General features: G+C 56.2%; 45 protein-coding genes and 1 CRISPR repeat array (2 of these 46 cut by a window edge). Of the genes, 19 read left to right on the top strand and 26 right to left on the bottom strand.

Translation table 11 applies throughout. From position 1 onward, the window contains the following. Together leuS and rpe are read left to right on the top strand one after the other, a co-directional pair. Positions 1-404 carry the final stretch of a leucine--tRNA ligase gene (leuS, locus tag CI070_RS07710; RefSeq protein WP_094136508.1) on the top strand. Its footprint begins 2,170 nt before the window's first position, so 404 of the gene's 2,574 nt are visible here — the last part of the coding sequence; its start codon lies beyond the left edge, outside the window; it ends in the stop codon at positions 402-404. 24 nt (positions 405-428) lie between these two features. Next, positions 429-1,082 carry a ribulose-phosphate 3-epimerase gene (rpe, locus tag CI070_RS07715; RefSeq protein WP_094136450.1) on the top strand — a complete coding sequence of 218 codons (654 nt, stop codon included), beginning with the start codon at positions 429-431 and terminating at the stop codon, positions 1,080-1,082. Between the two features lie 138 nt (positions 1,083-1,220). Here rpe and CI070_RS07720 read toward each other — a convergent pair whose 3' ends face one another. The 3 genes from CI070_RS07720 to CI070_RS07730 form a co-directional block, all read right to left on the bottom strand. After that, positions 1,221-2,117, bottom strand: a complete 897-nt coding sequence (locus CI070_RS07720; RefSeq protein ID WP_094136451.1) for a phosphatidylserine decarboxylase — start codon at positions 2,115-2,117, stop codon at positions 1,221-1,223. A 233-nt stretch (positions 2,118-2,350) separates the two neighbouring features. Next, positions 2,351-2,771: a CRISPR direct-repeat array (repeat unit 31 nt; unit sequence GGTTCTATTCACGCACCCGTGAGGGTGCGAC). Between the two features lie 423 nt (positions 2,772-3,194). Next, positions 3,195-5,048 carry a biosynthetic-type acetolactate synthase large subunit gene (gene ilvB / locus CI070_RS07725; protein WP_094136509.1) on the bottom strand — a complete coding sequence of 618 codons (1,854 nt, stop codon included), beginning with the start codon at positions 5,046-5,048 and terminating at the stop codon, positions 3,195-3,197. A gap of 149 nt (positions 5,049-5,197) precedes the next feature. After that, positions 5,198-5,806 (bottom strand): HAD family hydrolase, encoded by a 609-nt coding sequence (locus CI070_RS07730; RefSeq protein ID WP_094136452.1) that lies wholly within the window; start codon positions 5,804-5,806, stop codon positions 5,198-5,200. A gap of 160 nt (positions 5,807-5,966) precedes the next feature. Between CI070_RS07730 and rpsT the strand changes: the two genes are divergently transcribed. Beyond that, entirely contained in the window at positions 5,967-6,230 is a 264-nt protein-coding gene (gene rpsT / locus CI070_RS07735; RefSeq protein WP_094136453.1) for a 30S ribosomal protein S20, read from the top strand. An 80-nt stretch (positions 6,231-6,310) separates the two neighbouring features. Then, positions 6,311-6,532 carry a hypothetical protein gene (locus tag CI070_RS07740; protein ID WP_094136454.1) on the top strand — a complete coding sequence of 74 codons (222 nt, stop codon included), beginning with the start codon at positions 6,311-6,313 and terminating at the stop codon, positions 6,530-6,532. A 135-nt stretch (positions 6,533-6,667) separates the two neighbouring features. Here the strand turns inward: CI070_RS07740 and CI070_RS07745 are convergent, their stop codons facing one another. Further along, positions 6,668-7,867 carry a 4-hydroxy-3-methylbut-2-enyl diphosphate reductase gene (locus CI070_RS07745; RefSeq protein ID WP_094136455.1) on the bottom strand — a complete coding sequence of 400 codons (1,200 nt, stop codon included), beginning with the start codon at positions 7,865-7,867 and terminating at the stop codon, positions 6,668-6,670. A 70-nt stretch (positions 7,868-7,937) separates the two neighbouring features. Here CI070_RS07745 and CI070_RS07750 point away from each other — a divergent pair, with 70 nt between their 5' ends. The 3 genes from CI070_RS07750 to CI070_RS07760 are packed head-to-tail and all read left to right on the top strand — an operon-like array spanning position 7,938 to position 11,002. Further along, entirely contained in the window at positions 7,938-8,996 is a 1,059-nt protein-coding gene (locus CI070_RS07750) for a tRNA dihydrouridine synthase (protein WP_179218398.1), read from the top strand. 12 nt (positions 8,997-9,008) lie between these two features. Then, positions 9,009-10,148, top strand: coding sequence for a transglutaminase-like domain-containing protein (locus CI070_RS07755; RefSeq protein ID WP_094136457.1), 1,140 nt, complete (start codon positions 9,009-9,011; stop codon positions 10,146-10,148). Beyond that, positions 10,145-11,002 carry a diacylglycerol/lipid kinase family protein gene (locus tag CI070_RS07760; protein ID WP_094136458.1) on the top strand — a complete coding sequence of 286 codons (858 nt, stop codon included), beginning with the start codon at positions 10,145-10,147 and terminating at the stop codon, positions 11,000-11,002. Before CI070_RS07755 ends, CI070_RS07760 begins: the two co-directional genes overlap by 4 nt. Positions 11,003-11,133: 131 nt before the next feature. On the opposite strand, the gene CI070_RS07765 is transcribed toward CI070_RS07760, so the two are convergent. From CI070_RS07765 to CI070_RS07815, 11 genes are all read right to left on the bottom strand, one after another. Beyond that, positions 11,134-11,916: an enoyl-ACP reductase FabI gene (locus tag CI070_RS07765; protein WP_012420677.1), complete on the bottom strand. Its 783-nt coding sequence runs from the start codon at positions 11,914-11,916 to the stop codon at positions 11,134-11,136. A gap of 66 nt (positions 11,917-11,982) precedes the next feature. Beyond that, complete coding sequence (folD, locus tag CI070_RS07770; RefSeq protein WP_094136459.1) at positions 11,983-12,858, bottom strand: bifunctional methylenetetrahydrofolate dehydrogenase/methenyltetrahydrofolate cyclohydrolase FolD; 876 nt, start codon at positions 12,856-12,858, stop codon at positions 11,983-11,985. Further along, entirely contained in the window at positions 12,831-13,559 is a 729-nt protein-coding gene (locus CI070_RS07775; RefSeq protein ID WP_094136460.1) for a lysophospholipid acyltransferase family protein, read from the bottom strand. Before CI070_RS07775 ends, folD begins: the two co-directional genes overlap by 28 nt. Before the next feature lie 15 nt (positions 13,560-13,574). Further along, positions 13,575-15,158 carry a hypothetical protein gene (locus CI070_RS07780; protein ID WP_143245622.1) on the bottom strand — a complete coding sequence of 528 codons (1,584 nt, stop codon included), beginning with the start codon at positions 15,156-15,158 and terminating at the stop codon, positions 13,575-13,577. 78 nt (positions 15,159-15,236) lie between these two features. After that, positions 15,237-17,738: an Amuc_1098 family type IV pilus outer membrane protein gene (locus CI070_RS07785; RefSeq protein ID WP_179218399.1), complete on the bottom strand. Its 2,502-nt coding sequence runs from the start codon at positions 17,736-17,738 to the stop codon at positions 15,237-15,239. A gap of 135 nt (positions 17,739-17,873) precedes the next feature. Beyond that, positions 17,874-19,643, bottom strand: a complete 1,770-nt coding sequence (locus CI070_RS07790) for an alpha-amylase family glycosyl hydrolase (RefSeq protein ID WP_094136463.1) — start codon at positions 19,641-19,643, stop codon at positions 17,874-17,876. A gap of 26 nt (positions 19,644-19,669) precedes the next feature. Next, positions 19,670-21,052, bottom strand: coding sequence for a CCA tRNA nucleotidyltransferase (locus tag CI070_RS07795; protein WP_256943556.1), 1,383 nt, complete (start codon positions 21,050-21,052; stop codon positions 19,670-19,672). Between the two features lie 8 nt (positions 21,053-21,060). Further along, the gene (locus CI070_RS07800; protein WP_094136465.1) at positions 21,061-22,359 is read right to left on the bottom strand and encodes a TlpA family protein disulfide reductase; all 1,299 of its coding nucleotides are present in this window, start codon (positions 22,357-22,359) and stop codon (positions 21,061-21,063) included. A 504-nt stretch (positions 22,360-22,863) separates the two neighbouring features. Continuing rightward, the gene (locus tag CI070_RS07805) at positions 22,864-25,104 is read right to left on the bottom strand and encodes an inorganic phosphate transporter (protein WP_094136466.1); all 2,241 of its coding nucleotides are present in this window, start codon (positions 25,102-25,104) and stop codon (positions 22,864-22,866) included. A gap of 114 nt (positions 25,105-25,218) precedes the next feature. Then, positions 25,219-27,804, bottom strand: a complete 2,586-nt coding sequence (hrpB, locus tag CI070_RS07810) for an ATP-dependent helicase HrpB (RefSeq protein ID WP_094136467.1) — start codon at positions 27,802-27,804, stop codon at positions 25,219-25,221. 36 nt (positions 27,805-27,840) lie between these two features. Beyond that, a complete protein-coding gene (locus CI070_RS07815) occupies positions 27,841-28,806 on the bottom strand; it encodes a phosphatidate cytidylyltransferase (RefSeq protein ID WP_094136468.1) in 966 nt (321 codons plus the stop codon). 511 nt (positions 28,807-29,317) lie between these two features. Between CI070_RS07815 and CI070_RS07825 the strand changes: the two genes are divergently transcribed. Further along, complete coding sequence (locus CI070_RS07825) at positions 29,318-31,537, top strand: carboxy terminal-processing peptidase (RefSeq protein ID WP_022198784.1); 2,220 nt, start codon at positions 29,318-29,320, stop codon at positions 31,535-31,537. A 175-nt stretch (positions 31,538-31,712) separates the two neighbouring features. After that, on the top strand, positions 31,713-33,401 hold the full coding sequence (gene rpiB, locus CI070_RS07830) for a ribose 5-phosphate isomerase B (protein WP_275539867.1): 1,689 nt from the start codon (positions 31,713-31,715) through the stop codon (positions 33,399-33,401). Between the two features lie 199 nt (positions 33,402-33,600). Here rpiB and CI070_RS07835 read toward each other — a convergent pair whose 3' ends face one another. From CI070_RS07835 to dnaG, 5 genes are all read right to left on the bottom strand, one after another. Then, entirely contained in the window at positions 33,601-33,984 is a 384-nt protein-coding gene (locus CI070_RS07835; RefSeq protein ID WP_143245623.1) for a hypothetical protein, read from the bottom strand. Between the two features lie 208 nt (positions 33,985-34,192). Further along, complete coding sequence (locus tag CI070_RS07840; protein ID WP_022198781.1) at positions 34,193-34,609, bottom strand: hypothetical protein; 417 nt, start codon at positions 34,607-34,609, stop codon at positions 34,193-34,195. A gap of 226 nt (positions 34,610-34,835) precedes the next feature. After that, complete coding sequence (locus CI070_RS07845) at positions 34,836-35,576, bottom strand: M15 family metallopeptidase (RefSeq protein ID WP_094136471.1); 741 nt, start codon at positions 35,574-35,576, stop codon at positions 34,836-34,838. Positions 35,577-35,614: 38 nt separating this feature from the next. Continuing rightward, positions 35,615-37,681, bottom strand: a complete 2,067-nt coding sequence (gene rpoD, locus CI070_RS14225; protein ID WP_094136472.1) for an RNA polymerase sigma factor RpoD — start codon at positions 37,679-37,681, stop codon at positions 35,615-35,617. Positions 37,682-37,740: 59 nt separating this feature from the next. Next, positions 37,741-39,540, bottom strand: coding sequence for a DNA primase (gene dnaG / locus CI070_RS07855; RefSeq protein WP_179218402.1), 1,800 nt, complete (start codon positions 39,538-39,540; stop codon positions 37,741-37,743). A gap of 181 nt (positions 39,541-39,721) precedes the next feature. On the opposite strand from dnaG, the gene CI070_RS07860 reads away from it, so the two are divergent. Continuing rightward, positions 39,722-41,158, top strand: coding sequence for an NfeD family protein (locus tag CI070_RS07860; protein ID WP_094136474.1), 1,437 nt, complete (start codon positions 39,722-39,724; stop codon positions 41,156-41,158). Between the two features lie 26 nt (positions 41,159-41,184). Next, a complete protein-coding gene (gene rimO / locus CI070_RS07865; protein WP_094136475.1) occupies positions 41,185-42,543 on the top strand; it encodes a 30S ribosomal protein S12 methylthiotransferase RimO in 1,359 nt (452 codons plus the stop codon). 115 nt (positions 42,544-42,658) lie between these two features. Here rimO and CI070_RS07870 read toward each other — a convergent pair whose 3' ends face one another. Beyond that, positions 42,659-43,270, bottom strand: a complete 612-nt coding sequence (locus CI070_RS07870) for a hypothetical protein (protein WP_094136476.1) — start codon at positions 43,268-43,270, stop codon at positions 42,659-42,661. 384 nt (positions 43,271-43,654) lie between these two features. Between CI070_RS07870 and CI070_RS07880 the strand changes: the two genes are divergently transcribed. Beyond that, on the top strand, positions 43,655-45,514 hold the full coding sequence (locus CI070_RS07880) for a 4-alpha-glucanotransferase (RefSeq protein WP_179218403.1): 1,860 nt from the start codon (positions 43,655-43,657) through the stop codon (positions 45,512-45,514). 333 nt (positions 45,515-45,847) lie between these two features. Here CI070_RS07880 and CI070_RS13585 read toward each other — a convergent pair whose 3' ends face one another. Further along, positions 45,848-46,381, bottom strand: a complete 534-nt coding sequence (locus CI070_RS13585; protein WP_218824890.1) for a PEP-CTERM sorting domain-containing protein — start codon at positions 46,379-46,381, stop codon at positions 45,848-45,850. A 1-nt stretch (position 46,382) separates the two neighbouring features. Between CI070_RS13585 and CI070_RS13590 the strand changes: the two genes are divergently transcribed. After that, positions 46,383-46,754, top strand: coding sequence for a hypothetical protein (locus CI070_RS13590; protein WP_179219367.1), 372 nt, complete (start codon positions 46,383-46,385; stop codon positions 46,752-46,754). A 55-nt stretch (positions 46,755-46,809) separates the two neighbouring features. Here the strand turns inward: CI070_RS13590 and CI070_RS07890 are convergent, their stop codons facing one another. Next, positions 46,810-47,124 carry a hypothetical protein gene (locus CI070_RS07890; RefSeq protein WP_094136480.1) on the bottom strand — a complete coding sequence of 105 codons (315 nt, stop codon included), beginning with the start codon at positions 47,122-47,124 and terminating at the stop codon, positions 46,810-46,812. Here CI070_RS07890 and CI070_RS07895 point away from each other — a divergent pair. After that, on the top strand, positions 47,123-47,983 hold the full coding sequence (locus CI070_RS07895; RefSeq protein ID WP_094136481.1) for a 50S ribosomal protein L11 methyltransferase: 861 nt from the start codon (positions 47,123-47,125) through the stop codon (positions 47,981-47,983). The genes CI070_RS07890 and CI070_RS07895 overlap by 2 nt on opposite strands. A gap of 198 nt (positions 47,984-48,181) precedes the next feature. Here the strand turns inward: CI070_RS07895 and CI070_RS07900 are convergent, their stop codons facing one another. Both CI070_RS07900 and CI070_RS07905 read right to left on the bottom strand, forming a co-directional pair. After that, positions 48,182-48,784 (bottom strand): riboflavin synthase, encoded by a 603-nt coding sequence (locus tag CI070_RS07900; RefSeq protein WP_094136482.1) that lies wholly within the window; start codon positions 48,782-48,784, stop codon positions 48,182-48,184. A gap of 24 nt (positions 48,785-48,808) precedes the next feature. Beyond that, positions 48,809-50,422 (bottom strand): putative Na+/H+ antiporter, encoded by a 1,614-nt coding sequence (locus CI070_RS07905; protein ID WP_094136483.1) that lies wholly within the window; start codon positions 50,420-50,422, stop codon positions 48,809-48,811. Positions 50,423-50,612: 190 nt separating this feature from the next. On the opposite strand from CI070_RS07905, the gene CI070_RS07910 reads away from it, so the two are divergent. Next, complete coding sequence (locus CI070_RS07910; RefSeq protein WP_094136484.1) at positions 50,613-52,079, top strand: polysaccharide deacetylase family protein; 1,467 nt, start codon at positions 50,613-50,615, stop codon at positions 52,077-52,079. A gap of 10 nt (positions 52,080-52,089) precedes the next feature. Here the strand turns inward: CI070_RS07910 and CI070_RS07915 are convergent, their stop codons facing one another. Further along, positions 52,090-53,445 (bottom strand): DUF6056 family protein, encoded by a 1,356-nt coding sequence (locus CI070_RS07915; protein ID WP_094136485.1) that lies wholly within the window; start codon positions 53,443-53,445, stop codon positions 52,090-52,092. Positions 53,446-53,866: 421 nt separating this feature from the next. On the opposite strand from CI070_RS07915, the gene nuoD reads away from it, so the two are divergent. The 4 genes in view from nuoD to CI070_RS07935 are tightly spaced (at most 52 nt apart) and all read left to right on the top strand, a layout consistent with a single transcriptional unit that may run on beyond the window. Further along, positions 53,867-55,111 carry an NADH dehydrogenase (quinone) subunit D gene (gene nuoD, locus CI070_RS07920; protein WP_012420649.1) on the top strand — a complete coding sequence of 415 codons (1,245 nt, stop codon included), beginning with the start codon at positions 53,867-53,869 and terminating at the stop codon, positions 55,109-55,111. Between the two features lie 49 nt (positions 55,112-55,160). After that, entirely contained in the window at positions 55,161-55,742 is a 582-nt protein-coding gene (locus tag CI070_RS07925; RefSeq protein ID WP_094136486.1) for an NADH-quinone oxidoreductase subunit NuoE family protein, read from the top strand. Positions 55,743-55,773: 31 nt separating this feature from the next. After that, the gene (nuoF, locus tag CI070_RS07930; protein WP_094136487.1) at positions 55,774-57,174 is read left to right on the top strand and encodes an NADH-quinone oxidoreductase subunit NuoF; all 1,401 of its coding nucleotides are present in this window, start codon (positions 55,774-55,776) and stop codon (positions 57,172-57,174) included. 52 nt (positions 57,175-57,226) lie between these two features. Beyond that, positions 57,227-57,671 carry the 5' end (the start) of a molybdopterin-dependent oxidoreductase gene (locus CI070_RS07935; RefSeq protein ID WP_256943557.1) on the top strand. It continues 1,292 nt past the right edge of the window, so 445 of the gene's 1,737 nt are visible here — the first part of the coding sequence; it begins with the start codon at positions 57,227-57,229; its stop codon lies beyond the right edge, outside the window.

A 57,671-nucleotide genomic window follows, 5' to 3' on the forward strand; every position in this document is an offset into this window, starting at 1 on the left:
TCGCGAAAATGATGGAATGCACCAATGCCATGACCTCCGCGGACGTGGTGGACGTTCAGGACTATGATGCCTTCCTGACCCTGTTGAATCCCTTTGCCCCCCACCTTACGGAAGAAATCCACAGCCGCCTGCAAACAGCCTTCCCGGCTCTGGCCCAGACGCAGCTTTGCCAGAAAAACTGGCCTGAATGGAAGGAAGCCCTTCTGGAGGAAAATACCGTTCCCATGGTCATCCAGGTGAACGGCAAACTGAGGGACAAGCTGGAAGTGCCCAAGGACATCTCCCGGGAAGAACTGGAAAAGCTGGCCCTGGCCTCCGCCAAGGTGAACATCTTCCTGGACGGCGTCACCGTGCGCAAGGTAATTGTCGTGCCCGGCCGCCTGGTCAACATCGTAGCCAACTGACACCCCCGGAAAGACCCTGCCATTATGACCATGATCTCCCCGTCCCTGCTGGCCGCCGACTTCTCCCGCATCGGGGAGGAAGCGCGCCGCGCCTTTGACTCCGGAGCCGACTGGCTGCATCTGGACATCATGGACGGCCACTTTGTGGACAACATCTCCTTTGGCCCGGAAATCTGCGCCGCCGTCAGAAAAGCGGTGGGGCCGAACCGCTTTCTGGATGCCCACCTGATGATAGAACGGCCGGACCACTACTTTGACCGCTTCGTCAGGGCGGGCGTGAACCTCATCTGCTTTCACGTGGAACTGGGCGACCCTTACTACATTCGCAACACCCTCGGACGAATCCGGAAAGCCGGAGTAAAAAACGGCCTGGCTCTCAACCCGGCCACTCCCTTTGAAACCGTAGAACCCTACCTGGCGGAAATAGACCTGTTGCTGGTCATGTCCGTAGTGCCGGGCTTCGGCGGCCAATCCTTCATGCCCTCCGTATTGGACAAGGTGGAAAAAGCCGTCGAATGGCGTACGGAAAACCGCGCTTCCTTCCTTATTCAAATGGACGGAGGAATTGGCAAAAACAACGCAGCCCAGTGCGCTCTGGCCGGGGCGGACGTGCTGGTGGCAGGCTCCTCTACCTTCAAGGCTCCGAATATGGCCCAAGCCATTGCGGAAATGAAATAACCCGCCTGGCACTTCGGGAAATCAAAAATCCGAACATCCGCCCTGAAACGCCGGAGTTCCATCTCCGGCCTCCTGCTATCAGGCTTTAAGGGAAAGCCCTATTCAAAACATGGCGGGACAAGCATGCCAGCCTCAACGCTATGTCGCTGCCGTGCCCATCATGTCGCCCTGCCGGGCAAACAGCTCCAAACCTTCCTCCGTCTTTTCCAACAAATCGGAAGCCAGCCTGACTCTGCCCGGTTCAAAAAAGCACATTACCGTGGAGCCCCCAAAGGCAAAATACCCCTTCTCCGCCCCTCTTGCGGAGAAAGCGCCCGGAACATACGTCTCTTCAATCAGCCCAACTCCGGTAGCCCCCACCTCCAGCATGGCGACCTCTCCCCATAACTCCGACTGGATCAGGGTCAAATTCCTTTTATTAGTCCATAGCCATGCCAGACGGCTGCGCAGGCAATATGGAGACACGCTTGCCAACGGGCCTCCCAGCTTCGTCCAGGAACCGGGCACCCCGGACACGGGAAAATGAAAACGGTGGTAATCCGTAGGGCACAGGCGCGACAAGACGACGGCGCCTGCAGCATACCGCTCAGCCAGGGTGTCGCTCCCCAGCAGGGAAGGCAGGTCAAAACTCTGCCCCTTCACGAAAACGTTCTTAATTCGGTCGGCGCGTTCCCAGCCCATGTGCCGGGCATCTGCAGGGAAAACGGCCGTATCCTCTCCACCGGCCAGAGGGCGGGCGCCCGGTTTCAGGCGGCGGTAGAAAAAATCGTTGAAATGCCTGAACTCTCCCATCCCCTTGAGAGAATCTTCCATATTAATGCCGTACTCCTTCACAAAAGAGGGAATGGAACGGGCGCTGGAAGGGCGGTTCTTCAACCACCCCAGCAGACGGGAAAAAACGCCTCGTTTAATCAGGACATGCAGCGCCGCCTTCCCCGAGGCAGTGCCGTAAATCCATTGCATATACTTCTCCCCCAGTACCTGCTCCCGTTCCACTCTGCCCGTATAACGGTTGTAATAGCGTATGTCCTCCATGGAACGCTTAGAGTGTCTTCCGCTTCTCCATTTGTCCAGCCGAAAGAATATCCCCTGCTTCCTGTTTCCAGTACGCAGCACGGGCGCTTTACTCCTGCGCACCGCCCTCTCTGTACAAATCACCCTGTCCCGCTCAGGATTCAAATACTGAGAAACAAGGGGCATTCTGTCTTTCTTTTGTATTACTCAGGCCTTGCTTTTTAAAAATAGTAAACGGCACTCTCAAACCACGGGGTTCTATTCACGCACCCGTGAGGGTGCGACCGATAACTGTAATCATAGGCATGCGCTAATGTGGGTTCTATTCACGCACCCGTGAGGGTGCGACAAGAATAGAGAAACTGGCATCGCGTACGGGACTCGGTTCTATTCACGCACCCGTGAGGGTGCGACCAGCTTTCTTTCCCCCCGGTCAATCACCAGGGAGCGGTTCTATTCACGCACCCGTGAGGGTGCGACCTGTAGTATTCATCGTTATCAATTATTTCTGTTAGGTTCTATTCACGCACCCGTGAGGGTGCGACCCGCGGGTCTTGTAAGGGTGTACGGTGTCGAAGGGGTTCTATTCACGCACCCGTGAGGGTGCGACGTTACGCAAAGGTGGCTTAATGCAAAACTTCATGGGTTCTATTCACGCACCCGTGAGGGTGCGACGGCCAGACTAATACGGTTTGAGCATCAAACATGCAACAAAGATTTTGCGCCAACCTGATGAACAAAACGGATGCAGACAGGCCTGATCAAAGGAGATTTTTTTCAAGATACATTTCCCAAGCACTTACAGCATGCGCTGGATTCCCGGAAATTTTCTGTGAGCTTGAGGTTGGCGCAAGGCAGCATCCGAAGCGGTATCATTTCAGAAAAACTCAGTTTCTTCACGTCCCAGCCAGCTTGCACTCAATTTGTTTCGTTGATGTTAACCGTTCTTTTCCGCCGCGTCCAGAACCATCTTCCTCATACCTTACAAAACCAGGCATCCACCTCCCGGGAAACAGGAATGTTCCGCCATGAAAAACAGGAGCCGCCCTTACGGACGGCTCCAGCTTTAAGGCTCAATGGGAAAAATTCTCCTCACCTTTACAAGGCGGTCGGAATTTCCTTGCCCAATTCAGACGCCTTTTTGGCGGAACCATCCCCGGCAATACGTTCCAGAATCACATCCTTGTAGCTCATGCCCCCCAGAATCATCGGCAGCACATGAACATCATGGGGAACCATGACGTCCAGGACATAGGCCTCAGGGGATTCAATCATCCGGGTGATAGCCGCCGGAAGCTCCTCTATGCGAAGCACACGCTCGCACTTGACGCCGAATCCGGCGCAAATAAGCGGATAGTTCGGGTAGATGACGTCTTCCGTTTTATGGGTAGGGTCATAATTGTCGTGCGGGTCCGCCAGGAAGGTCTGTGCCCGGTTGGAATCATATTTCAAATCTTCCCACTGAACCACCATTCCCAGGTGCTGGTTGTTCAGGATAATGCATTTGACGGGCAGACGCTCCACATGAATGGTGGCCAGCTCCTGAATATTCATGAGCATGGAACCGTCCCCGTCGATATTCACCACCAGCCTGTCCGGATAAGCCAGGCACGCCCCCATGGAGGCCGGAAGCCCATAGCCCATGGTTCCCAAACCGCCGGAAGTAGCCAAACGGCGGGGCTTGTCAAATTTGAAGAATTGGGCGGCAAACATCTGATGCTGGCCCACCCCCGTGCAGATGATGGGGTCCTTGTCCGCCGTCTGGCGGTAGAGCTCTTCAATGACGGCCTGCGGGGCGATATACCCCTTGCGGTCTTCATAGGAGAAGGGGTACTGTTTTTTCCAGCCGTCAATCACGCCGAACCATTCCGGCGTGCGGGTGAAGCCGGAGGATCTGCGTTCCCAGCCTTTTGCGGCCAGAGCGGAGTTGAGCACCTGGAGGGCATCCTTCACGTTCGCGCGGATGGGATACGCCACTTTCTTGTTTTTATTGATCTCGCTGGCGTCAATGTCAATGTGAACGATCGTGGAACCCGGGCAGAACATATTGACGGCGCCTGTCACGCGGTCGTCAAACCGGGCGCCCAGGGCAATGACCAGATCCGCTTCATTTACGGCGTTATTCGCAAACACGGCTCCGTGCATGCCCAGCCAGCGCAGGGAAAGAGGGTGGGTTTCCGGCATGGCGCCAATGCCCATCAGAGTAGTCGCCACAGGAATCTGGGAACGTTCCGCAAATTCCAGAAGGTCTCCGGAGGCTTCCGCAGAAATGATGCCGCCGCCGGCGTAAATAACAGGCCGCTGGGCGTTTTCAATCAACGGGATAAGTTCTTCCAGCTTTTCCGCAGGAACGGGCAACACGGGATTGTAGCCGGGAATATCCATTTCCATGTCGAAGTCCGGCGTAAACACAGCCTCCTGCACGTCCTTGGGCATATCAATCAGCACAGGGCCCGGACGGCCCGTAGAGGCAATGTAAAAAGCTTCCTTGATGATGCGGGGCAATTCTTCCGGTTCCGTCACCAAATAGCTGTGCTTCACGATAGGGGAAGTCATGCCGAATACGTCTGTTTCCTGAAAGGCGCCGCGCCCAATCAGGGAGCGCATGACCTGCGCCGTAATCGCCACCAGAGGCGTGGAATCCAGATAAGCGTCCGCAATGGAGGTAATCATATTGGTGGCGCCAGGGCCGGAGGTGGAAATACAAACGCCCACCTTGCCCGTAACGCGGCCGTAACCTTCCGCGCCGAATGCCCCGCCCTGTTCATGACGGGGCAGGATGGTCCGTATCTTGGGCTGATGGCTCAGGGCCTGATGAATCGGCATGCTGGCGCCGCCAGGATAGGCAAAGACGACGTCTACACCTTCACGCACGAGGCATTCCACGAGCACTTCAGCTCCTGTCATGCGGGTTTTCGTCGGGGCGGATGATGTTTTGTCGTTTGTGCTCATGTGCAAATAATATTTTATTTGTTCAATAGGAAAAAAGGTTCTAACGCATTCCGGACGCAATGTGAAGCCTTTTCCTTAAAAGGAAGAAGGGCATGAAGAAAGGAGGAAAATTCCGGAATCCTCTTCCGCCAAAAATCAGGAAAGAGGAATCAGTCCAGGGATGGCCGCCGGACCTGCACACAGTCCATTCCTGCGGCTTCGGCAGCTTTCATGCCGGGCTCGGCATCCTCAAAAACCACGCAACGGTCCGGGGCAACCCCCAGGAGCTCCGCCGCCTTCAGAAACATGTCCGGCGCAGGTTTGCCATGCTCCACCTCATCCGGCGTCAAAATCACGTCAAAAAGGCCTGAAAGCCCGGCGGCAGCCAAAGTCCGGGACGCTCCCGGCATGGCGCTCCCGGTGGCTATCGCCTTGGGGGCGTCTCCCAGGGAATGAACGAACTCCACCACTTCCCGGATAGGCTGCATGCCTTCCTTTTCCAGCATTTCCAGATAAATGCGGCGCTTGTCCGCAGCCGTGGATGCCGCATCCATGTGCATGCCGTACCGTTCATTTAAAAAACGCACCACATCATTGGCGGACTTTCCGCCGCAGGAATAGAATTCATCCGCCCGGAACACATGGTCCGGAGCCCCCGCACGTGCCAAAGCTTCGCGCCATGCCCTGTAATGGAGCGGCATACTGTCCACCAAGGTGCCGTCCAAATCAAAAATATACCCTTCATATTTTTTTTCAGGCAAATCCACGCGTTTCTTCATAACGGGGGGATATAATGCCACAAACTCCTTTTCCGGTAAAGCCCGCAGTCAGCCCGCGCGGGAAAGGAATGCCTTAAAAAATACATCAAGAGCTTGACATTTTGTCCTGTTATTCTAATGTTTCTGCCACCTCGAAACGGAAACCGAACCTTTTTTAAACATGGCCAATACCAAATCTGCACTCAAGCGCATCCGCCAGACAGAAACCCGCACCGCCCGCAACCGCGCCGTGACCTCCAGGTTGAAGACCCTCCGCAAGAAAGTTGCCGCTGCGGTGGAAACGTCCGACAAGGAAGCCGCTGCCGCTGCCTACAACACTTTCTCCTCAGCCGTTGACAAAGCCGCCAAGGTTGGCACCATCCCCGCCAATCGCGCCGCCAACTACAAGAGCAAGGCCGCCAAGGCCATCGCAAAAATCGCCTGAGTTTTCACTTCGGTTTTCTGACGATTCTTTATGGCAAGCCGCTCTGTTCTGCTGAGCGGCTTGTTTTATTTTCTACTCCCATGCAGCAATCCCGCCTGGATAAAGCCAAACTGATTATTGACCGTCCCGGGGACTTCAAGGTTTGCGAAGCCTGCGGCTCCATCGTATCCCAGACTACGGCCGTGTGCCCCAACTGCAACGCCTACCGTTTTGACTCCAATACGGAATACGTTGTGGAGCAAGCCGTACTGCTTGCATCCCGGGAACAACGTTCCGTTACACCGGAAGATTTGGAAATTTAGAAAACGGCCCCGGCGGTTTTCCCCATGTCTTCTTCCACGGCCCAGGTTGCTGCTCCGTGCTACGGAAAAAGCGGCAGTACCGCCGTTGGAAAAGAACGCTTCTTTTTTCTCATCCGCCAAACCGGAGGCGTTTCGCTACTTGCGCAGATCCGCAATGCGGAGGATGGTAGCCTCAATCAGGTTGGCCGGGCATGAAGCACCTGCCGTAATTCCCACTTTCAGGGACTTGCCCAGATTCTGCACTACCGGTTCCGTAGTCATGCGGCGCACTTCCCGCGTTTTCGTGTCAAAAGCATCCACATACTGGATGGACTTGATGCATTCTGCGGATTCAATGAAATACGTGGGCACATGCTCCCTGGCAATATCCACCAGGTGCGTTGTGTTGGAACTGTTGTAGCCGCCCACCACAAACATAACGTCCAGAGAATTCTTCAACAGTTCATACAGGGCATCCTGGCGATCCTGGGTAGCGCCGCAAATAGTGTCAAACACATAGAAATTATCATCATCTCCGTCCCTCTGGACAACGGCATCCTTCACCATCTTCTGAAGCGTCTGCGTCTCCGTTTTCAGCATGGTAGTCTGGTTGGCGATACCCACTTCCTCCAGATCACGGTCAGGGTCGAATCCCGGAGAATAACAGCCTTCAAACCGTTTCAGAAACGCCTCGCGGTCTCCGCGGCCCAGAATGTAGTCACACAGGATGCGGGCATCCTCCAGATCGTAAACCACCAGGTATTTTCCCCTGCCCCGTTCTCCAAGAGCACGGGAAGCCGTAGCGCTGGTTTCCTCATGCGTGGCCTTCCCGTGGATAATGGAGGTAATCCCCATGGCTGCGTAATTCTTGACTCTTTTCCAAACCTTCATCACGTCCCCGCATGTCGTGTCTACAATCTGCACTCCCTTCTCTTCCAGCGCATCCATGAAAGAAGTGGGAACACCGAACGCGGGGATAATCACCACATCATCCGGGTTAATCCGGTCATAGGAGGAATCCAGTTGCTTCCAGGGAAGTTTTTGAATGCCCATCTCCTCCAGCTGCCGGTTCACCTCCGGATTGTGGATAATGTCCCCAATCAGAAAAATCCGCCGGTCCGGAAACACTCTGCGTGCCGCATAAGCTATATCAATGGCACGGCGTACGCCGTTGCAGAACCCGAATTCCCGGGCGAGAAAAAATTCCGTATGGCCCAGATTGTACACATTGCCCGCAGAACGGATATGGGAAATCAATTCACTCTGGTAATGCTGCTGGATTTCCTTCTCCACCTGCTCCATTACTTCGGCCCGTCTCACATTCACTCTGGCTTTGCGGGTTGAATCCTGATTCATGCTCCCAGCTTCCACACTTTCCTTCTTTCGTCAAGACAATCACAGCTTGCCAACCGGAGCTTTTCACGGTATGCACAAACCCATGCTCCTGGCCCTGGCCCCCATGAAAGACGTGACGGATCTGGCTTTCCTCAACACATTGAAGGACTTGAATTCCCTGCCGGATTATTTCATCACGGAGTATTTCCGGACGGTGGCCCATCATAAAAAGATGTCGCCATACATTCTGCGCTCCATTGATGAAAATCCCACGGGCCGCCCCATTTACGGACAGCTCGTGGGCCATGAACCGGAATATCTGGCAAGGGATGCACAGGCCCTGATGGAACACGCCTGTGCAGGAGTGGATCTGAATATGGGCTGCCCCGCCCCCATCGTATGCCGGAGAAATGCGGGAGGCGGCATGCTGCGGTCCCTGAAGGCCATGGACGCGGCCCTGGGAGCGCTCCGGGACGTACTGCCCGCCGGAGCCTTCACCGTCAAATGCCGCCTGGGATATGAAACGCCGGACGAATTTGAACGAATCCTTCCAGTAATTGCCTCCCATTCCCCGGACAGGGTGTGCATTCACGCCCGCACCGTCCGTGAAGGCTACCGCTCCCCGGTGCACCCGGAATGGGTGAAATGGGCCGCAGGGATGCTGAAATGTCCCGTGGTCGCCAACGGCAATATTGTGGATGCGGCTACAGCGGAGGCATGGGTGCGGCTGGCCCGGCCGGCAGGGCTGATGATCGGGCGGGCGGCCCTGCGCAATCCATGGATATTTTCCCAGCTTCATGCCCGCTTTCGGGGCCATGCCGCCGTGAACCTCACCTTCCGGAACGTGCTGCACTATATTCGCCGCCTTTATGAACGCACGCGGGAAATGCAGGAACATTACGTGGAAGAAAAACACATCCACCGCATGAAAAAATATCTGGTTTATACTGCGCGGGGACTTCCCGGCACCTTTGACCATGATATGAAAAGGGCGAAAACCGCCCGCGATTTCATGCGCATTTGCGAGGACATTCTGGATAACGACGAACCTTTTGCTCCCACTCCGCCGGAAGACACGCATCTCTTTGCCCATTTCCATACCCTCCTTGCGCAAGAGGAAGCTTGTCTCCCTCCCGGAATTCAGGTATGAATTTCACCGTTCATGAATCTGCTGCCTTTCGCCCTTCTCCCGGGCCTGACCGCCGCTATTTGCGCCGCCCATGACACCATTCCGGCCGGGGTGGAGTTTTTGCGTGCCTGCATGCCTGAGCAGGACAGGGAAACGGTTACGCAAGAAAGGCTGGTCCGGGAAGTCCGCCTCGCCCTGGCAGCACGGGACCAGTTCCCCTGGGCCGCCCAGGTTCCCTGGGAGCTTTATGAAAATAACGTTCTCCCTTATGCCGTGGTCAACGAACCGCGCGACGAATGGAGGGAGCAGTTCCATCGCCTCTTCGCGCCGCTTGTTTCCTCATGCAAGACGGGGCGGGAAGCCGCCCTCACCATCTCCTCCAGCATCCAGAAAACCCTGAACGTACGCTATTCCACAGAGAGAAGAGCCCCTCACCAGGGAGTCAGGGAATCCCTGCAATCCGGCAAAGTCTCCTGTACGGGCCAAAGCATCCTGCTCATCTGCGCGCTTCGTTCCGTGGGCATTCCGGCCCGCATGGCGGGAGTTCTTACCTGGAACCACGTGCGCGGCAACCACAACTGGGTGGAAGCCTGGTGTGACGGGGAATGGAAAATGCTGGAATACAATGAAAAGGACTTCAACACCCCGTGGGTAATGTCCGCCATCAGCATGCTGGATCCCCGTAAACCGGAGAACGCCATTTATGCCACCTCCTGGAAAAAGGGACCTTCAGGAGCATTCTTTCCCATGATATGGGAAGCCCGCTACGACGGAAAACGGCACGCGCTGGCCTTCCCGCCGGAAAGCCGTACCGTCCCCGCCGTCAATATCACGGACCGCTACATGAAGCTGGCGTGCGAATGGGTGGCGTCTCAACCGGAATATGTGCCCGGCAGCCGGCTAATGCTGGACATCAGGGAGAAGAAAGAAAACGGCGTCAGAAGGCTGCCCCTGCACGTCGTCCTCAAATCGGAAGAAGGGGAAGTTCTGGCGGATGGGATCACTCCCGGACCATCCGACGACATGAGGAAATTTCTGGAAATACGCCTGCCGGACAACATTTCCCGCGGCATGCTGGAGTTCAAGCTGCCTGACGGAACCGTGCGCCATGAACCTGTGGCACACACGGAAGCTCCGGTACAGATTTTGAACTTCTTCGTGCCCACTCCATGAAAATTCCCCTGTTTTTCAACAATACGGCGCGCAGCGCCAGAGCCGGTCGATTCCGCCGCTGGCTGGATCAGCACCGGGATTTTTTTAACGTTATTGAACCGGAAAGCAGGGAAGACATGTTGAACCATTTGGTTTCCCAGGCGAATTCCGGAGCGCCCGCCGTGGCTGTGGCGGGAGGGGACGGCACGCTGGGAATCGCGGCAAGGGCTCTCTGCAATACGGAAACGGCGCTGGCCCCCTTTCCTGCGGGCACCATGAATGTTTTTTCACGGGAAATAGGAATCCGTCCGGATTTCGACCACGCCCTGCATATCCTGAACATGGGGCGTTTCAAAAATGTGGATCTGTTCGCATTCAACGGGCAAGTTTTTCTTCAAATGGCGGGCATTGGCGCGGACGCCCGCGCCGTAGAACTGACCACGTGGGAAATGAAAAAAAAATGGAAAGCCTTCGCCTACGTAATTGCCGGCGCCCGGGTCTGTATGGAAAAACAGCCGCGTCTCACCCTGACCACAGATGAAGGCCGGGTACTGGAAGGCCGCTCCATCATCTTCGGCAACGGGCGCAAGTATGGCGGCCCGCTTAACTTCTTTGCGGAAGCGGACAACAGTGACGGCCTTCTGGATGCAGTGGTATTCAGGCATTCCATTACTTCCATCATCGGAGAATGCCTGACGGCCGCGGTTCATGGGGGCTTTCATTCCCGGAGAAGCGGCAATTTTGAATACATCCGGATGACGGGAGGAACCGTCACCTCCGCCGGACAGGCCTCCTGCGAACTGGACGGCGATTATGCAGAAAACGCCCCGGTCCGCATCACCCGCCTCGGCTCGCTGAAAGTGTTCGTTCCCTGAAACGCAGCGTGAAAACAGGCTTTTTGACAGAAACCAGGCCCCTCTTTTCCCTCCGCATGGAATCGCAAAAAAGCCGTACCGGTAAAACCGGTACGGCCTGCGAATAGGAAAAAGCTTCCGTAAGGAACGCGCTACATGCCCATGATCTGATAACCGCCGTCCACGTAAATCACCTGCCCGGTGATTGCGGCTGCGCCGTCACTGGCCAGGAAAACGCCGGTGGCTCCCAATTCCTCACCCGTGCAGGAACGGCCCAGAGGGGCATGCTCCTCATACACCTTGAACATGGTGTTAAAACCGGAAACGCCGCGCGCCGCAAGCGTCTGCATGGGCCCCGCGCTGATGCAGTTGACACGGATACCGCGGGAACGGCCCAAATCATAAGCCAGATAACGGGTGCAGGCTTCCAGGGCAGCTTTGGAAACGCCCATCAGATTGTAGTTGGGAACCACTTTTTCGGATCCCAGGTAGGACATGGCCAGAATGCTGCCGTTGTCGGACATCATGGGTTCCACGGCGCGGGAAAGGGCTACCAGGGAATAAGCGGATATATCCAGGGAAATCTTGAATGCCTCGCGGCCCGTTTCCAGAAAACTGCCGCCGAGGGCCTCCTTCGGGGCAAAAGCCACGGAATGCAGCAGACAGTCTACTTTATCCGTATGCTGGCGGACCCTTTCAAAGAAAGCGTTAACGGACTCATCACTGCTGACATCCAGATCGTAAACGGGGACATCCTCGCCGAAGTTCTCATGGATCAGCTTGAGAACGCCGTCCTTGAGACGTTCGCCCTGATAATTGAAGATGAGCTTTGCGCCCGCTTCATGCCACGCCTTGGCAATTGCGAACGCGATGCTGCGCTTGTTCGCCACGCCGACTACGACACCAACTTTGCCTTCGAGTAATTTACTTGACATAATGGTAAATGAATACTGCCTTACTTTCCTTCATTTGACAAGAAAAACGGACGTCACGGCATTTTGTCAGGCTCCCGTCTGCTGGCGGCACGCTTTGACCGTATTGGCCATCAGCATGGCGATAGTCATCGGGCCCACGCCGCCGGGCACGGGAGTAATCGCCCGGCACTTGGGCGCCACCTCATCATAGGCCACGTCCCCCACAATCCGGTAGCCGCGTTTGGCGGAAGCATCCTCCACGCGGTTGATGCCCACATCCACCACTACGGCGCCGTCTTTCACAAAATCAGCCGTCACAAAAGCGGGCCGGCCTATGGCCGCCACGATAATGTCTGCGGAGCGGCAAAGTTCCGGCAGGTTCTTCGTGCGGGAATGAGCCACGGTCACGGTGGCGTTTGCCTGCTTGGACATCAAAAGATGCGCCATCGGCTTGCCCACAATCATGCTGCGGCCAATGACTACGGCTTTCGCCCCCGCCGTTTCAATGCCGGCGGCTTTTAACAGCCTCATGCAGCCCAGAGGGGTGCAGGGCACAAAACCGGTCTCATCTTCCAGCACCAGCTTGGCGACATTCTCCGGATGGAAGCCGTCCACATCCTTGGCGGGGTTTATTTCCAGAACCACGGCCGCTTCGTCGATGTGGGGAGGAGGCGGGCTTTGCACCAGGATGCCGTGAATGGAAGAATCCGCGTTCAAGTCGCGGACAACCTGAAGCAGTTCTTCCTGGGAAGCATCGGAGGGGAGAACTATTTTACGGGAATTCATCCCCAGTTCCGCACATTTTTTCACCTTGGAATTTACATATACCTGGGAGGCGGGATCATCCCCTACCAGCACCACGGCCAAACCGGGCGTTATTCCCTGTTCCCTGAGCCGGGCAATATCTCTTTCAACCTCTTCCAGCACCTGGGAGGCTACTTGCTTTCCATCGATGATTTGCATAATAATGATTGGTTAAGAGGCGGGAAGTCCGGAAGCCCCTCGCCAAGCAGCCCGGCCAGAAGACGGGCATAATTCGCCACCTGCTCATCTGTTGCGTCCGGGGGAATGAACAGGCGCTTTTTCCATAGAATATTTACGTTGGAACACGGCTTGGGAATGGCGTAACGGTCCCAGGTTCTGTTCAGACGCCAGCAGCTTTCATATTCGATGCATACGGGAACGATGGGCAGCCCTGACTGGGAGGCCAGCTTGACAATTCCATGATGCACTTCGTAAAGGGGCCCCCGCGGACCATCCGGAGTGAGGCAGAAACAGACATCCCCCTCCTGAACCTTCCGCATCATTTCCATGTAGGCCAACGCCCCCCGCCTTCCGGAAGAACCCCGGACGGCTCCCAGGCCGAAGTGCCTGCATACGGCTTCCACCAGGGCGCCGTCCTTGCTGGCGCTGGTAAGCACACACATCCTGAGCGGCTTCTGGGCCAGAGACCACGCATAACCCGGCACCATCGTGCGGTTGTGCCAGAGGGCTACAAGAAAAGGCGCCGTATAAACATCGTCATGCTCCTCCTTGATGGAACGGATATTCAGGCTCATGCAGATGGGCTGAAGTACGGACCACAGGCCAAAGCCGGCCAGCCGGGTCCACCAGCGGGACCTCTTTTCAGATGTTTTGCGAACAATGGGATTGAGCAGCAACATGGAATCTTGGCAATATCACATGAATCCGTCCACTGTAATCCGGGAGGGAGAGGGATTTGACGGAGCAGGAAGGGATACCCCGCGGGAAGGAACGGCATGCATTTCCGGACGGTCCGTGCCCGGCGCCTTTTCCTGGAGCATTCCCGCGGAGTTGTCCTGCGGAAACGCCGGAGTGCCGGAAATTTTCACAGGAAGAATCATTTCATGCCCTTCCTGCGTCACGCCGGACGGCAGTTTCCGGACGTCCACCATGTAGGAAGGGATTTTAAAGACCAGTTTCCCCGTCAAGGAAGCACCGTTGCTGTACAAAACTCCGGTCACCCCCAGAAAGCCCTGCTCAAACAGGGAAATCTCTTTCAGGGAAGCGGAACGTCCAGTTCCATCGCTTTCCAGAAGGAAAGAGCCGGACGTAAAGACGGGAGAAGAATACGGCAGCCTTATTTCCGTATTCCGGGCAGTCATGGCCGCCAGCAGGCGCAAAACAGGCAGCCTGATCATGGTCGCCTTGATCACGGAACCGCTGTATCCTTTTAGAGAGGGCCTTTTCTGTTCAGCTGTTACAGGCAGGGCAAAATCCAGTTTCAATTCATGCTTCTCATCCCCTTCCTGCTCTCCCGCCTGCACCTTGAGAACGGAAGAGAAATCATCTCCCAGCAGAGAGGCGAGATCGAAATTTCTTCCTGTCAACGTCCAGGCCTGGTGACGGAAATCCGTGCCCAGAGGAAAATTCCCCGTAATCATGAAGGGGCTGAGATCCGTAGGCTTGTTGAGCAGACGCCCTTTGTCCAGAAAACCGGAAAAAGTGAGCTGCTTGACGCCGCTCCCGTTGAGAATGACGGAACCGGAATCAACTCCCATCAACGGCCAACCCTTGATTTTCAATTTTTGCTGTGACAGATCCAGCACGTATTCCGGTTCAGTTCCGTTTCCGGACGTGCGGATGTAGGCTTCCGCCGTCATATAAAGGGGAGCGTCATTCCTTTCCAGAGCAAACTCTTCCGTCCCGTGGGCATAACCCACTTCCAGACGCGGAGCTGTGTACCGCCGGAAAACGAACGGCAATTCCCGGTTCGTCTGGGGCACGGCAAATTTAACGAATCCGGGACGCAGGCCAATAACAGCCCTGGACACATTAAGGCCTTCCCCTCTGATTTTTCCCATGAATAAAGGCACGGCGGAAATTTCCCCGGAGATGCCTTCCATTGCCACAAAGGACAGGCAGGAATCTTCCGGAAAGGATATCCTGACGCGTGAAGCCTTCATGGTAAGGCCATCCATCGCCATTCCGGAAATGTTCACTTCTCCGCCCCAGGCGGCGGAAAGATCAGCTTGCAGACGGTCGGCAAATTCCTCCGTATTGAAGGAAGAAAGGCGGTACATATATGTCCCCGCCAGCGCACCGGCAACCAGAAGGACCAGAATACAAAGGCCTATTAAAAAACGCTTGTTTTTCAACACGGCCTGTTTGGAGTCCTGCCGGTCGTCATTGTAAGTCCGCCGGCGCTTTTCCACCCGGATCACCTTGCTGCCGTCCGGGCGCACCACAACTTCCCTTCTCCGCTCTACTCCTTGGGAATCCGACGCATGCAGCTGACGCATGATATTGTCAGCTCCCTGGGGCGGAGAAGACTCAAAATCAGAATCGCTGTTTTTCAATGGTCTTGATCCGGTTAAAGGTTACTGGGCATTGCTGAGGGCGGGGAGCGGAGCGGCCCCTGCAGGGGCCTCCTCGTCCGGAATGGAAGTATCCGGCGTGTAAAGCTTCTTGCCGCCCGGATCCACCACTTCCGCCTTTACCATGATGATGATGGCCTTGCGCTGTTCCTTGGAACCCTTGGAACGGAACAGGCGCCCCACCCAGGGAATATCCCCCAGAACGGGAATTTTATCCTCGTACGTAATGGAAGTGGATTTTTTCAAGGCGCCGATGACGAGCGTATTGCCGGTGGCTATGCGCACCGGAGCGGTCAGGCGCCGTGTGGAAAACACGGGCTGGAGGATGAAGTTGTCTGAAGTTTTCACCATGACGACATCTTCCTTTGCGTCCTTTTCCTGGGAGACCATGGGAACGAAAAGCGATGTGCCGTAGTTGATGAAGCCGTCAAAATCCACGATTTCCGGCACCACGGTCATTTCCACGATGGATTTGTCATCGCTGATGCCGGTCACTTCCACATTGAAAATCGTGCCGAGCTGCCTGGTTTCAAAGGCAGTGGGGTGGGCGGGAGTCATGGGCATGACCGGAATACCGCCGCCGTTATTGTCATCGTCGCCCCAGTCATTATTATTGCCGGTGCTGTTGGGAACTTCAGGCGGATCATATTCCGTAGGGTAAATCAGTTCCCTGCCGCTGAAGAAGGAGGCTTTTTCACCGGGGCGCACAATCACGGAAGGATGCTGCATGATGTCTGTGCCTTTTTTCTGGCTCAGGCCGCGCATAATCATCGTGATATCCGCATGGCTCCACATGCCGCGCAAAGTGACGATACTGGGAGCTCCGCCGGGAACATAGGTTGCATCAGAACTTCTGGCGGAAGTGCCGCGTTCAATCATGCTGTCAATGCTATTTTCCGTAAAAACCTGGCTGCCGGAACGCAGCCCGCCCACCACTCCCACCGGGGCGGCGGCTCCGGCCACACTGGCGGCGCTGTCCAGCACGGAATTGTTATAGCCATTTTTATCGGTTCCCGCGCCGCCCATGAACCACTTGGTAGGATCCAGGTTCAGATTGACGATCCAGTTAAAGCCCAATTCCTCCAAATCCGTCTGATTGACTTCCAGAAAAGTCGCGCTGACCACCACCTGGAGAGGCTGTTCCGCAGTTCTGGACGCTACCAGCTCTTCCAGCATGCTCAAATCTCTGGGCGTGCCATGAAAAAGAAGAGTGGAGTTGCCCGAGTTGTATTTAATAAAGCTGCCTTCCGGGAATTTCACCCCCATGGAAGCCAGCGCCTTTTGCGGATCCACCCGTTTCAGGGTCATGCCGGAAGAACCGGAATCACCGGAACTGAACGGGTCTGAATCGTCGGCGTCAGAAGCCTCCGACAATCCGGAGAAGAAGCCCGGCGGAAGGGTAATGGACTTGGTGACCATGTAGGAAGTTCCGTCTGAACTGGATACCAGCTCCGCGCCAAAGGCATTGGTCCGCAGAATAAGGCCGGATGCGCGCGCCACGTATTCCAGGGCTTCACGAAGCGGTACATTTTGAAGATTAAGCGTAATTCTCTTGGCGGCGGCATCCCTGGCGGAAACGCTGTCTGCTGGGCCGGGATCCACGGAAATATTCACACCGCGTTCCGCCTCAGTCATGGCAGCGGCATCATGCGTCCTGGCCTGGCTGCGCAAATAATCCACGGCTTCCTGAACCGTCGCGCCGTCCAGCTGCACACGGGGCAGGCGGATCATACCCAGTTTCTGATCCACATTCACCACCGGGTTGTCCAACGGACGGGAGAATGAAGCGGGTTCCTCCGGAGTTTCCGTCAAAGGAACGGGCATCTCCCACTGTTTGGAAACGTCCGCCAGAGCGCTGCTGCGGGTTTCATCCCTGGCAGCGCCAAAATAAGCGGTTCTGGCGCGGTTAACCAGTTCCATGCCGCGCCGCGCCGCCGTATTGTAAGGGTCCGTCTTAAGGACGGACGTGAATTCCTTCAGGGCCGCATCGTACTGGCCCAGTTCATAATAGCCGAAAGCCAGGTGGAGCAGACGGTTGACTTCCCCCACATTTTTGACGTGTTCCGGGGACAAGGCCGGATTCGTACGCACCGGGTCGCGGGCTATTTCCAACGTGCGTCTGGCCAGGGCATGGTCCGGAGTGGCTTTCAAGGCATCTTCCAGCAGCTTGACAGCCTCATCGTAACGCCCCGCTTTGACATATTCCTGAGCCACGGCCACACTGGCATCCGCGATGCTGGTTTCCAGGAAACGGCGGCGCTTCTCCATGTTGGGGGATTTGGGCAGCGCAGTCAGGCTTCTGCGGTAATTGTCCAGGGCTTCCTGGTACTTGCCCTCAGAATATTGCTGACGCGCCTGGCCCAACAGCAGCATGGATTCCTGAGCCTGCTCTTCCATCCGGGCTGCAGCCCGGCGTGCGGCCCCTGCCCCTTCCTGGGCCAGCCCCTGGCCGGCTCCAATACCGGCAACGGCAAGCGCCATGGCAATTTGCTGAATGGCAGACATGGAGTGAGGGAAACGTCTAATCATAGGAATTTCCGGGACTATACCGAATTAAAAACCGCCCGTCATTATAAAAACGCCCAGCAGAGCAAAAAATATCGGCAAAGGCAACAGCTTCCCTCCGGAGGAAATGCTTCTCTAAACGGCAGACAGTTCCAGCACGCCCACATGCCCCGGTTTCAGGGGGTAAGACAGCCCGCGGTCCATCAATTCCCGCCGCTCAAAAATCCTGTCCTCATCCTCCGCGTCCATCAGGTTTCTGACGCGCACACGATCCGTCTGGATGCCGCACCAGCCGAAAGCATGCTGCGGAATGGAAATGCGCAGATTGTAGAAATTAATGCTGGGAGAAAGATTTCCCACCACAAGCACGGTAGCCCTGGCGCGGGCATCATGCCGAAGCATGGCATACACCCAGTGGCCGGAAGTGTCTTCCGCCGGTTCCCTGCCGAACGTGGTGTTTTTCATATTAGCCCAGTTCAGGCCGTAGAAATCTCCCCGGTCCAGCGCCGGATGCTGCATCAGGGGAAGAAGCCGCCGATGAAAATTTCTCAGCTCTGCGGATTCCTCCGGCAACAGGGAGGAGTCAAACCGGCCATCCGCCACCCAGGGCTGGAGCCTGGGGAGGCAGGTGTAGTCAAAAATGCTGGTGCGCCCGTCATGGCCGCCAAAACCGCCGGGCCCCTCCGCCCGTTCCCCCACTTCCTGCCCGTTGTACACCAGCACAGGACCACTCCCGGAGGCATACACCAGCGTCATGATTGCCGGCAGAACGACAGGGCCCACGCCTCCCCAGGAAAGAGGGGAGCACACGCGCGTTTCATCATGGTTCTCCACGTAGCGGACGCCGTGGGTCATGTAGATGGGATTGCTTCGGAAAAGGCGGTCGAAGTCATTGGCCCAGTTATTTCCCGTGTACATATGGAGCGCCAGATGATAGCAGTCGGAATCGTAAACGGCATTAAATCCGGCATCCAGAAGGGCGGCGCAAGGATCGCCGGGTGTGGTTTTCATGTGGTCGTTGTATGCCTCCGCCATGAAAAACACATCCGGCAGACGCACCCGGGAACGGGAAATGGCCCACTTCCAGAAGGCCATGGGGATCATTTGGGCCATGTCGCACCTGAACCCGCCAATGCCCAGGCTCTGCCAGAAGGAAAGGATATCGTCCATGATGCGCCATGTCTTGGGCACATGCTGCTTGGGGCTGGTCCACCCCGGCAGCAGGCGGAGGGCTGGAAGACCGGCCATAAAGTTATAGCCGTAGTTGAGCTTGACCGTTTCATACCAGTCGTACTTGCCGGGATTCCATGTAACGGCATTATTGCCCGTCACGCGGCCGAAAGTCATTTCCCCTTCAAACAGGCCGTCCGGCAAACGCAGGGGAGGCCCGTCCCCAGGGCTGTTGGAGGTCAGGTAAAAGTACCCCTGCTCCGGAGAAAAAAACGTATGGGGATCATCCCCTTCCCCAAAATCGTCATGCCCGTCCCAGTCCGCCAGGTAGGCGCGGGAAACATGGTTGGGAATAAAATCGATCATCGGCAGCAGCCCCACCGTCCGGCAACGCTTTACCAGCGCCTTGAACTCATCCATTCTCTTCTCCGGGGAGGAGGCCAGATCCGGATCCACGTCAAAATAATCCACCACCGCATAGGGACTTCCGGCCAGGCCTTTTACGATGGATTCCGGCTGGGCGGCCAGCCCGGGATGGGCCGTCTGCGTAGCGTGCCTCAGCACCCCGGTCAGCCAGACGTGCGTAAAACCCATCCGCGCTATTTCACGTAATGCTTTATCCGTCACTCCATTAAAAGTTCCGCACCCGTTCGTTTCCCGGCTCCCCCAGTCAACTCCGTGGGTCTCCATATTGGAAAAATGACGAACAAATAGTTGATAAATGACAGGACGCATGAGTTGAAATAATCAAATTTTGACGCTTATAATGCTAACTTTTTCAGGTATTCTGCAAGCGCATTCTGTTCCACCGGGGCAATTTGTCCCAGCTGCAGCAGGGCTTCCTCCCTGGTCCGGAGCGTTCCCTCCAACTGAAGCTCCTGCAGACGGGACAGCCATTTCCCGAAATCAGGCCCCGGGGACAGCCCCAGATTCACCAGATCACGCCCGGTCACCAGAGGAGGAGGCACCAGAGGGGCATTCCGGTAGGAATCCATGAAGTCCCTGACAAATTGCCAGTTGTCCATCAGTCCGTTGGAGGAAAGGCAATCCAGGCGGTGGAGTTCCAGTTCATCCCGGAAATGAGGAGCGTTCATGAACATTCGCAGCGTAGATTTCCTCATCTGCCTCACGTTGATGAAGCGCATATGGCGCTCCACCATGGAACACACCGCATCCACCACGGCATTGGAATATTTTAGCCTTCTTAAAATGACCCTGGCCATGGAAGAGCCTTCCTTGTCATGGCCGGAAAAACGGATGCGCCCCGTTTCATCCACCTGGCGGCAGGGAGGCTTTCCGATGTCATGCAGCAGAACCCCCAGGGCCAGCACCAAAGACACGGGGGAACCGTCCCTTCCCAGCGCGTCCAGCATCATCAGCGTATGGGTGTATACATCCCCTTCCGGATGCCATTGGGGAGGCTGCGTACAGCCTATCATATCGTATATTTCCGGAATGATATGCTTCATCAACCCCGTTTCCACCAGCATTTCCACACCCCGTTTCCTTCCGGGAGACAATAAAATCCTGTCCAGTTCCTCCCTGATGCGTTCCGGGGCAATCCGGGCCAGCAGCGGCGCATTCCTGAAAATGGAGGAGCAAGTTTCCTTCTCCACCTGAACTTCCCTGGTAACGGCAAAACGTACGGCGCGCATCAGCCGCAGGGAATCTTCTTCAAAACGGCGGTCCGGCTCCCCGATGCACCTCAATACGCGGGCCCGGATATCCTCCATGCCTCCTACATAATCCACCACATGGCCCGGAGGCGAAGAAAACGGATCTTCAAAAAGGCCGTTCATGGTAAAATCACGCCGCCGGGCATCTTCTTCCGCATCCGTAAAACAGACGGCTTCCGGCCTCCGGCCATCCCTGTAGCTGCCGTCTCTGCGGAAGGTTGCCACTTCAAAGGAAAAACCTTCTCGGCGGACCAGCACCACGCCGAAGGCGGCGCCCACTTCCCAGGCATCCGGAAACAGGCGCAACACCTCATCCGGACGGGCGGAGGTGGCAATGTCGATATCCTTCACGGAATATCCCAGCAACCTGTCCCGGACACAGCCGCCCACAAAATATACGGTGTGTCCTGCTCCGGAAAGAACCCGGGCCACGGCCTCCGCGGCCTTTCTCAACAGAATCCCCTCCATGAAACGGATCATTCAGGCATGGGCCTCAAAGGAGGAGCGGAAAGAGAATCTTCCTCCGCACCGGAGGGGGAGGAAGGGAATGCGTGCCGCAGCCTGTCAGGCCGGGAAGCGGAGGGAACGCGCGTATCCGGGGAATTAATCCTGGCCGGCAGAGAAACAGGCTTGGAGGAAGCAGGTGTGGAGGGGACCTTTTTCCCATCCGGCATTTCTTTCTTCTTTCCCTCCAGTTTACCCATGACTGCGTACAGGTTGGCGTCAAACAGCATATCCGGCGTGCCGCGCATCAGGATTTTCCCCGCGGGGGCCAGCAGATACACGCGCGGGGTGAGCCTCACCCGGTAATCCTTAAACGCCGCCGCCTTTTCATCCACCAGGGAAGGCATATCCATTTTCAAGTTTAACAGGGCCTTTTCCACGTTCTCCCTCTTTCCGGGAGCCACCGGCATCACCGTCAAACCGGGAAACTCTTTCCGGAGAGACGCGGCTTTTTGCAAAAACTGAACGGAACGCATATCCTGCGGATCCCAAAAAACTACCAGCACGGGCTTATCCCCGGAAGGGAGCGTCACATTTCCGGCCGCCGCGGTGGAAGGAAGGCTGATTCCAGGCCCGGTCTGCCCGATATTGAGATTACGTATTTCGTATAGTTCCTCCTTCACAATATCCTGAACAGGAATGGGGCCGAAGCTGGAATCATAGCATTTGATAATGGCGTCTTTCAGCAATTTTCCGCGGGCCGCCACCAGCCTGACGTCATCCTGAAGCATCCCTGTCGTTTCCTTCATCACCATGGCCAGTCCCAGGGAAGCCAGGCCCTGGTCCTCCGGGAACTGGTTGTAATCCTTGATCTGTTCCAGAATAACGCGGCAGCGCAGGTCGCGGGAATTGCTCAGGGCATACGCCGCCTTCCCCGCCCCTTGTTCCCGGAACAGCGTATTTTCCAGGGAATCCAGGCAAAACACGACAATCTTTCTGGCCATATCTCCATTCGGAAACGCCTGCGCTACAGCCTGGGGATGATTCAGGAACCAGACGACAGCCGGAAGAAGGCAGGGTTTTTGAGTTTCGGGCTTCTGAAGGTCGCTCCCAGCCTGCCTCCATAATTCCCGAGCCACCGGAACGGCATCCGGACGGTTCTCCATTAATTCCGCCCTTTTTTCTGCGCTTTCAGCCGTTTTCAATGCGGATTCCCAGTCGGACTGCCTCATCCGCCAATCCTCCAGCACCCTGTTCATGCCCGTCTCGTCCGCCGGAGCCCATCCAATCAGGCTGCATGCACCGGCTATCACGCAAAACGCTCTCTTCATACCCTGCCACTATGCCCTGACGCGTCCCGCACGTCAATCAAACCCCGTGGCAAAACGCTGCCTATTTTTTCTTTCCCTCTCCCTCCCAGCTGTTTACGTCCCCGGAATACATGTTCCTGAAATGAACAAACCCCGGCGAATCCCTTCGCCGGGGCTGCTGTTCAACTAACTACCTATGAAGACGGTCGAGTCCTTAAGTGGATGAAGCGCTCTCTCTTTCACTGCATCCGGATCATAACCGTTATGGGTAAGACAAACGCCCGGCAAATATGTTCAAACATTACTTCTTTTGTATGACACAAGCCCCGGGGCAACAAAAAAGCGGCTACGGAATTTCTCCCGTAGCCGCTCCAACTAACTACCTATGAAATCAGGGCTATTCTTGGTGATAAGGAAAGCTCTCGTTCCTCCCTTATCGAACATCCCTGTTCATTCAACATCCCCTCATGAACTAAACGCTCAAGAATTTTTTCCCTCCCGTGAAAAAAACAGAGAACCGCCGCTTTAGGCCGCTACAAAGTTTCGTTCGTCATTGGTCAGGGCCCGCACCTGCACGGCCATGAACCTCATCTCATTAAGCATGTTCAGATAAAGCAGGGAGGAACGGGTGCGCGTCTGGTTGCGCTGAGCCCGCTTGATCTGGCGCTTGGTGGCCTTCGCCACCAGTTGAAGAAGCTGTTCCTGAGCCACCATCGTGTAATCGAACTGAATGTACGTCCCCGTCTGGAGCATTTTGCAATATTCATCCAGCAGCTTGATGAGAGCGGCATGCACCTCCTTCAGATCGTCCACCTGGTCAATCGTAAACGGCGTGTGGTTATTATCCACGTACGTAAAGATGGACTCGGAAAATTGCGACAGGCTCTGCGTAGCTTCGTTCAAATGCTCCAGGGCCTGCACAAAGTGGTAACCCATATCCAGGGAGCGGGACTGCATCTTGTACAGGATAGGGAGAATATCGTACTTGTGATGCTCGCTGCTGGTCATGGCCAGCCGTTCCGCGGCATCCGCCAGTTCCTTCAGGGCCTTCCTGTCTCCCTGGAAAAAGTTTTCCACGGTGTCATTGTAAATCTCCCGCAGCTTGAGCGTGCTGTCCACAATCTGGTGGCTGCATACATCCAGAATATTTTCTTCCGTAATCTGGTCAAAACGCTCTACGGAAAGCTTACTCTCCCGCCTGCGGTGCATGATAGTGGACTTCACCAGAATGACAACGACCAGGAACAGCAGGCCGAAGATGGCGTAAACCTGCCCGTAATGCAGGATGGTAGCCATGATGGCGGCCAGCGTAAAGGCAGCCAGCCCGGTCATGAACCAGCCGGAAATCACCGTCAGCACGCCGGTCACGCGGTAAACCGCGCTCTCCCTGCCCCATGCCTTGTCCGCCAGGGAAGACCCCATGGCCACCATGAATGTCACATACGTGGTGGAAAGGGGAAGCTGCTTGCCCGTAGCCCATGCGATCAGCAGGGAAGCGACCGTCAGGTTCACCGTGGCTCGAATCAGGTCAAAGGCTACCCGGTCCTTGGGATTCAAAGGCTGGGGGGCGGGATCCCACTGGTGGTTCATGCGTACCAGCATGCGGGCGGGAATAAGCCTTTTTACCCCGCGTCCCAGGGCGATAGCGCTGCGAACAATGGCGCGGGCGGGGGGGACGGAGCCGAAACGCTCAATACCGCCTTCACCCTGTCTGGAAAGTTCCACGCCGGTGGCGATCACCGTTTTCGCCTTTTTGGAGAACCACAGGGCAAAAATCATCATGCAGCCCGCGGCGAACAGAATGTAATGGTTTACCGGCATGCCCTGCCCCGGCATCAGACACTCCATGGAGAGGATGGATGAGGGAGAGCCTCCGGCCGCCGCCACACCTCTGGCGTACTGGAAGGAATCCAGGCCGCCCATGAAAACGCCGATGAAATTCACCAGGTCGTTGCCCGCAAAGGCCAGGGCCAGGGAAAAAGTGCCCGCCAGAACGGTCAGGCGCAGGATATTCGTCATGAACAAATGCTGGAGCAGGAACATGAGCACGGAAAAACCGCCGAAGGCCGTGAGCAGGGCCATGCCCAGATTCTGGTCAATGTATTGGATAAACGAGGGTTCCATCAGGGTAGATTCCTTCAGGCCCTTGAAAACGGCGAAATAGGCGATCGCCGTCATGGCCATGCCGCACCAGAAGCAGCCGAACCATTTGAATCGGGACTGGTATTTAAACGTGAACGCCAGACGGGAAATCCACATGACGATGGTGCCTACCGTAAAGGCGATGGCTACGGAAAGAAGAATGCTGGTGACAATTTCAAAAGCCTTGTCCGTATTAATGAAATCCCACACGGATTGAACCAGGCGGAGTTTGGAAATCTTGAACAGGGCCGTCGCTACGGAAGACCCTAAAATACCGAACACCAGGGAAACGGTGGTGGACGTAGGCAATCCGAACGTATTGAAGGTATCCAGCAGGATCACCTCACTGATCATCACCCCCAGGAAGAGCAGCATCACTTCATGATAACTGAACATGTTCGGGTGAAAAATGCCGTTGCGGGCCACTTCCATCATGCCTCCGGAGAAGCAGGCCCCCACCAGCACGCCGATGGAAGCTACGGTCAGGATCACCCGCACGGGAGCGGCCTTGGAACCGATGGCGGAATTGAGGAAGTTGACGGCGTCATTCGCTACGCCGTTGATCAAGTCAAATGCCGCCAGAAGCAGCAGGGCCGTGATGATAATCCAGTAGATTGAGTCCATAACTGTCTCTTGTGAATGGTGGGCGGAGGGCGTCCGCGAGCTGCACCACCGCCTCTTTACACGGAAACGGTCGATTTTGCTACTGTTTTGTTACAGAAAAATCCTTTCTCCTTATCAACGGGAGCGTGGCAGGAAATCCAGCTCCCCGGGGTCGGGCCAGCGGTGCCGGGGATAACGCCCCGCCAGGTCCTTTTTCATTTGCCCGTAGCCGTTCCGCCAAAAACTTTCCAGAGAACCCGTTACCTGCCACGGCCTCTGGCTGGGAGCCAGCACCTCCACAATCACGGGGACGGCCCCGTTGGCAATGCGCGGGGAAACAGCCACGCCGAACAGGCGCTGCACCGTCAGACTGATCACCGGGGAGGAATCCTCCCCGTACCTGACCCTGGCATGCTGGCCATTGGGCAGCGTGAGGCTTACCGGCGCATAATCGTCCAGCGCCTTCGCCTGCCAGCCGGAAAGCCAATCCCTCAGCACGGGAAGAATCTCCCGTTCCTTGATGTCCTTATAACCTACGGCCCCTTCACAGACCAGGGAAATGGCGACCAGCTTGTCCTCCTCCGAAAAACGGGGCAGCTCCAGTTCCGGCATCCAAACGCTCAAACCATTAAGACGGCGTATCCACTGTTCCACGGCATCATTCCATTTCACCAGCTTCAGGGTACCGTCCACTACCTTTTCCGCCAGAACCGGGGCGGCCAGCTCCGGAGAAGCATCTCCGCGGTCACGATCCTCCAGCACCAGATCTCCATACATCAGCCTCCGGCGCAAACGCACGCGGCGCAAAGCGGCATCGAAGACGGCTTCCTCCCCGCAGGAAAAACGTTCCGGCCAAATGGAACGCAAATCTTCCGGCGCAACAAGCGTACAGCGTCCCACACGGGTTTCCACCGCCTTCCCGGACAATTCCGCCACCTCTGCGGCCACGAAATGCTCCCCATGAAACACCACGCTTCCTTCCGCCAGCCTGCCGCCCACACCGCCGGCCATGCGGCATGTATTGGCGGCCACGCCATTTCGAACACCCACATGGTCCGCAAAACTCTCAATCATCGCACGGACTACGGCAGGACGCGCCGCCGTAAAATCCGGTCCCGGCGTTTCCCGGACTTTTCCCCGGCTGCCGACGGACAGAAGCTGCCGGTATGCCATCCATGCCTCCCGCGCCCCGCGGGCGGAAATGCCCCAGTGGGTACACGTCCCCGCCCCAAAACCGGCCTCCACAGCCTTCTCCACCGCGCGCCACTCCGCCTGAAAATCCGTGTAATCCGCGGAATCGCGCAAATGATCGTTCAGCCCACCCTTCACCGCAACACCTTCTCCCTGCATCAGGGCAGCAATAGCAGCCAGTTCCACGGCGCACTGCTCATCCTGCCCGGCCACCATCAGGCGGGCCAGCCGGGGCGGCAGGGGAAAAGCGGTCATCCTTTTTCCCGTATCCGTCAGGCTTCCGTCCGCCTCCGTAGCGCCCAGGGCAGCCAACAAATTTACTGCCCGCTGCATCACCAGAGGGGCAGGAACATCCAGCCAACGGAAATTTTCCGGCACGTTGACGCCCCAGGCAGCCAAATTCAAAACGGCCCCGGCCAAATCCACCCGGAAACATTCGGGCGGGTCAAAATCTTCCTTCCGGGCCTGTTCCGCCTCACTCCACAGCCGGAAACAGCGCCCCGGAGCCACGCGCCCGGCACGGCCCGCGCGCTGGGCGGCGGACGCCTTGGAAATCTTCACCAGATGCAGCGTATCCATCCCCCGGTACGGATCCCAGCCGGACCGGCGCACCAGCCCGGAATCAACCACGGTGCGCACCCCCTCAATCGTCAGGGAAGTTTCCGCCACATTGGTGGAAACAATAACACGGGGAATCTCCCCCCGCTCCACGGCGCGATTCTGCTGCTCCGGCGTCAGAGCCCCGTAAAGGGGGAAAACGTCCCTGCCGCCCATCCACGGCTTTCCTGCCAGCAGATCCACCGTTTTCCGTATTTCATACACGCCCGGCATAAATACCAGCACATCCCCGCAGCCGTCCTCCCTCACCGCCTCCCGCACAACATCCGCCGCCTGCTCCCATATGGGGGGAGGCGCCACTCTGCCGCGTCCGTCACTGACCAAGCGGGGGGCCCGGTAAACGATTTCCACGGGATACTGCCTGCCTTGCGCTTCCAGAACCCGGCAAGAACTTCCCATATATTCCCGCAGGCCGGATATCTCCAGTGTGGCGGACATCACCGCCACGGCCAGATCCCGGCGCGGCCCTTCCTGCAGATCCAGCACACGCCCCAGGGATAAATCCCCGGAAAGGCTCCGTTCATGGAACTCATCAAACACCACGGCGCTCACCCCTTCCAGGGTGGGCCGTTCCGTCAGCCAGCGCTCCAGCATGCCGTCCGTCACATACGCGATACGGGTGCGGGAGGAAATATGCCGTTCAAAACGCACCGCATACCCCACTTCTTTTCCCAGCTCCACCCCGCGCAGCCGGGCCACATGCCGCGCCAGCAGACGAGCGGCCATCCGCCGGGGCTGCACAACGACAATCAGGCCACGGTCTCCCAGACCGGCGTCATCCATCATCGGAGGAACGCCGGTGGACTTGCCGGAGCCGGTAGGAGCTTTCAACAAAACGCGCGGAGAAGGAACCCGCAGAGCCTCCATCAATTCTCCGCGGATTTCCTCAATGGGAAGAGAAGAAAAAACCATAACGGGTTACAGGGAATCCGTTCGTGCCGGGGACATTCAGCCGATGCAGGCCAGCAGAAACCAGAAAAACGGCACGGTAAAGGAAGGGCTGTCAATCAAATCAAAAATTCCTCCTATCCCCGGCAGCAGGGAACCGGAATCCTTGATGGCCAGGCTGCGTTTAACCAGGGACCCGGCCAGATCCCCGTAAACGGAAAGCAGGAAAATGAGGGATGTGCATCCCATCAGTACCAATACCTGGGTTATGGACAAGACGGAAATTCCGAACATCGGGAAAACCAGCCCTATGGCCGCCGCATTCGTCAGCGCCCAGGAACCGAGGAGGCCCTCCCACGTTTTCTTGGGGCTGATGTGGGGAATGAGCCTGCGGGAAAAAAGGCGGCCGCCCAGCAGGAACCCGCTCACGTAGGCAAAAATGTCCGCCATCTTCGTTACCAGAACGACCCACAGCACACACATGACAATGGCCGGATAAACATACCCCGCCCTCATATACGCCAGATGCAGGGCCAGAATGGCAAAAGAGAACAGCCAGACGGGATAAATAAAGGAAAGCAGCGTAGTACCCACGGAACGGAGCGCCCTGCTTCCGTCCACCGGGCGCTTCATCTCACGGATGAAGGCAACCACTACCAGGAGGACCGGAGCGGCAAGCGCCACCAGAAGAGGAAGGGGGATGAGGAAAGAAACCTGTTCCGCAAGGGCGCTTTCCCGGAATTTAGTGATGCAGCATGACCAGGACAGCAATACGGGGTACGCCACTCCGAAAAGAAAGCTCAAGTTCGGCTGGGAGGCTTTTCCGGAACGCAGCAGCATGTGCCGCCATTCCCAAGCGGCCAAAATACAGAAAATGCAGACCAGACCGTAATACCCAAGTTCGCAGTCCCACCACAAAGCCCCGGCCAGCAACCCAAGCAAAACCACGGTGCTGAATGAACGCTGCACCAGAACACCCATCTTGCTTCCGGAAAAACTCTTGTCCCGATTCGGTATGCTCATCATCACGCGAAGTGTACAGAAAACCGTTGCAACCTCAATCCTGAAATGCTTCCTTTCCTGCGGCGTCTCTTCGGAAAACGTCCGTTCTCCCCATCCTCACCCTCTCCGCTGCAAACAGGAAAGCAGTCATCCCGCCACTTTTCCCTCTCCGGGAAGGATGCAGCAACGGAAAACCAAAGAAAGCACGCAACAACAAAAAGCGGAAAAAACATCCGTAAAATGAAATCCATTTCCATGCAGCTCCAATATGACAAATGCCGGACTTCCGCACAAAATTTCAAACTTTATGGTGGATTTATCCACCCATGAATTCTCTTCTTTCCTCCCCCTGCCGCCGCCGGATATTTCCGGATGAACCGGCTTCCATTTACTCTTGTCCTCTTCCGGAAACAAGGAGAGCAAAATAGCGTCATGTGGACGTTTTATAAGATAGACAATCACCTGCAAATCAGTAACACTTACATCCCGGCGTCAGCTTTTTCCCCAAATGGAAAAAAACGCACCCTTTTCCGTTATGAACATGCACTCATTCCGTTGGATTAGACTCACCGCATTCTCGGCCCTAGCCGCAGCCGCCATTACTTCCTGCGCCTCTGCGGCTACGGACTTCAACCAGGTGGGCAAGCAAATGTCCCTGCTGCTCCAGAATTTCCACTTCTCCCGCAAAGAATTCAGCGATGAACTATCCGCCAAATTCCTGGAAACCTACCTGCGCAAGGTAGACCCCAACAAAATATTCTTCACCCAGCAGGACGTAGACGCCCTCAAAAGAAAATACGGTAAGGAGCTGGACGACTACCTTATGTCCGGCCAGATGATGGATGCGGCCCAGGCCATGCACTCCCTTTACCGCCAGCGCGCCATGCAGCGCATCTCCTATGCGCGGGATTTGCTGAAAAAGGGAGGCTTCACCTTTGACAAAGACAAGTCTATCGAACGTTCCCGCCGCAAAACAGCCGCGTGGCCCAAGGATGAGGCGGAAATGCAGCAGGTCTGGAAAGACATGGTGGAGGAACAGCTCCTGTCCGAAATCCTGCGCCGTGAAACCGTAGCGCGCCTGGCCAAGGAACAGAACAAGCCCGATCCCCTGGCCAATGAGAAACCAGCGGAGGAAAAACTGCTTATGCGTTATGAACGCATTCAGCGCAATATTCAGGAAACGGATCTGGAAGACGTAGCGGAAACACTGCTCAGCGCCGTAGCCTTGACGTATGACCCGCATACGGATTACATGGGTGCGCGCCAGGTGGACCGTTTCAAAATCTCCATGGGTACGGAACTCACCGGCATCGGCGCCCTGTTGGGCAGTGAAGACGACGGTTCCACCAAAATTACCGGTATCGTTGTGGGAGGACCGGCTGACAAATCCGGAGAATTGAAGCTGAACGACCGCATCGTTGCCATTGACTCCGACAACTCCGGAGAAATGGTGGATATCCTGTTCATGAAGCTGGACAAAGTGGTGGATATGATCCGCGGAGCCGAAAATACCCAGATGCGCCTGAAAGTAGAGCCGGCAGACGCCCCCGGACAGGCCAAAATCATTACGCTGACCCGCTCCAAGGTACCTCTGAAGGATGAACTTGCCAAAGGTGAAATCATTGAACTTACCGGAGCTCCGGAAGGCAGGAACCGCATTGGCGTGCTGAGCCTTCCCTCCTTCTACGCAGACATGGAAGGCGGAGACCGCCGCTGTGCCAAGGATGTCAAAAAAATCCTGGAACGGATGAACAAGGAAAATGTGGATGGCCTGGTAATTGACCTGCGCAGCAACGGCGGCGGTTCCCTGGAGGAAGTGCGCCTGATGACGGGCTTCTTTACCGGAAACGGCCCCGTGGTGCAAATCAAGGACACCCGCGGCAACGTGGATATCAAATCCGCTCACAACCGCCAGAAACTCTTCAATGGCCCCATTGTGGTGCTCATTAATAAACTCAGCGCATCCGCCTCTGAAATTCTGGCCGCGGCCCTTCAGGATTACGGCCGCGCCGTGATTGTGGGGGATGAATCCACCTTCGGGAAGGGGTCTGTGCAGCAGCCTGTGGACATCGGCCAATACCTGCCTTTCTTCGCGGCCAGAGACCGTGCGGGCCTGCTGAAAGTCACTACCCAGAAATTTTACCGTGTGGCGGGCGGCTCCACCCAGCTCAAAGGCGTGGAAAGCGATATCCAGCTTCCCACCGCTACGGCGGCATTCGAGCTGGGAGAAGACATTCTGGACTACGCGATGCCCTATGACCAGATTACGCCCTGCACCAACTACAAAAAGGACTCCTCCATCGCGGCCATGCTGCCCGTGCTGAAAGATGCCAGCGCGAAGCGCGTGGAAAAAGACCGCGATCTCCAGATTGCCAGGGAAGATATCGCCATGATGAAACAGCGCATCAAGGACAACAAGCTTTCCCTGAACAAGAAAATCCGGGAACAGGAAAACTCCGCCCTGGAAGAACGCCGCAAATCCATCAACAAGGAACGCAAAATCCGCTTCGCGGAAATGGCCAAGGAAGACGCTACCAAATACAAAATTTACCGCCTGACGCTGGACGACGTCAACGCCAAGGAGCTGCCCCTGGCGGATCCGGAAAAAGACAATGAACAATTCATGCACCTGGCGGAAGACCCCACGGCAGAACTGGACGACTCCCCGGAATACCCCTCCGGCCTTGATCCGGAACTCCGTGAAGGCATCAACATCGTCCAGGATATGCTGAAGCTGGAATCCTCCGGAAAATAACGGCTCGCTCCTCGCGAACCTCCTTGCCGCCCCGGCCCCATTCAGGGGACCGGGGTTCTTTTTCACGGAGGCAATTCCGGGAGCCGTGCCTCCCGAACAGCCCGAAATGAATCCGGGGCTTGCCAGCCGGAGGGAAATAAGGCAGTATTTTTGCCCGTCAGCAATGAGCACCACCATGAATACGACATACAAAATTGCCATCGGCGCGGATCACGCCGGAGTCGATCTCAAGGAAACCGTAGCAGAACTCCTCAAGGCATGGGGTCATGAAGTGACCGACATGGGAACCATGACCAAAAATTCCTGTGATTATTCCGACTATGCCAATGCAGTCGCAAGCAGCATTGCTGACGGCACCAACGACCGCGGCATCCTTATCTGCCGGTCCGGCATCGGCATGAGCATTGCCGCCAACCGCTGGGTAGGCGTCCGCGCCGCCCTCTGCCGCACGGCCCCTGCTGCGGCCCTCTCCCGCCAGCACAATGATTCCAACCTGCTCTGCCTGGCTTCCGCCTATGTGGACAATGAAAGTGTGGAAGATGTCCTGGACGCCTGGCTGCATGCTGACTTTGAAGGCGGGCGCCATGAACGCCGCGTCGTCAAATCCTCCGGCAGCCCCCTGCAATGGACGGATCCGGAACTGGCGGCCCTCATTCAGGAAGAAGGACGCCGGGAAAGCAACAACATTGAACTGATTGCCTCTGAAAACTTCACTTCCCCCTCCGTCCGGGAAGCCCAGGGCTCCCTGCTGACCAACAAATACGCGGAAGGCTATCCCGGCAAACGCTGGTATGGCGGCTGCGAGGTGGTGGACAAAGTGGAACAGATCGCCATTGACCGCGTACTGGAAATTTTCGGCGGGGATCATGCCAATGTGCAGCCCCACTCCGGTTCCCAGGCCAACATGGCCGTTTACTTCTCTGTTCTGAAGCCGGGCGACACCATTCTCACGATGGATCTCTCCCACGGCGGCCACCTCACCCACGGTCACCGGGCCAACTTCTCCGGCAAACTGTACAATGTGGTTCACTACGGCGTATCCCAGGAAACGGAAGCTATTGACTATGATGCTTTGGAAAAACTGGCTCTGGAGGTGAAGCCGCAAATGATCACGGCGGGAGCAAGCGCCTACTCACGCACAATCGACTTTGAACGCATGGGACAGATTGCCAGGGCCTGCGGTGCCTACCTGTTCGTGGACATGGCCCACATCGCGGGCCTGGTGGCAGGGGGGCAGCACCCGAATCCGGTTCCCTATGCGGACTTCGTCTCCTCCACCACGCATAAATCCCTGCGCGGCCCCCGCGGCGGCTTCGTCATCTGCAAGGAGGAATACGCCAAAAAACTGGATGCCGCCGTCTTCCCCGGAATGCAGGGAGGTCCCCTCATGCACATCATTGCCGCTAAGGCGGCCTGTTTCGGGGAAGCTCTGAAGCCCGAATTCAAGGACTATGCGGCCCAGGTTGTCAAAAACGCCAAGGCCATGGCGGCCAAAATGGCGGAACTCGGCTTCCGCGTCGTCTCCAACGGTACGGACAACCACGTCTTCATGGTAGACCTCCGCAACAAGGGCATTAACGGCGCAGACGCGCAGGAAGCCCTGGACCGCGTAGGCATCACCGTAAACAAGAACGCCATCCCGTTTGACACGGGCTCTCCCATGAAACCCTCCGGCATCCGCATCGGCACGCCTGCCGTAACCACTCGCGGCATGAAAGAAAAAGACGTGGAACAGGTGGCCGAATTCATTGCCCGTGCGCTGGCCTTGTACGTAGGTGACCAGGTATGCCCGAATCCGGACGGCTTCTCCCAGCTTAAGGAAGAAGTTTCCGCGTTTAACCGCAACTTCCGCCTGCCTCATTAACATCTCCTGCGCATAAACGCTTTTCAGGCCGTTCCGCCGTTTCCGCGGAACGGCCTTTTAATTAAAAATCCGTATTCACGGTCTCCCAATACGGACGGCCAAGACGCCCGCAACAAAAAAACTCTTCGTCAAGGAATAGCCAGGAATTGTCCAAACTGCGCTTTCCCTCTCCTATATTGCGGACAAACCGGTTTGGAAATTAACAATCATTATTCATCCTCACGTCCTCGCTGGAACATTTGCCCTCTTCCCGGCCCAACCGGAAAACAAAGGTAGCGGCAGGTTGGGAATAATGGAACTGATGGCTTGCACGGGTTGCCCCTCCATCCGCAATTAAAATAATCTTAAAACCTTCATTGGAAAACCGGATATTTTTTTCATCCCAATATCCATAACCGGACATAACAGAATATCTTCCTATTTCTCTAAATGAACCGTCCTGCTGGCGCAGAAAAGCTTTAAATTCATAACTGTTGAAATTGGCGCCCCTAGGCGTTCTCCACACTAAAGCGGCTTCATGGTCCGCCTGCCAGATTACTTTGTTATCCGGATTGTCCCGGAAACAGTTTTCCAGAAAAGCCATCTCCTGCTTGTGAAAACGCAAGGCGGCGCCATCTACCGGAGGATGATCGACAAGAGGAGAAGGCGCACCAGAAGCCACAACAAGGGGAACCGTGCAGCAAGAGAAAAAAAACGTTTTCAAGGAGGCATTCATCTTCCGGATATTACTTCATCAAAAAGACGGCTCAAGTCTCAATCACCTGATCCGCCTGATGATGCTTCAGAATGATTTATCTATCCAAAGGGCCACCGGGCCAGACAGACAAATTATCCCATCCGTCTGGTTTGACGGTGCAGGTCCGGTACTGTTTTTCAGTCAAAAAGTCAGTTCCTCCAATAGTAACATGAGGCTTGGGAGTAGTGCCTGCCGTTCTAAATCCATCATAAGGAACGGTTACGCCACCGCTCAGAACCTCAAGAAGCGCCTTTCTGGCTTCTTCCGGTTTTTCACAACTCAGCCTGTCAATATCCCTGTACTTCTCCCCTTCAACCTTGGCATATTGCTGATTTGTTACAGATGCCCAATTAGGATTCTTACCGTCTTTGATTTCTCCAAATTCCGTCAACATACTCAACAATGGATTTCGATAGGCATTCCCTTTCGTGTTGCCGAGACGATTCAACATCACCAATGCAATCGCCCTCATCTCGGCACCCTTCGTATCGGCTTCCGCATAGATGGCTCACACCATTAGAGAGTCAGAACATCGTCTCCGTCGATGCGGAAATAATGCCGTTCTGCTTTTTCTACTCTAATGTATCTTTTCCAGGTGTCAGTACGATCTTCTACATTCTGCTTGATAGGAATCAGCACGGGGTCGGCCACTCAACTAACAAACAAATTTTTACAAAAATTTGATATGTAAAATTCTTTTATGGCCTGCCTGCGGAAGTCATGCCGTCCCACGCGGGAAAGTAATAATGCAGGGTAGGTTCAGGCTCATTCAACAGGCGGTAATGCCACCATTCCGGAGCATAATTGGCAAAACCCTGTTTTTCAAAAGCCTTTTTCAAAATCATCCTGTTTCTGCGTTGGGACGGAGTCACTAATGTGGAGTCCGTGGCGGAACTGGGATCCAGCAGGTCATGATGGCCGCCCATATCCACCGGCTTTCCGGTCCTGGCGTACAGCAGGGAAACATCCACAGCCACGCCCCGGGAATGTTCCGAGAAATCGCGCACATAGTGGTCTCCGAACACCTTGGCCTTGTCAATATGGGGATAATACCGGGACTTCATCTTCTGGTCCCCTTCGTCAGCTCCCCATTTGCAAATGTCCAGCACGGCGGTATGGGGACGGTAGGCGTCATAAATTTCCAGCAGGTAACCCTGACGATACAAATCTTCCGAGACTTTTTTCAACGCCTGCGCCGCCTGGGTGCGCAGGATGGCGCGCCGACCGTGGTAACCGTCCAGCGGACGCCCTACAAAATTGTCATATCCGGCATATTTCAAATTAGTCTTTACCAGGGGTGCCACCTGGTCCACATACACAAAGCCCGGCTGCATCACGGGCTGAAGGGGCTGATTGAACGCCGGTTTGAATTCCTTGCTGCCGGAACAGGAAACCAGTAACATGAACATGCCGCATACCGCAGCTACGCAAGTCTTCATGACCACGAAGCGTAGCACGGCATGCGGCGCAAATCCGGTCAGGATTCCGTCATTTCCAGGAATCCCTTGATCTTGCTGATGCGCGTGGGATGGCGCAGCTTGCGGAGGGCTTTGGCTTCAATCTGGCGAATGCGTTCGCGGGTGACGCTGAACTGGCGGCCCACTTCCTCCAGAGTGCGGGGACTGCCGTCCCGGAGGCCGAAGCGCTGTTCAATAACTTCGCGTTCACGGTCCGTGAGGGTGTCCAGAACATCCTTGATTTTTTCTTTCAGGAAAGAGAAGGAGGCTTCCTCCATGGGATTTTCCGCCGCCTTGTCTTCAATAAAGTCACCGAAGGAGGTATCGTCGGAATCCCCCACGGGGGCTTGCAGGGAAATGGGCTGCTGGGCCATTTTCAAAACGGAACGCACGCGTTCCACAGGCAGATGGATTTCTTCCGCGATTTCTTCCGGAGTGGGTTCCCTACCGTACTCCTGCACCAGCTGCTTTTGCACGCGCATCAATTTGTTGATGGTTTCAATCATGTGCACGGGAATGCGGATGGTGCGGGCCTGGTCTGCAATGGAGCGGGTGATGGCCTGGCGGATCCACCAGGTGGCATAGGTGGAGAATTTGTAGCCGCGGCGGTATTCAAATTTTTCCACCGCCTTCATCAGGCCCATGTTGCCTTCCTGAATCAGATCCAGGAAGGAGAGGCCGCGGTTGGTATATTTTTTGGCAATGGAAATGACCAGGCGCAGGTTGGCCTCTACCATTTCATCCTTGGCCCTGCGGGCTTCGCGAAGCCATTTGCGGAGTTCCTGGTAGGCTTCTCCCATCTCATCCGCAGTCATCCACATGCGAAGCTCCAGCTCTGCCAGATGTTCCTTGAGTTCCTTGTTGTCCGGATCCAGGGCAACCTTCTTCTGCATGCGGAGCACGCGGTCGCGGGCCTCGTCAATCATGGAACAGAAATCCTCAATCACCTTGTGCTTGAAATACAGGCGACCGAAGAACTTCACCAAAACGCCGGCAACTTTGTCGAATTCGGCCTGGCGGGCCTTGACGGACTTGGCCGCCTCCTTGCTGCGGTACAGCTTGCGGAAGGAACCGGATGCGTCCTGATGGGTCTGCTGTATCTGGGCGCAGAGCTGGGCCAGCCCTTTCATATAGCGCTCACGGGAGTCTATCTTTTTGTCAAGGATAACGCGGTCAAAGCGTTCCTCATTGTCGAGCAGGCGATAGGCTACGTCCAGATAGGCATTCGCGATGAAACCGAAGCGGTGCACACAGCGCTGGACGTTCTGTTCCGCGTCCTCAATTCTCTTGGAAATGGCCACTTCCTCTTCACGGGTAAGCAGGGAAACCTGGCCCATTTGTTTCAGGTACATGCGGACGGGATCATCCAGAATGTCCATCTTGGCTTCGAGCTTTTCCTCTTCGTCCTCTTCTTCCGTGCTGATGCGGGTGCGGTCCGTGTAGCTGTCCACATCAGACGCGTCAATGATGTCAAACGCCATGCTGCGCAGGCGGTCCATGATGGCCTCGTAATCCTGCTGATCGACAATGTCGTTGGGAAGGGAGTCATTAATATCGTCAAAAGTCAGATACCCCTGTTCCTTGGCGAGCTTGATAAGTTCACGGATTTTTTCCTGAATCTCCGGAGCGTCAATCGGATTCGTGACCTTGCGGCTGGCAGCCCTCTTGCGTTCCTCTTCCAATATTTCGCTTAACTTTTTGGGCGTTTCCTCCTTCGCAGCAGGTTTGGCAGCCTTCTTCTCAGCCGGCTTCTTCTCCGCAGCCTTGGCTGGAGCTTTCTTGGCAGGAACAGCTTCAGGCGCCTTTGCCGGAGTCTTTTTGGCGGCCGGCGCCGCCTTCTTGGAGGCAGAAGCCGGAGACGCTTTTTTTGCCGGGGCCTTTTTTTCCGCAACGGGTTTGGCGGCGGCCTTTTCCGTAGCCGGAGCGGCAACCCTGGCGGAGTTTTTTTTGGCTGGAGCCGCCTTCGGAGCGGTTTTGGAATTTTTTGCGGCGGGCCGGGCCGTTATTTTTTCCTTGGATTCAGAAGCTTTTTTGTTGGCGGAAGTCTTCTTGGGAGAAGAGGGGGATGGGTCACCGGATTTGGACATATCTTGAAAAGAAGAGGGCACAATTCACCATTATATCAATACCCGGAGGTATCGAGGCACTACATTGTACCCAGCAAACGCTTCAAGTCAACACTAAGTTTGGACAATTCCAGCCTTCTGGCAGCATCCGTGGAGGGATCCGCCAGTTCCGCCATCAGGGAAGCGATGTGCCTCTCCAAAGCGGCCTTCGCAATGCCGGAGCAGGCTTCCTGTACACTCCTGTCCACATCGGGAATGGGGATAGGCTCCAGATTCAGCATACCCAGGGCATCCCGTTCCGGCTGAGGCAGGGACGCCAAAAAAGCCTGAACGGCCGCGGGGCTGTCCGGAGAAGGCAGCCTGGCCAGAATTTTTTTTAAGATGCCTCCGCCCTGCAGCAGCCGCATCGGCTCCAGCAATTCTTCAATACGGTCCACGATAAGCCCCTGGGCACGGGAATTCTGAAGGGCCAGTTCACAGAGCACGGCCACGGCGCGATCCATTTTCACGGGAGGATGCCGCGGGACCCCCGCAGCCGTCTTACGCTCTGCGGACTGGGCCTGTTCCTGCCCCTTCCGGCGTCCGGCCATTCTGACGGCGCCGCGCAAATTATCTGCAGCCATGCGCATGCGCGTGGCTATGTCAGCCGTAGCCAGGTCCCGGGCCACCGGATCGCTCATGCAGGCCAGCAGGACCGTCATCTCACGGGCAAAAGCGGCGCTGGAAGCGGCGTCATCTAACAAACCGCCCTCCCTGGCCCGCTCAATGCGAACCTCAAAGAAGGAACGGGCCCGCTCCACCATCCCAGAAAAAGCCTCTTTCCCCTCCCTCTTCATGAAAGAATCAGGATCGTCCCCGGCAGGAAGGTTCACCAGGTAAATATCCTTGCCGAAGGGGGCCAGTTCACGAAAAGCCCGATCCGCTGCAGCCATGCCCGCCTTGTCCGCATCAAAACACAACACTATCCGTGAAGCATAACGTGAAAGAATCCGGGCATGCTCCGGAGTAAACGCCGTCCCCAAAGGGGCTACGGCAAAAGAAATACCCGCCTCGTGGCAGGCAATGACGTCAATCTGCCCCTCGCACAACAGGGCTTTGCCGCTTTTTCCCATAGGGCCGCGCGCCTTGTCCAGGGCAAACACCACGTCCCCCTTCTTGAAAATGGCCGTCTCCGGGGAATTAACGTACTTGCCTGCGTTTTCCTGAGGCCGCAGAATGCGGCCGGAAAACGCCACACATTCTCCGTACACATTGTTGATGGGGAACATCAGCCTGTCCCGGAAACGGGCGTACAAATCACCCCGTTCTCCGCGGTTGGCGAGACCGGAATCTATCAGGACCTGGTCCGGAATCCCCTCCCTGCGGGCCCAGGCCAGAAACTCCCGCGAGGAATCGGGAGCCCATCCCACCTGCCAGCGTTTCGCCATGTCTGCCCCATAGCCGCGGGAATTCAGGTAAGCCCTGGCCTCCGCCGCCTTCGGGGAACAAAGCAGGAGCCTGTGAAAAAAAACAGCTGCCTTCTTGTGGGCTACAAGCAAAGCCGTGCGTGCCTTGCGCCGTTTTTCTTCCGCGGCGTCATAAACCTCTTCCACAATGGAGATTCCGGCTTTTTCCGCCAGCCTTCGCACGGTATCCGCAAACCCCAGGTTCTCCATCTTCATCACAAAAGTAATGGCGGATCCTCCTTCCCCGCAGCCAAAGCATTTGAAATTCTGCCGACTCTGGTCCACAATAAAGGAAGGCGTCTTTTCATTGTGGAACGGGCAGCACGCCTTCCACCGGGAACCGGCCCTTTTCAGGGGAAGATAGGAGCCCACTACATCTACAATGTCAGTGGCCTCCAGAACGCGCCGGATGCTGTCTTCATCAATCCTTCCCATAAGGCGGAACCAGTCTATCACAAGGGGGCCGGGTGCACAAGAAGACAGAACCGGAACGTCATGCACGGAAAAACAATGCCTCCGCAGGCAGAAAAAAAATGGCGCAGCGCCAATGGCTTTCCTCCCCGGAGGAACACATTTCCCCATTGAGCGCGGGAACGGAACATGCTAGCCTGTCCGCATGAAGCGCATCCACCTTCTGTTGCTGGCTCTGCTGGCCCTGTTTGCCGGCGCCCCCTTCCGGGCGGCCGCGGAGGACACTTTCCGCGACAGGGTAGTCATTATCCCCGTAGGGGAAGACTCCCTGACCAGCAAACAAAGCTTCGGCTTCATGAACCGCATCCTGAAGAGGGCGCAAGAGGAGCAGGCTCGCGCAGTAGTATTCGACTTGAACACGCCCGGGGGCCTGGCCTGGGAAACCAGCGAAATGATGATGAAAAGCATCCAGCCGCTCACCATTCCCACCTACGCCTACGTAAACCCCAGGGCCATGTCCGCCGGGGCGCTCATCTCCGCGGCGTGCGATAAAATTTACATGGCGCCCGTCTCCTCCATAGGGGCGGCCGGCATCATCACCTCATCCGGAGAGGAAATGGACCCCGTCATGCGCAAAAAAGCGGAAAGCGCCTTCTGGGCCTTTACCCGCTCCGTCGTGACGGAAAAGGGTTACCGCCCGGAAGTGGTGAAAGCCATGATGATCCCGTCCGACCAGGACCAGCAGTTCGGCCCCGTCAAACTGGAAAAAGGCGCGCTCCTGACCCTGACGGGCAAGGAAGCCGCCGCGCGTCTGGAAGACGGCAGGCCCCTGCTGGCCCAGGGCACAGCCTCTTCCGTCACGGATCTGCTGACCCAGGAGAAAGTGAATGCCCCCGTAGTCACGGCGGAACCTACGGCGTTTGAGCGCATCGGCCTCTGGATTGCGTGGGCTTCCCCCATCCTGATCCTGCTGGGCATCGGCGGCATTTACATGGAATTTAAAACGCCGGGATTCGGCATCGGCGGTATTGTGGCCATTGCCGCGTTTGCCCTGTTCTTCTTCGGCAACAACATTGCCGGGAATCTGGCCGGCTATGAGACGGCGGCCCTGCTCGTTCTGGGCATAATCCTTCTTTGCGTGGAATTCTTCGTTATCCCGGGCACATTCATTGCTGCCGTTGCGGGCGGCGTCTGCATCTTTCTGGCCCTGTTCGGCGGCATGGTCAGCTCCTGGGAATGGGACCATATCATCCGGGACGGACAGTGGAATGACGTCAACACGCTGGCGGCAGTCCTGGGCATTCCCCTCCTGAAACTGGCCCTGGGCCTGACCGGAGGCTCCATTCTGATTGCCCTGCTGATGAAATACCTCCCGGATTCCATCCTGATGCGCCGTGTCACCAACGCCACGGTCAGCGGAGGTTCCGCCGGTGAAGCGGTCAATATCGCGCGCGTTCAGGTAGGAGACCGCGGGAACGCCGTCACGGAGCTGAAACCTAACGGAAAAGCCATGATTCATGGCGAAATATGCGAGGTTTTCTCTCGACAAGGCATACTGATTAAGGGTACCCCTGTGCGCGTCGTGGACATCCGTCCATTCGACCTCGTCGTCGTCAAGGACGACTTCCCCTCCGGGGATTGACGCCATCACGCTTCCTACTTACTGCCATGCCTCTCACCGTTGGACTCATTTCCCTGGGCTGTCCCAAGAATCTGGTTGACTCTGAAATCATGATCGGCCACCTGCAAAAAGCCGGCATGACCATGACTCCGGAACCGGAACTTGCGGACGTAATGGTAGTCAATACCTGCGCTTTCATTGACCAGGCCAAGCAGGAAGCCATCGACGCCATTCTGGACATCGTGCGCGCCCGGGAAAACGGGGCTTATCCGGAAAACCAGAAACTAATCGTGGCGGGCTGCCTGTCCCAGCGTTTCCGCAAGGAACTGCCCGCCCTGCTGCCGGAGGTGGACGCCTTTATCGGTCCGGATCAAATCACCAAACTGCCGGAAATTATCACTCAAGTGATGAACCGGACCATACAGGACCGGAATTTCATTGAAGGGAAATGCAGGTACGTTCCTGACTGGAACACGCCGCGCTACCGCCTTACCCCGCCGCACACGGCCTACATCAAGATAGCGGAAGGCTGCAACCACGGCTGCGCCTACTGCATTATTCCCATGATCCGTGGACGCCACCGCAGCCGTTCCCAGCAGGACGTGGTGCGTGAAGCGGAAGCCCTTATCCGGTCCGGCGTGAAGGAAATCTGCCTCATCGCGCAGGACATCACCTATTACGGCATGGATAAATGGACGGACGAACGCCCCAACCGCCGCAGCGCGGTCGATTCCTCCCGCGGAGAGTCCCTGGCCTCCCTGCTCCGCGCCCTGAACGCCATTGAGGGGGAATTCTGGATCAGGCTGCTCTACACCCACCCCGCCCACTGGAGCGACGAACTGACCGCCGCCATCGCAGAATGCCCCAAAGTGGCCCGCTATGTAGACATCCCCCTCCAGCACATTTCCGATAACATGCTGGACGCCATGCAGCGCGTAACGGACGGAGACTATATCCGCACCTTGCTCCGGAAGATCCGGAAAGCCGTTCCGGGCATCGCCATCCGCACCACCTTCATCACCGGATTCCCCGGAGAAACGGAAGAAGACCATCAGGAGCTGATGGAGTTTATCGAGGAATTTCGTTTTGAACGCGCCGGCATATTCACCTTCTCACGGGAGGAAGGGACAAAAGCCTACAAGATGCCCAACCAGGTGCACCACCGCACCAAGGCGCGCCGTTACAATGAAGCAACCATGTTGCTGGCGCGTCTCGCCTCGGAAACGGGCCAGGAGCAAATAGGCAGACAAATCCGCGTGCTGGTGGATGCACCCGGAGTCGCCAGGACGGAATGGGATGCTCCGGACATCGACGGAACCGTTTCCGTTCCTCTGACGCTGCCCGTCGGACAATTCGCCACCGTCACCGTAACGGATGCCGTTGCGTATGAATTGACGGCGGAATAAGATTACTTCCTTGCCCGGCAGAAAGAAACCGGGGACAAAAACACGGGCGGAGCGTAGGCCTGCATATGTTGCCTCCTGTTTTCCGCCCGGCTTTCCGGATTTTTCCTCAAAGGCCCTACTGCTTCACGCTGGATTCAGGCAGGGGAACGTTTTCCGGAGGCGCTTCCTGAGGCGCGGCTCCCGACGGAGAAACGGAATTCGGAACAGGAACCAGAGAGGTATTCATCCGGGATATATCCAGCTCACGGGAAGCGGCGGCGGCTTCCGGACTGACGGCGCCCATATTGGAGGGCAAAGGAAGCAAGGCACCGTCCGGGCCAATCATATCGGAGGCGGAAACAGGATAAAAACTCATCATTTCCTGCGGATTAACAATCTCCGAGAGGCTCACGTAGCCCTGGCTGCCGTCTTCAAACTCAACTTTGGCGAATAAATCCCCGCAGACCAGCACCTTTCCGGTTTTCACACCACCCCTGACGGTTCCGCTGGTGGAAAAATTATTTTCCGGATTCTGCTCAAACACCATCATTCTGTCCTTCTTGAACGTAACGGCTTCCCCAGGCTTGTAAAATGCCTGTTCCGCCTTGTTTTTAGCCGCCATTTTCTTGGAAGTGATTCCTACGGGATCCAACGCGGAACTCTGGCGGTCCCAGGCATTCACATGCTTGTTCGGACCGCAGGAGGCCAGCAGCACCAGCAGAGCGGAAAAGGGAAAAAGCAATTTCATTTGCGGATTATCTTAATTGCCGCGGCTTACGGATGGAAGCAGAATTTGCGCCTGTTTCCGCCGGAGGCTGTTTCTAAAAGAAAAATTCCGCCTTTCCCTCCTGTTCATGCTGTTTCCGCAGAGAAAACCATGCCGCTCCCGAACCGGCCTCCCGGGCAAATAACCGGATTCCCGGTAAGGCATTTATTCCCGCGGCGGAAAACAAACAGCCTGCCTTACCGGCGCCCGCCCCTGCTCCACTTCCCAGGAAAAACCGCAAAGCATGGCGCAAAGACAACGTATTAAGCTTGCTGCCTTCCCACCGGAAATGCTATTCTGGCGCTTACTGTTCCAACGGCTGACGAAGGTCTATCCGGAGGAACCGCTCAAGTAATGCGTTCTGATATGGATGAGAAAAGATTAGCCGGCGTAGTTCTGCCATTGTTCTCCCTGCGCCGTAGCAATGACCACGGCATCGGTGACTTGACGGCTTTGCGCCAATGGATTGACTGGGCGGCGGATGCCCATGTGGGTTTCCTTCAGCTGCTCCCCGTCAACGCCCTGGGCAGGGACGAATGCCCCTCCCCCTATTCCGCCATCAGCTCCGTAGCTTTGGAACCCCTGTACCTTTCCCTGGAACCCTGGACCATCCCCGGCCTGGAAGAACGCGTATTCAATGAAACGGGGGACACGCTGCCGTGGGAACAGCCCTCCGGCCCGGATCTGGTGGACTATCCCAAGGTCAGATTCTGGAAAATGTGGATTCTGCGGGGAGCCTGGAACAATTTCAAGACCAAGCCGGAATATGAATGCATCATGCCCAAATTCAGGGAATGGGTGAAAGAACAGGGAAGCTGGCTGGAAGACTTTGTCTGTTTTCAGGTCCTCTGCGACCTGTTCGGCACGGAAATCTGGTGGCATTGGCCGGAACAGGATCCGGCGCGGGCCAAGGCCATTGCCGCCGATTACGAGGAGGAAAAGGACTTTGCCCGCTGGCTCCAGTGGCTCTGTGAAAAACAGTGGGAATTCATCCGCATTTATGCGGACGAACGCAATGTGAAGCTGATGGGGGATATCCCCATTGGCGTTTCCCTTTCCAGCGCCGACGTCTTTTTTGAACGCCACCTGTTTGACACGGAATGGTGCGGAGGAGCCCCGGCGGAAGGCAGCTATGCGGAAGACCCATTCACGGCCAAATGGGGGCAAAACTGGGGCATTCCGCTGTATAAATGGGATGTCATGGCTCAGGATAACTTCGCCTGGTGGCGCCGCAGGGTAAAGTACTGCACCAAGATTTTCAGCATGTACAGGATTGACCACATCCTGGGATTTTACCGCATTTACTCCTTCCCGTGGAAACCCACGGAAAACGGGGACTTCCTGCCTCTTTCCCACGATCAGGCTGCCCAGAGGACGGGCGGGAGGCTGCCCGGCTTCAAGCCCCGCGGGGATGATAATGCTGCGGACCGCAACATGAACCTGGCGGACGGAGACCTGTATCTGCGCCTTCTGCTTTCCGCCGCTCCCGGCGTCAGCGTGGTGGGGGAAGACCTGGGCTGCGTTCCGGATTACGTGCGCCCGAACATGCGCCAGCTGGATATCCCCGGTTTCAAGATTCCTCACTGGGAAATCAAGGAGGACGGAACCATTACGTCCGGACAGGAGTATCACGAATGCTCCTTTGCGGCGTTCGGAACGCATGACTTTGAAACCATCATGCAGACATGGAACGACAGCTACGCGAAAATAGAACGCGCCCGCAAGCTGGGACTGTGGGAGGACGGCTCCCCCAAAACGCCGTCCGGCCCGGAACAGGAAAACATCGTGCGCCAGGCGGAGGACGGAGCGCGCCTGCTGAAATGGTTTGCGGATTTCTCCGGCATGCAGCCTGAAACCTGGCTTTCCTGCTGGAACCAGGAAATCAAAACGGCCATGTACAACGCCCTGTTCCGTTCCCGTTCCCGTTATGCGGCCATTCTCTGGCCTGCCCTCTTCGGCATCAACAAACGCCTCAATATTCCCGGCACTACGGGAGGAACCAACTGGAGGGAGCGCATGCCCTTCAAGGCCGTGGAAGCATGCGGCATGCCGCAGACTGCTTGGCTGCGCACCATCATCGACGGCTCCGGCCGCATGCCGCTGCAGGGTGAAGACGCCATCAGGGCGCTCAAGGAATCCAGCAAACGCCTCTTCCCGAAAATCACCGTCAACAACGAACGCTTCCTGAAACGGATGCTGATGTGGCCGAACGGCAAATCCCTATAGCCAACAGCCGGCGGCCGCATCTTTTTCATCCCGTTACGGCGGTTTTTGGTCTTCCCTTCCCTGGGTAACAGGAAAAGACAATGGCTGACCAGTTCGGGAGGCGGAGGTTGAAGATACGACGCGCCCTTCCTTGTTGCCTTGGAGCCTGGGAGAAATTCAACGGGACCGGAAACGCGCAGCAGACAAGCTCCACCCAAAAAAGAAACGCCCAGGCAATGGAACAAACGGCGTAGGCGAATCCCAACCTGCTCAACAGGTTCAAAATAAAAAACGCCGCTTTCCTGCCTGTATTTTCTGTCAGGAAAGCGGCAAGCTGAAAAATAATATATATTTCTATGCCAATCGGCGGCGGCGCATCATGAGAGCAGTCAGCCCCAGGAGGCTCAGGGAGGCTGTGGCAGGTTCCGGCACAACGGCCACATATTGGACATACACACCCTTCTCGTCAGTACCCAGATGATATTTGCCAAAATCCTCGGCTGTCGCAGTCAGCTCTCCTTCAGTAGAAGTCAGCGCGCCTCCATCGGTTCCAGTTATTGTCCCCGCTGCAAGGTTCCACGTTTGATAAAGATTTGTGTTGAAAGCTTCTTCTTCAGCCCCGCAAATCAAATACCTCTTTTCAAGACCATATGTAGATGTCGCTGTTACTATCCCGGTATTCAGGGAAGCGGAAATGGTCGTCGTGCGGTTATTGCCTTCCACCCCATTCATGGAGCCGGACATGTAATTGATCACGCCATGAACACCAAAAACCATGGAATGGTTGGCGCCCGGATCAAAGATATTGTAAACGTTCACCGTCCCGTCAATCCGGCTTGTGCCGTACGCAAACAGCGCATTGACGTTCAAAACGCTTCCTTCTCCCACATTGAATTGCCCGTCAAACCGGGGATTTCTGCTGGGAATTGATGAAGAAGGGGTTAAGTTTCCCAGAGAAACCGTTGCTCCGTCGGTTAGATTGAAAATGGTGGAAGAATTACCAAAGATGGAACCTCCGGTTTTTTCCCAATTAACGGAAGCGCCGCTGATGCTAATGGTATCGCCATTGCCCGGGACAGCATTGGTATCCCAGTTGGCCGCATCTGTCCAATTTTCAGTTCCTGCTCCACCAGTCCATGATACGGAAGAAGCGGAAGCGCTTCCTAACAAGGCAGCACTCATCAATAAAAACAATGATTTCTTCATAATCGATTTTACAATTAAAAAACCTAGACGGCTTTTGGATGTTAACGGATTATGAATCCGCCGTCAACACTCAAATTTGATAAAAAACAATTTAATGCTTATTTACCCTGTTATTTTCGAGCGCCGGATTTTGAAAAAGCTTCTCTCCCTTTATGGATAAAGTTCTTCTCACACGACGGAAAGGTTATGCTGCCCAAGGCATCAGGAAATTCCGCAAGCCCTTCCATCCCAGGATTCCCTTTATATACGGATTCATAATTCGCGTCCACACTGGAAATAAAATTTATTATTAATTGATATTTAATGTTTTTCTTCAAACAAATCAATTTCTTAACAATAGAGTTCCACAGCCCAGGAAAGTGGAAACGCCGCCACTGGCAATCCATTCTTGCCTCCTTGCCGGAAAAATCCCATACTTTCTGCATGACATGGAGTTGGAACAAACTTTCCGCCGCCAAATGGGAAGACGCGTGGAGCGAACGCATCGCCGGGAATCCGAACGCCGTGATTACAAAAATCAAAGGGGGAAAAACGGTCCGAATTACCGTTTACTGCGATGATGAAGAAGACGCCCTGGCTTTGAAAAAATATTTTGGAGGAACCGTCCGGGAAGTCAGGACGCAGGACTGGGTGGCGGCCCAAAAGCGGGAAAAACGCCCTCCGCTCAAAATAAGAGACACCCTGGTCATTACGGAACAGAGCTCTCCGGAAAATCTGGCCGCCCTGCGGAAGCAGTTCCCCTCGCGCAGCATCCTGAGCGTCCCCGCCGAAATGGCTTTCGGAACAGGAGACCACGCTACCACATCCACCTGCCTGCGTTTCATCTGCGACATTGCCAAATCCCGCAGAAAAACATCATGGACCATGACGGATATAGGCTGCGGCACCGCCGTGCTCGCTATGGCGGCGCTGAAGCTGGGGGCGGAGCACGCCACGGCTTTCGACTTTGACCCCATGGCTATTGAAGTGGCCCGGCACAACATGGTCCGCAACGCCGTCACGGCGGAACAGCTGGACTTATTTGTGGGAGACGTCTTCGAATGGAAGCCTTCGGAATCCCATCAGGGGGATCTTGTCGTCGCCAACCTGTTTTCAACTATCCTGCAAAGAGCTTTTCCGCATATCATCGCCGCCATGAAGAAGAATGCCGCGCTGGTCATCTCCGGCATTCTGGCCTCCCAGTGGGAAGAAACGAAAGAGGCAGCGGAACGCCACGGGCTGTTCTTTGAACAGGTCGTCAAACGCGGCAAATGGATCACGGCAAAAGGCGGCATGGCCCGGTAGCAAACAGAACCTTCCGCATTTTTCTCCGCCCCCCTCCCACGGCCTTTCTCTCACCGGAACAGAAATGTCCCGGCTTCCTGTTCGAAAATCTCCGCAGCCCTTCCCTTCTTCTGCGGAAAACAGGAATGCCTTTTTATAGCCCGGCAGAGAAAAACCATCCCTGGCATGCCCGGCATTTGTTTCTCCTTACGGGCAGGGCTATCCTTCCGCACGTTCACGGGCAGAAAACAGTTTCTCTACATACTTGGCCAGCATATCCACTTCCAGATTCACCGGCTGGCCGGGAACGGCATCCTGCAGATTCGTTCGGCCGAAAGTATGGGGAGTAATCCAGAACTCCAGCAGGGAACCGTTCAAATTGGCTATGGTCAGGGAAATGCCGTCAATGGTGATGGAACCCTTGTCAATACAATAGCGGGTTAGTTCCTCCGGAATGCGCACCTCCAGACGGTGGTCCTGCCCTACGGGCTCCAGGGCGGCAATCGTGCCGGTATGATCCACATGCCCCATCACGAAGTGGCCGCCGAAACGGTCCATGGCGGACATGGCGCGTTCCAGATTAACCAGCCCCCCCGGCTTGAGGTTTCCCAGACTGGTGACGCGGAGAGTCTGGGAAAGAAGATCAAAGGAGATGCGTTCACCCTCCAGGGCATCCACCGTCAGGCAGCATCCGTTGACGGCAACGGAATCCCCTAGGGAAAGTTCACGGCCGAACGGAATGGCCAGCGTCAGCCGGGCTCCGCCGTTAATAGGCGTAAACCCTTCCACAGTTCCTGTTGTTTCAACGAGTCCGGTAAACATAAGAGTGACATTCCGCTCCGGGCCTTAATGGCCGAAGCAGGTGAAGAAAATGAACACGATGGCTGTGGGAAAAGCCGCCCAGGCGAACAGCCACAGGGGATTGATGCCCTTGAAGTATTTACCCAGAATGGCCTGCCCGGCCGGGTTGGGGGCGTTGGCGATGACCGTCAGGCCGCCGCCCGTCACAGCACCCGCCACCACGGAATACTTGACGGCTTCCGGCAGGTTGGGAACCGTGGACGCCAGGAAGGTGACGGCGGCATTGTCATTAAATGCCGTCAGCAGCGTAGCCCCGACCATGGCGTAGTCCCCCAGCCGCGTCAGCACCGGTTCCAGCCACCAGGCCTGCACGCCGCCCAGAATGACCAGCCCCGCCAGGAAGAACCCCACCATAATGGGCACGCGCAGAGACATTTGGTTCTGGTATTGCGGCGTAGCCAGCGTAAAACCGATAAAGAACAGGAAACTGCCGATGAACATGACCGGCTCATGGGCGAAAAGAACCGTCCAGACCAGGAAGCAGACATGCGCCAGGGTCACCCACAGCGGTATTTTGTCATTGCGGTCTTCCCAGGACTGGGGAACGGCGTCGTCAAACTCGTCAAACTCTCTCTGCTGGGAAGCCAGGCGGGCGAACTCCCTGCGGAAAAGGAGAAAATACGCCAAATTGGAAATGACGATGGCGGAAACGGCCTTCCATCCGAAATGCTGGATCATGTGCGCCAGCCCCCAGTCCCACTTTTCCGCCACCATCACCACGGGCGGAGCTGCAAAATGCGTCAGGGTGCCCCCGATGGAAATATTCACGAAGAGCAGCCCCAGAGTGGCGTACATCAACGTTTTCTTCGGTTTGAGGTCGTAAAATTTCTTGCTTAGGATCAGGGCCCCGATCGTCATGGCGGCGGGTTCCGTAATCAGAGAACCCAGCAGGGGAGCCAGGCACATCACGGAAATCCACCACGCGCCCGGCGTGGCCTTCCCAAGCCTGGCGCCGCAGTTCACGACATACTCCGCCAGCTTGAAAATAGGGCGGGAGGAAGCGATAATCATGATAATCATCACGAACATCGGCTCCGTGAAGGAACAATCATAATTCAAGTAGGCGGAAAAATCCTCAAAGGAATAATATTTCCAGCACACGAACATAAAAGGGATAAGCCAGATTCCGAACACGGCTTCCACTTCTCCCAGGAAATGGAAAATGGCGGACGCGAAGGAAACCGGGAGGCGCTCTTCCGGATGCATCACGCGGAAATTGGTTTCCTTGAGCTTTTCCTTGTAGCGCAGGGCCAGCTTATGGGAATAACGCTCAAAGCGGCCGGCCAGAAACGTATGGATAATAGCCCCGAAGAAAACGAGCGTCACGGCCAGGTTGAAACCGCCGGACTGCTTGTTGCGTTCACTGAGCACCTGGTACAGGCCGGCATCCGGCGGCACCGGCTTGTACTGATTCAGGGGAATGGGAAAATGGCTGTACTGGGATTCCCCCCCCACTTCCGCGGCCGGATAAGCGGGAGCCGCCGCGCGGGCCGAAGCCTCACCGGCGGGAGCCCCCAGGAAAAAAGCGGCGGCAGCGATGATAGTGAGCAGACCCGCACGGCGCGCCAGAACTTTGAAGAAATGACAAATACAGATCATGTCTGCGGACAGACTAAACGCCTCTCCTTTCTTCCGCGAGCGGAAAATGAGTCTGCATGCTTTTTAACAGAAACGCGCTCAGCGGGAAAATCCAGACAGGCCCCGGAAAAACGCGCGCGGCACAGAACAGGCTGTCATGCCTGCCTGAGTTTAAGGTTGAACAGAAAACTTAAAAATAGTAGTTGCAGATATGCGCTCCGTCCCAGGCCTCCTCTCCGTTTTCTTGATCGCAGCCGGTGCCGCATGTGCGGAGCTTCCGCCCGACCTGCCGCCGGCGTCACCCCTTCCCTTTGCCCCCGGCCCGGTCATCGGGGGAACCGTCAAGGGAGACCCGGCCTCCGGCATCGTTCCCGTCAGGGACCTGATTGAAGCCAACCGCAAGGATGAATACATCCCCATAGCGGAACCCATTCCCGGAGAGACAGGCTCTTCCGCTCCCCAGGCGGAGTCCATCCCGAACGCGGAACCCATCCCCGGGGAAACGAACCTGCATGCCCCGGCACAACCTGCGGTGGCGCCCCTCGTCATCCCTTCCACGGCCTTTTCCTCCGTTCCGGTCCCTCAGCATGAAACCCGCATAGCCATTCTGGGCTACCATGATTTCAGCCGCACCCTTCCCGCTACGGAGATGCGCATGAATACGGATGTGTTCCGCTCCCAGATGCGGGCGCTGAAAGCGTCCGGAGTGCCCGTTATCTCCATGAAGGAATTCCTGGAATGGAAACTGGGGGACAGGCAGCTTCCGGCCAAATGCGTCATGATCACCATTGACGACGGCTGGAAGAGCGTTTACACGGACGCCTACCCAATCCTGAAAGAAACGGGATTCCCCTTTACCATTTTCCCATACACCAAATTCATCACGGGCCGCGGTTCGGCCATGAGCCCCGCCCAGATTCAGGAAATGCTGGATAACGGCGCCACCCTGGGCAGCCACTCCATCAGCCACCTGTACCCGAGATCCTGGCGTGCCGCCCAGCGTAAAGGCGCCCAGGCGGTTCAGGAGCTGGCAACGGCGGAAATAGGCCATTCCCGGAAAATCCTTCAGGAAAAATTCCCCGGTTCTTCCGTGGAGGCCTATTGCTATCCGGGCGGCTTCATCCTGCCGGAAATGATCTCCAGGGCGGAAGAAGCCGGATTCCAGGCGGCCTTTACGGTAATTCCCAAAAAAGTGACCAAGGACACGGACCGCTGGCGGATTCACCGCTACATGGTCTTCGGCAAAGACCCTAAGACATTCACCAGAGCCGTGAATTTCAACGTTCCCTCTACTCCGGAAACTCCGGCGGCCACCCCTGGCGGCGGCAGCGGCAAAAAGCTGAATTCCTACCCGGCTCCGGCCCAGCCCGTTTATCCGGCAGCCAATACCGTGGTGAAAAACCAGACTCCCGATATATCCATTTCCCTGGCAGGGGAACCCTCCCTGGACCCCAGGCAGATGGAAATGCGCATCTCCGGCTTCGGCCTGGTAAACGCCCGGTACGACGCCAAGGAAAAAATTTTGAAATGGACTCCATCCCGTCCCCTGCGGCTCAGCCCCGTAACCGTCCAGGTCCGTTGGAAAAATCCTGCTGCCAACATGTGGCAGACAGCCACCTGGCAATTCGGCATTGAGGAACAGGAAATGCACTTCACTCCCCGGAACATCGTCAAATAGACATCTTCCCTCAGGGCTTTTTCACCACCAGCTTGCGGATGCCAAACCGGCGGTTGGTATCCGGCCCTCCCCAATTTCCATCCGTCCCGGACACTTTTCCCTCAAAGAAAAGAGGAGAAATGGAAGGTACTTCCGGTTCCAGATTCTCCTTTTGAAGAGCCTCATGAATCAACTCCTCTCTCTGGAAAACCAGAGAGCCTACATGATAATATTCCAGGACGAACATCACCCCAAACAGCAAAGTCGCACCGGCAAGACATGCAGTCACCGAGCGCAGTCCACGCACCATGATTCCATTCCGGTACAATACGGAGAACAACACGGTTGACGCCGCTAAAACAGGCATGGACGACACGAACTGGACATGATGGGCGGGAATGCACACCGGAAAATAACAAACGGACATGATGAGCCCCAGCAACAATAAAAAAAGAAGATAAAAGAAGGATTCCTTCTCCTTCCTGATTACTTCCCGGCACCGCTCCATGCCGCTGAACAGCAAAAACCCCGTTAATACTGCGGAAACGGCATATATTTTACACAACATCCTCGCGTGGTAATAAAGCAATATCCCGAAAGACTCCGCATAAGCGCCAAAACCGCCCTTCCTCAAAACTTCACTCGCTCCCAAATCATGGCCAAGCCGCGAGTACAGCCCGGGGGCGGTAAATAGAAACAGGCCTCCCAAAACAACACCGGCAAACCCGCACCATACATAAGCGTCCACCCTGTGGTTTCGGAGCATGCTGACTGCGGCCATGGTGCAAAACGCCGTCGCTATTCCTATCGTCGCCCCCTCATTACAGGCGCCGCAGAAAATCCCATAAATCAGGCATCCTGAGGACAGGCTCCACTGAGGGGAGGTCGCCCGCCTCCCCCACTTGGTTCTGTAAATATTCATGAACCACACAATCAGGCATCCAGTCCACACATAATTCATGGATCCTGCGCGCGTCAGGCAAACATAATAAACAGTTACACCGGCTGAAACGAACATGCTTAAAGCAAACAGCCATGTCCAGGCGCCGCACTCCCTCCGGAGATTGGGCATTCTCCCCAAAGCGAGCACATAAAGGCCGAGAATAAGGGCAAGCACAAACACGGGATTCAAAACCGTCCAGACCAGCCGGGGAGCAGAAGTAATAAAAAACGCCGCCATCTCCCCCAGCCTGGGATTCCAATACAGGTAGCTGTCCACGCAGGCCTTCCAGACATGGTGGATATGAAACTGTCCAAGGTACCCTGTCCTGTCGTGAATAAAGGAATCCCCGGCAATAGGGGAAAACCACGAAATAATATATAAAATAAATAATACTGAAAATGTTACAGCAATGGGAAAGACAAAAATTTTCCTCGGTTTCAACATACTTTTTTCCTAACGGATTGGGAATCCGCATATAAAGCGAATCCCGAAAAGGGCTATGCCGGGGAGGGGCGGCTACAAAGGAAAAAGATTCTCCTTTGCTGCGTTCGGACACGTCCACCCGTATATCCGGCAGACCTGATTGCCCGGACCTACCATTCGGAAATAACTGATCAAATTTGCATTAAATTATTTTTTCTCAAATTTGTAGGTTGACTCCGGATTCCCAATCCGCTTTTTCCCATATTCGGCAGGTTCCGGATAAAAGCTCATTATTAGAATAATCTAACATTCATCAGTTGAGGAGACTCCCGCACTACCTTCCCGGAATGCCAAAAAAACTGACATTTGGCTTGCCCGCATGGTGTGAAGTGGCATAATCATCCGGCACCATTATCAGGTTCAGCCAGGCACGGACATCCACATGAAGACGAGCACCAAAACTTTCGCCATTGCAGATACAGCCGCTAACGCAGACTATCTCACCAATACATCCGAACCGCTCGGAGAAACGATGACCCTGAACGTGGGCCCCTCCCACCCCGCCACTCACGGCGTGCTGCGCCTGGTGCTGGAACTTGACGGTGAAGAAATCATCAGCTGTGATCCGGTGGTTGGCCATCTGCACCGCGGGATGGAAAAAATCGGCGAAACCATCCAGTACAACCAGTTTGTTCCCTACACCGACCGTTTTGACTACCTGGCACCCCTGTCCAACAACATCGCCTATGCCTGCGCGGTGGAAAAACTGCTGGGCTGGGAACTGCCGCCCCGTGGACAGGCCCTGCGCGTACTGGCCCTGGAGCTTTCCCGCTTTTCCTCCCACATCCTGGGGGTGGGCGTGTACGGCATGGACGTAGGCGCCATGACCGTTTTCCTGTACTGTTATGAGGAACGTGAAAAAATCCATAATTTTTACGAACAGCTCACCGGGGCGCGCTTCACTTCCTCCTACACCCGCATCGGCGGCCAGACGCGCGACGTTCCCAATGAAATGCTCAAGGAAGTGCTCGTCTTCTGCGATGAAGCGGCCAAAACCCTTGATGAAACGGAAGCGCTCCTGCTCAAGAACAAAATCTTCATTGACCGTCTTCAGGGCGTAGGCGTCATCAGCCGTGAAAAAGCGCTTTCCTGGGGCATTACGGGGGCCAACCTGCGAGCCAGCGGCATTAAGCGGGACCTGCGCAAACTCACCCCCTATCTGGGATATGAAAATTACGAATTCGACGTCCCCGTAGGCGAACACGGAGACTGCTACGACCGTTTTACCGTGCGCATTGAAGAAATGCGCCAGTCCCTGCGCATCATCCGCCAGGTCATTGAAACCATGCCGGACGGCCCCATCAACATGGTGGACACCAAAGGCACGCTGCCTGAAAAGAAAAAAGTCCTGACGGACATGGAATCCCTGATTCGCCAGTTCATGACGACAACCATGGGGGTGAACGCCCCCGCCGGGCAGGTTTACTTTGCTGCGGAAAACCCGAAGGGAGAGCTGGGCTTCTTCCTGGACTCCAAGGGAGGCGGACTTCCCAACCGCCTGCGCATGCGCTCCCCCTCCTTCTGCAACCTGTCCATCCTGCCGGAACTGATGAAAGGCCACCTGGTTTCCGACGTTCCGGCCATTCTCGGCTCCTTCGACTTCGTGATGGGCGAATGCGACCGTTAAACACCCGCCACTCTCATCCACTTTAACGCAAACACCAAACTTTCTCCCCATGTCCGATTACGCTGAAAACGCCATCGACGCGACTATCGCCCACCAGCCCAGCCCGGGCGAACGGTTCTACCCGGCCTTTGAAGTAACGCCGGAACTTGACGCCGCCGCCAGCGAATACGTTACGCATTACCCGGAAGGCAAGCAGAAATCCGCCGTGCTGCCCATCCTGCATGAAATCCAGAAAAAGTTCGGCTTCATCAGCGGAGACGCCATCGCCTGGGTGGGTGAGAAACTGAATATCTCCGCCGCCCATGTTCTGGGCGTGGTGACTTTCTATCCCGGTCTGCGCCAGATGTGCCCTGGAAAAAACCACATCCGCGTATGCCGCACTCTTTCCTGCGCCATGGCGGGGGCGGACAGCCTGTTCGACGCCATCTGCACGCGTCTGGGCATTGACAAAAACGGCATTGACCATCACCACCCCATTGGAGTCAGCCCGGACGGCCTGTGGAGCGTGGAGGGAGTGGAATGCCTGGCCAACTGCGGCTTCGGCCCCAACATGATGGTCAACGACCTCCTGTACGAAAAAGTCACTCCGGAAGTGCTGGAGGAAGTAATCGCCAAATACCAGAACGCCTAATCCTTTTCCATCCCCGCACCAGATTTTCGCCATGAGCATCACCTATCTTCCCGGTAAAGAACCCCACCCCAGGGAAACGCGCCGCATCCTGAAAAACGTTAACCGCGAAGGCTGGAACACGTCCATTGACTGCTATCTGGCCGACGGCGGTTATGAAGAACTGAAAAAGGCGCTCGGCATGGAGCCCAGGGCCGTCATTGACGAGGTGAAAAAATCCGGCCTTCGCGGCCGTGGCGGCGCAGGGTTCCCCACCGGCGTGAAGTGGACCTTCATTCCGCCGAACAACACGAAACCTGTCTATCTGGTTTGCAACTGTGACGAATCCGAACCAGGCACGTTCAAGGACCGCTACATTGTCCACCAGGATCCCCACCAGCTCATTGAAGGAATGGTCATCTCCAGCTACGCGGTAGGGGCGCATCAGGCCTACATCTACCTGCGCGAAGAATTTCCCATCGCCGCGGAAATCATGCTCAAGGCTCTTCAGGAAGCCCGCGAACGCGGCTTCCTGGGCAGCAATATCCAGGGGTCCGGCTATGATCTGGAAATCCACCTGCACCGCGGGGCGGGAGCGTACATTTGCGGTGAGGAAACGGCCCTGCTCAACTCCCTTGAAGGGGACCGCCCTTATCCCCGCATCAAACCCCCCTACTTCCCGGCCGCCATCGGCCTGTACGGCTGCCCCACCATTGTCAACAACGTGGAATCCCTCTGCCAGGTGAAGCACATCATGGCCATGGGTGGAGAAGCTTACAGCCAGGAGGGGGCCAAACGTTCCCCCGGCACCCGCATCATCGGCGTTTCCGGCGACGTTAAACGTCCCGGGTTCTATGAAATCATCTCCGGCTCCATGACTTTCGGCGAACTGCTGTATGACGTCTGCGGCGGCCCGCGGGACGGGCGCCAGTTCAAAGCCGTGATACCCGGCGGTTCCTCTTCCAAGGTCATGCGCACGGATGCGGAATACAAAGTGAAGAATCCGGACGGCACCATGGGGAAAATCACTTTCTTTGACATTCCGCTGGATCTGGACAGCATCGCCCAGCACGGCTCCATGTCCGGTTCCGGCGCGGTCATCGTGATGGACGACTCCCGCTCCATGCCCTGGGCCATGAACAACATCAACCGCTTCTACGCCCATGAATCCTGCGGACAGTGCACCCCCTGCCGGGAAGGCTGCCCGTGGATGATGAAACTCAGCACCCGCATCCTGGAAGGGAAAGCCGCCCCGTCGGACGTAGATCTGCTCATTGAAGTGGCCAACCAGATTGAAGGGAAAACGGTCTGCGCCTTCGGTGAAGCCGCCTCCTGGCCCACCCAGGCCATGGTCTCCAAGTTCAAGGAGGAATTCGTGGCCCTGACGGATCCCTTCAACGCCTGTCTGCCCCACACGGAGGAAGGCAGGGAGCAAAACCGTTTCCTCACCCGCTAAACAGCAGCACGCAACACCAGTTCTCAAAACCATCCCTCTCCCATCCGTCATCATGAGTGAAGAAGCTTCCAAACTCCCCAAAGACATTGCCGCAGCGGAAGGCAAGGTGAACGTCCAAATCAACGGAACGTGGCACCGGTTCCCGCGCGGCACGCGGATTGCAGACGCCTGCCGTTCTGTGGGCGTGCCCATTCCGTGCTTCTGTTACCACCCCAAGCTGGCTGTCGCCGGCTCCTGCCGCATGTGCATGGTGGAACAGGGGATGCCGCCCAGGCTCGCACCGGGCCAGACGCCCTCCTATGATGAAAACGGCTACCAGCGCATCCAGTGGATGCCCCGCCCCATCATCTCCTGCGCCAACACGGTGGCGGAAAACATGGGCATCCGCACGGACAGCCCGCTGGCCAGTGAAGCCCGCCGCGGCGTGATGGAATTCCTGCTCACCAGCCACCCTCTGGACTGTCCCATCTGCGACCAGGCCGGGGAATGCAAGCTTC

This window comes from Akkermansia muciniphila (assembly GCF_900184965.1).
Lineage (GTDB): Bacteria > Verrucomicrobiota > Verrucomicrobiia > Verrucomicrobiales > Akkermansiaceae > Akkermansia > Akkermansia muciniphila_A.

Bases quoted from the DNA above. Each gene is read 5' to 3' on its own strand.
- CI070_RS07755 (WP_094136457.1), top strand. From the start codon at position 9,009: ATGAATCTGCTGCCTTTCGCCCTTCTCCCGGGCCTGACCGCCGCTATT.
- CI070_RS07745 (WP_094136455.1), bottom strand. From the start codon at position 7,867: ATGAATCAGGATTCAACCCGCAAAGCCAGAGTGAATGTGAGACGGGCC.
- CI070_RS07750 (WP_179218398.1), top strand. From the start codon at position 7,938: ATGCACAAACCCATGCTCCTGGCCCTGGCCCCCATGAAAGACGTGACG.
- CI070_RS07840 (WP_022198781.1), bottom strand. From the start codon at position 34,609: ATGAGGGCGATTGCATTGGTGATGTTGAATCGTCTCGGCAACACGAAA.
- CI070_RS07880 (WP_179218403.1), top strand. From the start codon at position 43,655: ATGGATGAGAAAAGATTAGCCGGCGTAGTTCTGCCATTGTTCTCCCTG.
- CI070_RS07895 (WP_094136481.1), top strand. From the start codon at position 47,123: ATGACATGGAGTTGGAACAAACTTTCCGCCGCCAAATGGGAAGACGCG.
- rpe (WP_094136450.1), top strand. From the start codon at position 429: ATGACCATGATCTCCCCGTCCCTGCTGGCCGCCGACTTCTCCCGCATC.
- CI070_RS07800 (WP_094136465.1), bottom strand. From the start codon at position 22,359: ATGAAGAGAGCGTTTTGCGTGATAGCCGGTGCATGCAGCCTGATTGGA.
- CI070_RS07760 (WP_094136458.1), top strand. From the start codon at position 10,145: ATGAAAATTCCCCTGTTTTTCAACAATACGGCGCGCAGCGCCAGAGCC.
- CI070_RS07900 (WP_094136482.1), bottom strand. From the start codon at position 48,784: ATGTTTACCGGACTCGTTGAAACAACAGGAACTGTGGAAGGGTTTACG.
- CI070_RS07915 (WP_094136485.1), bottom strand. From the start codon at position 53,445: ATGTTGAAACCGAGGAAAATTTTTGTCTTTCCCATTGCTGTAACATTT.
- CI070_RS07835 (WP_143245623.1), bottom strand. From the start codon at position 33,984: ATGGCTTTTCTGGAAAACTGTTTCCGGGACAATCCGGATAACAAAGTA.
- CI070_RS07785 (WP_179218399.1), bottom strand. From the start codon at position 17,738: ATGTCTGCCATTCAGCAAATTGCCATGGCGCTTGCCGTTGCCGGTATT.
- CI070_RS07905 (WP_094136483.1), bottom strand. From the start codon at position 50,422: ATGATCTGTATTTGTCATTTCTTCAAAGTTCTGGCGCGCCGTGCGGGT.
- dnaG (WP_179218402.1), bottom strand. From the start codon at position 39,540: ATGGGAAGGATTGATGAAGACAGCATCCGGCGCGTTCTGGAGGCCACT.
- CI070_RS07775 (WP_094136460.1), bottom strand. From the start codon at position 13,559: ATGTTGCTGCTCAATCCCATTGTTCGCAAAACATCTGAAAAGAGGTCC.
- folD (WP_094136459.1), bottom strand. From the start codon at position 12,858: ATGCAAATCATCGATGGAAAGCAAGTAGCCTCCCAGGTGCTGGAAGAG.
- CI070_RS07845 (WP_094136471.1), bottom strand. From the start codon at position 35,576: ATGAAGACTTGCGTAGCTGCGGTATGCGGCATGTTCATGTTACTGGTT.
- rpiB (WP_275539867.1), top strand. From the start codon at position 31,713: ATGAATACGACATACAAAATTGCCATCGGCGCGGATCACGCCGGAGTC.
- rimO (WP_094136475.1), top strand. From the start codon at position 41,185: ATGCCTCTCACCGTTGGACTCATTTCCCTGGGCTGTCCCAAGAATCTG.
- nuoF (WP_094136487.1), top strand. From the start codon at position 55,774: ATGAGCATCACCTATCTTCCCGGTAAAGAACCCCACCCCAGGGAAACG.
- CI070_RS07720 (WP_094136451.1), bottom strand. From the start codon at position 2,117: ATGGAGGACATACGCTATTACAACCGTTATACGGGCAGAGTGGAACGG.
- rpsT (WP_094136453.1), top strand. From the start codon at position 5,967: ATGGCCAATACCAAATCTGCACTCAAGCGCATCCGCCAGACAGAAACC.
- CI070_RS07805 (WP_094136466.1), bottom strand. From the start codon at position 25,104: ATGGACTCAATCTACTGGATTATCATCACGGCCCTGCTGCTTCTGGCG.
- CI070_RS07765 (WP_012420677.1), bottom strand. From the start codon at position 11,916: ATGTCAAGTAAATTACTCGAAGGCAAAGTTGGTGTCGTAGTCGGCGTG.
- rpoD (WP_094136472.1), bottom strand. From the start codon at position 37,681: ATGTCCAAATCCGGTGACCCATCCCCCTCTTCTCCCAAGAAGACTTCC.
- CI070_RS07870 (WP_094136476.1), bottom strand. From the start codon at position 43,270: ATGAAATTGCTTTTTCCCTTTTCCGCTCTGCTGGTGCTGCTGGCCTCC.
- hrpB (WP_094136467.1), bottom strand. From the start codon at position 27,804: ATGGTTTTTTCTTCTCTTCCCATTGAGGAAATCCGCGGAGAATTGATG.
- CI070_RS07925 (WP_094136486.1), top strand. From the start codon at position 55,161: ATGTCCGATTACGCTGAAAACGCCATCGACGCGACTATCGCCCACCAG.
- CI070_RS07790 (WP_094136463.1), bottom strand. From the start codon at position 19,643: ATGCGTCCTGTCATTTATCAACTATTTGTTCGTCATTTTTCCAATATG.
- nuoD (WP_012420649.1), top strand. From the start codon at position 53,867: ATGAAGACGAGCACCAAAACTTTCGCCATTGCAGATACAGCCGCTAAC.
- CI070_RS07780 (WP_143245622.1), bottom strand. From the start codon at position 15,158: ATGCGTCAGCTGCATGCGTCGGATTCCCAAGGAGTAGAGCGGAGAAGG.
- CI070_RS07890 (WP_094136480.1), bottom strand. From the start codon at position 47,124: ATGCAGAAAGTATGGGATTTTTCCGGCAAGGAGGCAAGAATGGATTGC.
- CI070_RS07795 (WP_256943556.1), bottom strand. From the start codon at position 21,052: ATGGAGGGGATTCTGTTGAGAAAGGCCGCGGAGGCCGTGGCCCGGGTT.
- ilvB (WP_094136509.1), bottom strand. From the start codon at position 5,048: ATGAGCACAAACGACAAAACATCATCCGCCCCGACGAAAACCCGCATG.
- CI070_RS07815 (WP_094136468.1), bottom strand. From the start codon at position 28,806: ATGATGAGCATACCGAATCGGGACAAGAGTTTTTCCGGAAGCAAGATG.
- CI070_RS07860 (WP_094136474.1), top strand. From the start codon at position 39,722: ATGAAGCGCATCCACCTTCTGTTGCTGGCTCTGCTGGCCCTGTTTGCC.
- CI070_RS07910 (WP_094136484.1), top strand. From the start codon at position 50,613: ATGCGCTCCGTCCCAGGCCTCCTCTCCGTTTTCTTGATCGCAGCCGGT.
- CI070_RS07825 (WP_022198784.1), top strand. From the start codon at position 29,318: ATGAACATGCACTCATTCCGTTGGATTAGACTCACCGCATTCTCGGCC.
- CI070_RS07740 (WP_094136454.1), top strand. From the start codon at position 6,311: ATGCAGCAATCCCGCCTGGATAAAGCCAAACTGATTATTGACCGTCCC.
- CI070_RS07730 (WP_094136452.1), bottom strand. From the start codon at position 5,806: ATGAAGAAACGCGTGGATTTGCCTGAAAAAAAATATGAAGGGTATATT.